At 36.7% G+C, this 57,671-nt stretch carries 50 protein-coding genes (1 of these 50 running past the window's edge); 22 read left to right on the top strand and 28 right to left on the bottom strand.

Going from position 1 to position 57,671, the window contains the following annotated elements; all coding sequences use genetic code 11:
* Positions 1 to 447 precede the first annotated feature (447 nt).
* The 17 genes from LIV57_RS10685 to LIV57_RS10765 all read right to left on the bottom strand — a co-directional run bounded on the left by LIV57_RS10685 (position 448) and on the right by LIV57_RS10765 (position 23,643).
* Entirely contained in the window at positions 448 to 1,128 is a 681-nt protein-coding gene (locus LIV57_RS10685) for a hypothetical protein (protein ID WP_227942568.1), read from the bottom strand.
* A 5-nt stretch (positions 1,129 to 1,133) separates the two neighbouring features.
* Complete coding sequence (gene rfbD, locus LIV57_RS10690) at positions 1,134 to 2,012, bottom strand: dTDP-4-dehydrorhamnose reductase (protein ID WP_410673679.1); 879 nt, start codon at positions 2,010 to 2,012, stop codon at positions 1,134 to 1,136.
* Between the two features lie 31 nt (positions 2,013 to 2,043).
* Positions 2,044 to 2,529 carry an acyl-CoA thioesterase gene (locus tag LIV57_RS10695; RefSeq protein WP_110009820.1) on the bottom strand — a complete coding sequence of 162 codons (486 nt, stop codon included), beginning with the start codon at positions 2,527 to 2,529 and terminating at the stop codon, positions 2,044 to 2,046.
* A gap of 70 nt (positions 2,530 to 2,599) precedes the next feature.
* Positions 2,600 to 3,103, bottom strand: a complete 504-nt coding sequence (locus tag LIV57_RS10700) for an OmpH family outer membrane protein (protein WP_110009821.1) — start codon at positions 3,101 to 3,103, stop codon at positions 2,600 to 2,602.
* A gap of 66 nt (positions 3,104 to 3,169) precedes the next feature.
* Positions 3,170 to 3,724, bottom strand: a complete 555-nt coding sequence (locus LIV57_RS10705) for an OmpH family outer membrane protein (RefSeq protein WP_110009822.1) — start codon at positions 3,722 to 3,724, stop codon at positions 3,170 to 3,172.
* Between the two features lie 9 nt (positions 3,725 to 3,733).
* On the bottom strand, positions 3,734 to 6,268 hold the full coding sequence (gene bamA, locus LIV57_RS10710; protein ID WP_227942570.1) for an outer membrane protein assembly factor BamA: 2,535 nt from the start codon (positions 6,266 to 6,268) through the stop codon (positions 3,734 to 3,736).
* 28 nt (positions 6,269 to 6,296) lie between these two features.
* Positions 6,297 to 7,046, bottom strand: a complete 750-nt coding sequence (locus tag LIV57_RS10715; protein WP_227942571.1) for an isoprenyl transferase — start codon at positions 7,044 to 7,046, stop codon at positions 6,297 to 6,299.
* 1 nt (position 7,047) lies between these two features.
* Positions 7,048 to 7,938: a DUF6089 family protein gene (locus LIV57_RS10720; RefSeq protein WP_227942572.1), complete on the bottom strand. Its 891-nt coding sequence runs from the start codon at positions 7,936 to 7,938 to the stop codon at positions 7,048 to 7,050.
* A 213-nt stretch (positions 7,939 to 8,151) separates the two neighbouring features.
* On the bottom strand, positions 8,152 to 10,656 hold the full coding sequence (locus LIV57_RS10725) for a polysaccharide biosynthesis tyrosine autokinase (RefSeq protein WP_227942573.1): 2,505 nt from the start codon (positions 10,654 to 10,656) through the stop codon (positions 8,152 to 8,154).
* Positions 10,657 to 10,658: 2 nt separating this feature from the next.
* Positions 10,659 to 11,543, bottom strand: a complete 885-nt coding sequence (locus LIV57_RS10730; protein WP_227942574.1) for a polysaccharide biosynthesis/export family protein — start codon at positions 11,541 to 11,543, stop codon at positions 10,659 to 10,661.
* A gap of 38 nt (positions 11,544 to 11,581) precedes the next feature.
* Positions 11,582 to 12,700, bottom strand: a complete 1,119-nt coding sequence (locus LIV57_RS10735; RefSeq protein ID WP_227942575.1) for a glycosyltransferase family 4 protein — start codon at positions 12,698 to 12,700, stop codon at positions 11,582 to 11,584.
* A gap of 103 nt (positions 12,701 to 12,803) precedes the next feature.
* The gene (locus LIV57_RS10740; protein WP_227942576.1) at positions 12,804 to 13,805 is read right to left on the bottom strand and encodes a glycosyltransferase family 2 protein; all 1,002 of its coding nucleotides are present in this window, start codon (positions 13,803 to 13,805) and stop codon (positions 12,804 to 12,806) included.
* 3 nt (positions 13,806 to 13,808) lie between these two features.
* Complete coding sequence (locus LIV57_RS10745; protein WP_227942577.1) at positions 13,809 to 14,879, bottom strand: formimidoylglutamase; 1,071 nt, start codon at positions 14,877 to 14,879, stop codon at positions 13,809 to 13,811.
* Between the two features lie 147 nt (positions 14,880 to 15,026).
* Positions 15,027 to 17,603: a type I DNA topoisomerase gene (gene topA / locus LIV57_RS10750; RefSeq protein WP_227942578.1), complete on the bottom strand. Its 2,577-nt coding sequence runs from the start codon at positions 17,601 to 17,603 to the stop codon at positions 15,027 to 15,029.
* Between the two features lie 271 nt (positions 17,604 to 17,874).
* The gene (locus LIV57_RS10755) at positions 17,875 to 21,291 is read right to left on the bottom strand and encodes a T9SS type A sorting domain-containing protein (protein WP_227942579.1); all 3,417 of its coding nucleotides are present in this window, start codon (positions 21,289 to 21,291) and stop codon (positions 17,875 to 17,877) included.
* A 206-nt stretch (positions 21,292 to 21,497) separates the two neighbouring features.
* The gene (locus LIV57_RS10760) at positions 21,498 to 22,637 is read right to left on the bottom strand and encodes an EpsG family protein (RefSeq protein WP_227942580.1); all 1,140 of its coding nucleotides are present in this window, start codon (positions 22,635 to 22,637) and stop codon (positions 21,498 to 21,500) included.
* A gap of 1 nt (position 22,638) precedes the next feature.
* On the bottom strand, positions 22,639 to 23,643 hold the full coding sequence (locus LIV57_RS10765) for a hypothetical protein (protein WP_227942581.1): 1,005 nt from the start codon (positions 23,641 to 23,643) through the stop codon (positions 22,639 to 22,641).
* 193 nt (positions 23,644 to 23,836) lie between these two features.
* On the opposite strand from LIV57_RS10765, the gene LIV57_RS10770 reads away from it, so the two are divergent.
* Genes LIV57_RS10770 through LIV57_RS10790 form a run of 5 tightly spaced genes read left to right on the top strand, consistent with a single transcriptional unit; the run spans position 23,837 to position 30,470 of the window.
* A complete protein-coding gene (locus LIV57_RS10770; protein ID WP_227942582.1) occupies positions 23,837 to 27,490 on the top strand; it encodes an MMPL family transporter in 3,654 nt (1,217 codons plus the stop codon).
* 42 nt (positions 27,491 to 27,532) lie between these two features.
* Positions 27,533 to 28,447, top strand: a complete 915-nt coding sequence (locus tag LIV57_RS10775; protein ID WP_227942583.1) for a dialkylrecorsinol condensing enzyme DarA — start codon at positions 27,533 to 27,535, stop codon at positions 28,445 to 28,447.
* A 1-nt stretch (position 28,448) separates the two neighbouring features.
* Positions 28,449 to 29,588, top strand: coding sequence for a beta-ketoacyl-ACP synthase III (locus tag LIV57_RS10780; protein WP_227942584.1), 1,140 nt, complete (start codon positions 28,449 to 28,451; stop codon positions 29,586 to 29,588).
* Positions 29,588 to 30,019 (top strand): hypothetical protein, encoded by a 432-nt coding sequence (locus LIV57_RS10785; RefSeq protein WP_227942585.1) that lies wholly within the window; start codon positions 29,588 to 29,590, stop codon positions 30,017 to 30,019. The genes LIV57_RS10780 and LIV57_RS10785 overlap by 1 nt, the downstream gene beginning before the upstream one ends.
* 7 nt (positions 30,020 to 30,026) lie before the next feature.
* Positions 30,027 to 30,470, top strand: a complete 444-nt coding sequence (locus LIV57_RS10790) for an ABC transporter permease (protein WP_227942586.1) — start codon at positions 30,027 to 30,029, stop codon at positions 30,468 to 30,470.
* Positions 30,471 to 30,954: 484 nt separating this feature from the next.
* Here LIV57_RS10790 and LIV57_RS10795 read toward each other — a convergent pair whose 3' ends face one another.
* Positions 30,955 to 31,134 (bottom strand): bacteriocin-like protein, encoded by a 180-nt coding sequence (locus LIV57_RS10795; RefSeq protein ID WP_089695162.1) that lies wholly within the window; start codon positions 31,132 to 31,134, stop codon positions 30,955 to 30,957.
* 298 nt (positions 31,135 to 31,432) lie between these two features.
* On the opposite strand from LIV57_RS10795, the gene LIV57_RS10800 reads away from it, so the two are divergent.
* From LIV57_RS10800 to LIV57_RS10875, 16 genes are all read left to right on the top strand, one after another.
* Complete coding sequence (locus tag LIV57_RS10800; RefSeq protein ID WP_227942587.1) at positions 31,433 to 31,837, top strand: hypothetical protein; 405 nt, start codon at positions 31,433 to 31,435, stop codon at positions 31,835 to 31,837.
* Between the two features lie 62 nt (positions 31,838 to 31,899).
* Positions 31,900 to 32,895, top strand: coding sequence for a BtrH N-terminal domain-containing protein (locus LIV57_RS10805; protein ID WP_062675948.1), 996 nt, complete (start codon positions 31,900 to 31,902; stop codon positions 32,893 to 32,895).
* A gap of 1 nt (position 32,896) precedes the next feature.
* Positions 32,897 to 33,655: an ABC transporter ATP-binding protein gene (locus tag LIV57_RS10810; protein ID WP_227942588.1), complete on the top strand. Its 759-nt coding sequence runs from the start codon at positions 32,897 to 32,899 to the stop codon at positions 33,653 to 33,655.
* Complete coding sequence (locus LIV57_RS10815; RefSeq protein ID WP_227942589.1) at positions 33,642 to 34,910, top strand: ABC transporter permease; 1,269 nt, start codon at positions 33,642 to 33,644, stop codon at positions 34,908 to 34,910. Before LIV57_RS10810 ends, LIV57_RS10815 begins: the two co-directional genes overlap by 14 nt.
* Entirely contained in the window at positions 34,900 to 35,328 is a 429-nt protein-coding gene (locus LIV57_RS10820; RefSeq protein WP_105684190.1) for an acyl-CoA thioesterase, read from the top strand. The genes LIV57_RS10815 and LIV57_RS10820 overlap by 11 nt, the downstream gene beginning before the upstream one ends.
* Positions 35,325 to 36,500: a beta-ketoacyl synthase N-terminal-like domain-containing protein gene (locus tag LIV57_RS10825; protein ID WP_227942590.1), complete on the top strand. Its 1,176-nt coding sequence runs from the start codon at positions 35,325 to 35,327 to the stop codon at positions 36,498 to 36,500. The genes LIV57_RS10820 and LIV57_RS10825 overlap by 4 nt, the downstream gene beginning before the upstream one ends.
* A gap of 10 nt (positions 36,501 to 36,510) precedes the next feature.
* Entirely contained in the window at positions 36,511 to 37,050 is a 540-nt protein-coding gene (locus LIV57_RS10830; protein WP_227942591.1) for a 3-oxoacyl-ACP synthase, read from the top strand.
* A 75-nt stretch (positions 37,051 to 37,125) separates the two neighbouring features.
* Entirely contained in the window at positions 37,126 to 37,383 is a 258-nt protein-coding gene (locus tag LIV57_RS10835) for a phosphopantetheine-binding protein (protein ID WP_227942592.1), read from the top strand.
* Between the two features lie 84 nt (positions 37,384 to 37,467).
* Complete coding sequence (locus LIV57_RS10840; RefSeq protein WP_227942593.1) at positions 37,468 to 38,667, top strand: beta-ketoacyl-[acyl-carrier-protein] synthase family protein; 1,200 nt, start codon at positions 37,468 to 37,470, stop codon at positions 38,665 to 38,667.
* The gene (locus LIV57_RS10845; protein WP_227942594.1) at positions 38,664 to 39,725 is read left to right on the top strand and encodes a beta-ketoacyl synthase N-terminal-like domain-containing protein; all 1,062 of its coding nucleotides are present in this window, start codon (positions 38,664 to 38,666) and stop codon (positions 39,723 to 39,725) included. The genes LIV57_RS10840 and LIV57_RS10845 overlap by 4 nt, the downstream gene beginning before the upstream one ends.
* 155 nt (positions 39,726 to 39,880) lie before the next feature.
* Positions 39,881 to 40,636, top strand: coding sequence for a polysaccharide deacetylase family protein (locus LIV57_RS10850; RefSeq protein WP_227942595.1), 756 nt, complete (start codon positions 39,881 to 39,883; stop codon positions 40,634 to 40,636).
* Positions 40,629 to 41,255 carry a LolA family protein gene (locus LIV57_RS10855; protein WP_202839879.1) on the top strand — a complete coding sequence of 209 codons (627 nt, stop codon included), beginning with the start codon at positions 40,629 to 40,631 and terminating at the stop codon, positions 41,253 to 41,255. The genes LIV57_RS10850 and LIV57_RS10855 overlap by 8 nt, the downstream gene beginning before the upstream one ends.
* Positions 41,221 to 41,856 (top strand): hypothetical protein, encoded by a 636-nt coding sequence (locus LIV57_RS10860; RefSeq protein ID WP_227942596.1) that lies wholly within the window; start codon positions 41,221 to 41,223, stop codon positions 41,854 to 41,856. The genes LIV57_RS10855 and LIV57_RS10860 overlap by 35 nt, the downstream gene beginning before the upstream one ends.
* Before the next feature lie 78 nt (positions 41,857 to 41,934).
* Positions 41,935 to 42,315, top strand: a complete 381-nt coding sequence (locus LIV57_RS10865) for a 3-hydroxyacyl-ACP dehydratase (RefSeq protein ID WP_227942597.1) — start codon at positions 41,935 to 41,937, stop codon at positions 42,313 to 42,315.
* Entirely contained in the window at positions 42,312 to 42,788 is a 477-nt protein-coding gene (locus tag LIV57_RS10870; RefSeq protein ID WP_062675959.1) for a hypothetical protein, read from the top strand. The genes LIV57_RS10865 and LIV57_RS10870 overlap by 4 nt, the downstream gene beginning before the upstream one ends.
* A 4-nt stretch (positions 42,789 to 42,792) precedes the next feature.
* Entirely contained in the window at positions 42,793 to 43,965 is a 1,173-nt protein-coding gene (locus LIV57_RS10875) for a DUF2062 domain-containing protein (protein WP_227942598.1), read from the top strand.
* A 51-nt stretch (positions 43,966 to 44,016) separates the two neighbouring features.
* Here the strand turns inward: LIV57_RS10875 and LIV57_RS10880 are convergent, their stop codons facing one another.
* The 10 genes from LIV57_RS10880 to hutH all read right to left on the bottom strand — a co-directional run bounded on the left by LIV57_RS10880 (position 44,017) and on the right by hutH (position 56,634).
* Positions 44,017 to 46,659 (bottom strand): T9SS-dependent M36 family metallopeptidase, encoded by a 2,643-nt coding sequence (locus LIV57_RS10880; protein ID WP_227942599.1) that lies wholly within the window; start codon positions 46,657 to 46,659, stop codon positions 44,017 to 44,019.
* Between the two features lie 157 nt (positions 46,660 to 46,816).
* A complete protein-coding gene (locus LIV57_RS10885; protein WP_227942600.1) occupies positions 46,817 to 48,070 on the bottom strand; it encodes a DUF3887 domain-containing protein in 1,254 nt (417 codons plus the stop codon).
* 6 nt (positions 48,071 to 48,076) lie between these two features.
* The gene (locus LIV57_RS10890) at positions 48,077 to 48,442 is read right to left on the bottom strand and encodes a hypothetical protein (protein WP_227942601.1); all 366 of its coding nucleotides are present in this window, start codon (positions 48,440 to 48,442) and stop codon (positions 48,077 to 48,079) included.
* Entirely contained in the window at positions 48,439 to 50,127 is a 1,689-nt protein-coding gene (locus LIV57_RS10895; protein ID WP_227942602.1) for a C45 family autoproteolytic acyltransferase/hydolase, read from the bottom strand. The genes LIV57_RS10890 and LIV57_RS10895 overlap by 4 nt, the downstream gene beginning before the upstream one ends.
* Before the next feature lies 1 nt (position 50,128).
* Positions 50,129 to 51,655: a phytoene desaturase family protein gene (locus LIV57_RS10900; RefSeq protein WP_227942603.1), complete on the bottom strand. Its 1,527-nt coding sequence runs from the start codon at positions 51,653 to 51,655 to the stop codon at positions 50,129 to 50,131.
* A 160-nt stretch (positions 51,656 to 51,815) separates the two neighbouring features.
* Positions 51,816 to 52,700, bottom strand: a complete 885-nt coding sequence (locus LIV57_RS10905) for a lipid A biosynthesis acyltransferase (protein ID WP_227942604.1) — start codon at positions 52,698 to 52,700, stop codon at positions 51,816 to 51,818.
* A gap of 119 nt (positions 52,701 to 52,819) precedes the next feature.
* Positions 52,820 to 53,074 carry an acyl carrier protein gene (locus LIV57_RS10910; RefSeq protein WP_047377388.1) on the bottom strand — a complete coding sequence of 85 codons (255 nt, stop codon included), beginning with the start codon at positions 53,072 to 53,074 and terminating at the stop codon, positions 52,820 to 52,822.
* Between the two features lie 4 nt (positions 53,075 to 53,078).
* Positions 53,079 to 54,299: a beta-ketoacyl-[acyl-carrier-protein] synthase family protein gene (locus LIV57_RS10915; protein WP_227942605.1), complete on the bottom strand. Its 1,221-nt coding sequence runs from the start codon at positions 54,297 to 54,299 to the stop codon at positions 53,079 to 53,081.
* A 1-nt stretch (position 54,300) separates the two neighbouring features.
* The gene (fabG, locus tag LIV57_RS10920) at positions 54,301 to 55,032 is read right to left on the bottom strand and encodes a 3-oxoacyl-ACP reductase FabG (protein ID WP_227942606.1); all 732 of its coding nucleotides are present in this window, start codon (positions 55,030 to 55,032) and stop codon (positions 54,301 to 54,303) included.
* A gap of 81 nt (positions 55,033 to 55,113) precedes the next feature.
* Positions 55,114 to 56,634: a histidine ammonia-lyase gene (gene hutH / locus LIV57_RS10925; protein ID WP_227942607.1), complete on the bottom strand. Its 1,521-nt coding sequence runs from the start codon at positions 56,632 to 56,634 to the stop codon at positions 55,114 to 55,116.
* 98 nt (positions 56,635 to 56,732) lie between these two features.
* Between hutH and LIV57_RS10930 the strand changes: the two genes are divergently transcribed.
* Positions 56,733 to 57,671, top strand: partial view of an NAD(P)/FAD-dependent oxidoreductase gene (locus LIV57_RS10930; RefSeq protein ID WP_227942608.1) — the 5' portion only. The gene runs 318 nt beyond the window's last position; the window shows 939 of its 1,257 coding nt (coding positions 1-939); the start codon lies at positions 56,733 to 56,735; its stop codon lies off the right edge, out of view.

The following is a 57,671-nucleotide window of genomic DNA, read 5'->3' on the forward strand; positions in this document are numbered from 1 at the left end:
CAAAAGTAAAACTTTATTTTTTAATGACCAAATGTTTTTGAAGAAAATTTTAAAGTTTTTTAAGTAACCTTAATCTTTCTTAAAACCTCAATCCCTATACTCCTGCGCTCCCTCTAATTGGGACTGCGAAGATACAAACTCTTTTTAAACTGACAACTTTTTTTACAAAAAGTTTTAAAGTTTTTTTTTTCGTCTGTTTCTTTTTTGAAGTAATATCGTTTCTGCCTATCTAAAGGCGCTCCTGCGCTACTGTTCTACTCTCGTTTTCAGTGGGGCAAAGATAGGAACTTCATACAACGCAAAACAAGTTTATTGAACATAAATTTTACATTACGGTGATATTTGTTCCTAAAGGACTGGGTAGCAGGGTGAAAAATTTTAAACAAATCACCCTGTTATATAGTGTATTTAAAGTTCAATCCGAAATAAGGTAATTATAATGGAGTTTTACGGGGTGTTTTCTTTATATATTACACTTAAAAATTCTGCATAAGACTTCTCAAGGCCAATGATATCTCCGGATTTCAGATTTAAACCTCCCACTCCTGAGTTGTCTGATTTTACTTTTAGAGAGGAAACCTGAAAATAAAGATTGTCATCATTAGCTTTTGGCTGAACTTTCACTGTAGAGCCTAAAAGCTTTTTGGTTGAAATCGTATAGATTTCTCCCGGAACCACTTTTAATTTTAAAAATGATCTGGGAGAAATAATATAATCTTTACGGTTAACATTTATTTTCTGATCTTTTTCAGAAGATGCAAATATATACATCTCCCCATTTTTAGCCGCCAATTTTTCTTTAGGTGTGTAATATAAAGCAATTTTATAATTGGCAGCATTGAATGTCTGCGGGGTACCATCAACATTTTCGAAAGGTTTTAATTCAAATGTATTGGCACCAATCTCTTTTGCTTTTTTATATACCAAGGAAAATACGAGTGCGTCATCTTTTGAAAATCCCTGTACTTCTACTTCTCCTAAATAAACAGCATCTGCAGCGGCAGCATCTTTTCTGTAGAAGAATTTATCTGCATTGTCATTTGTTTTTTCAACTCTGGTCATATAAACATTCTGTGCGCTCCACAGCTGGATGCATAATACGGAAAAGAGGATTGCAATATTCTTCATATATATTATTGGTGTGAAAGGATTTCAACACATTCTTCAAGACTGTTTTCCCAATGTTTGGGTTCTATCTTATAAACTTCTTCTATTTTATCCAGAGACATAGTACTTCTTACTGGTCTTTTGGCAGGAGTTGGATACTCTTCGGTTGTCAATGGATTCAATTTTACTGATGATTTTGAAAATTCAGCAATTTTTTTGGCAAATTCAAACCAGGTTGTCTCCGGATAGTTTGAGAAGTGGAAAATGCCATAGGTTTTCTTTGGTGCTCCGATAATTCTCATCATAGCTTCTGCCAGATCGTTGGCATTGGTTGGTTGTCCAAACTGGTCAGCAACGATTCCCAATTCTTCTTTCTGAGAGAAAAGATTCAACATTGTTTTCACAAAGTTCTTATTAAATTCGGAATACAGCCATGATGTTCTTATAATGATTGTTTTTGGATTAATTTCCAGAGCAAGCTCCTCTCCTTCTTTTTTTGATGTTCCGTATACGCCTATGGGATTGGTAAAATCATCTTCAGCATATGGAAGATTTGTGGTTCCATCAAAAACATAGTCTGTAGAAACATGAATCAGAACAGATTTATAATCTGCACATGCCTGAGCAAGGTGGGCTACTCCGCCGGCATTTACTGCAAAGGCTTTTTCTTGTTCCTTTTCTGCCAGATCAACTGCAGTGTATGCGGAGGCATTGATGCAATAATCAGGTTTGTTATCATAAAAGAAATCGTTCACCTGCTCTTCATTCGTAACATCTAAAGTAGATGAGTCTGTAAACAGGAACTCATACAGATGTTCAAAATCCGTGGCAATCTTTTTTATGCAGTTTCCCAATTGTCCGTTACTACCTATTACTGCTATTTTTTTCATTTGTTTATTATTAATTTTAAATTGGAACCTTCAATAAGAAATGGAGTTAAGAGTTCTTGGCATTCTGAGATCTTAAGAACTTCACCCTTGACTGGAAGTCTTTCTGGATAAGATCTACATAAAACTGATCAAAAATTTCTTTGATATCTTCTGGATGAACTTCAGATTTTCTTGTTTTAACATTAAAATAAATAACAGTCACCCAAAGTACGGCATGAATTGTTTTTTCATCCAGACTCTTCATCAGAATTTCCACTTTTGCCGTTCTATCCTGTACATCGATGGTCTTGCTACTGATCACTACCTGCGTATTATATCTTACTTCTTTGAGATAGGCTATTTCGTTCTGAATAGCAATCCAGGTACAGCCGGTTTTCTTGGTATATTCTTCATAAGTGAATCCATAAAATGTTTCCACATGATCTTCTCTGGCATTGAACATATACTCAAGATATTTTACATTATTCAAATGTCCGATCGGATCGCAGTCACTAAACCTAACTTTGACCGTAGTTGATACTTCTTTTTCCATTCCGCAAAAATAAAAAAACCACCTCTAAAAGAGGCGGTTGGTTTTATAAATCTTTGTTAATTTGCTGAAATTATTGAATTCCTAATTCTTTCTTCACAGCTGGAGTTGCGTCTGGTCCTCCTTTATAAAGGAATGCTGTTGAGTTTGCATCCATAATATAATCGTAACCACCTGCCTTAGCTACTTTTTCTACTGCATCGTTTAGTTTTTTCTCAATAGGACCGAAAGCTACGTCTTGCTTAGCCTGTAGATCTTTTTGAGCTTTTTCCTGCATTTGCTGGATTTCTTCAGCTAATTTTTTCATTTCTGCTTCTCTGGCGTTGTTTTCGTCAGCTGTTTTCTTAGGAGCTTCAGTTTGGTATTGCTGATATTTAGTTTGAGCTGCGTCAGCTTTCTTCTTGATCTCAGCTTGTTTAGTATCTAAGAATGTTTTAAGATCAGCATCTGCTTTCTTTTTCTCCGGCATCGCGTTAAGAACTCCCATTACATCTAAAGTAGCAATTTTTTGAGCTTTTGCCATACCTACAGATACAACCATCATTACTGCTGCAAATAATACACTTAATTTTTTCATAACTGGTAAATAAATAATTTAATTTGTTTTTTAGATTTTAAAATATAGCAAAAGTTAATTCTTTTATTATTTTTTGCCTTTACTATTTGTTTTTTCCTTCTTGTCTGTTCCTTTTAATAAGATAGACAATACTTTTTCGGTGTAATCATATTTTGACTGAAGGAAAATAACACTAATGTTATTGCTTTTATCAAGAACTATGCCCAAGCCATTTTTTTCGGACATTGTTTTGATGGCTCCCCAGATCTGATCCTGAAAAGGCTGAACCAGATTTGTTCTCAGTTTTGTAATTTCACCATTCGCTCCAAAACGTAAGCTTGTTGTCGTTTTAATATTTTTATCTAGGTCTGTAACTTCTTTTTCTCTAAGTTTAAGCTGATCACCTATCAATAAAACTTTTTCACTTTCAAAAGCAGCTTTTTTTCTTTCATATTCAGACTGAAGGTTTTGAAGTTCAGACTCCCAGGTATCGATCTGAGAATTTAATCTTGCTTCGGCTTCTTTATACTGAGGTAATTTATTTAAAATTTCATTAGTATCCACTACTCCGATTTTCTGGGCATTGTTCAACCCGAAAAGCAAGAGTAATGCGAATGTGAAAATTATTTTAAAGTGCTTCATATTTAATAATTATAATGTTTGGTTCATCAAGAAGTGGTTTCTCCATCCGGACTTGTCACCTGATAATGTTTTATCAAGACCTAGTGCGAAGTCGAATCCGATCAATCCAAATGCTCCCATATAAACTCTTACACCAACACCGACTGATCTTTTCAATTGGAATGGGCTGTAAGAACTCCATGAATTCCATACATTACCACCTTCTGCGAATGTCAGGGCATAGATTTTTGCAGTCTGGCTCATTGAGATCGGATATCTTAATTCTAAAGTAAATCGGTTATAAATTGTACCTCCTCCTCTTTGAGTAATATCATCAGCCTGACCTCCTTCTGTACTGGCATTTTCATATCCTCTTAAAGGAATCAATTCTCTACCGTCATATCGACCTCCGAAAAGACCTGTACCTCCCATATAGAATCTTTCAAACGGCGGCGCTCCCAACTGGCTGTTATATCCATCCATGAATCCCATTTCAGCAGAAGACCTTAGCACAAGTTTACCAATGATCTCATTGTAAACATCTGCCTTGAATTTAATCTTATAGAATTCCATCCACTTATATTTGTCAATAGGTGACATTGTGGAGTAATCTTTCTTCTTAAACAATGAGTATGGAGGAGTCAGTTTTGCTGAAAGCTCAATATTGGATCCCATTGTTGGGAAAATAGGGTCGATACCTGCTGAGTTTCTGCTCAGTCCTAAGTTGATACTGAAGTTATTGGCAGTACCGTTATTTTCTGTGGTATCCCCAAACTGGAACGGATAGTTGTTGAAGTCATACTTCTGGAACTGTAAACCTGTATAAAGAGAGAAATAGTCATCCGGCCAGTTCAATAGTCTGTTCAAACCTACTGAAGCAGAGAAGATATTCAATTTCTGGGCTTCTCCATATTGATCAGTATATCTTACTCTTGAGTTATTCAAACTTACAGAAAGTGCTGTTGGTCTAGTACCAAATAGCCAAGGTTCTGAGAATGATACTCCGTAGTTCTGGAAATACTGTCCTGCCTGCACCTGAATAGAGAACGTTTGTCCGTCTCCCTGAGGCACCGGTTTGAAATCTTTAAACTTAAGGAAATTCTTTAATGAGAAGTTATTAAATGTTAATCCTAAAGTACCGATAAAGCTGTTACCCCCGTAACCTGCCTGTAACTGAACCTGTGAAGATCCTTTTTCTACAAGCTTCCAGTTGATATCTACAGTATTATCTACCTGATTTGGCTGGATATCCTGTCCGACCTGCTGAGGATCAAAGAATGACATTCCCGCTAAATCGAAATAGGTTCTCTTAATTTCTGTTTTCTTGAAAAGTTCTCCCGGTTTTGTTCTTAGTGCTCTAAGAATTACGTGGTCATGGGTTGTAGTATTTCCCTGCCATGTTACTTTATTCCAGGTAGCCTGCTCTCCTTCATTAATTCTTACTTCAAGGTTTACGGCATCTCCTGAAACCGATTTTTCAACCGGCGTTACATTAGAGAAAAGGTAACCGTTATTCATGTAAACAGATTTAATATCTGAATCATCTTCTTTACCTCCGTCTTCCCCAACTTTTTTGTTGAATCCTACTGCATCGTAAATATCTCCTTTCTTATATCCTAATAATCTCTGTAAATATTCTGTTGCGTATACGGTATTACCCGTGAATGTAATATCCCCGATGTAATATTTTTTACCCTCGCTAAGTTTTACATTGATTTCGTAGTTATTTCTTTTGTTTCTCCATACTGAATCTGAAACGATTTTAGCATCTCTGTATCCAAGAGAGTTGTAATAACTGATAAGGCTTTGCTTATCTTCCTGGTATTTATCTTCAATGAATTTTGAGGATTTCAAAATACCACCGATTCCGAAACGCTTTTGTTTGGTTTCTTTGAAAGCTTTATTTCTAAGTTTGCTATCGGTTACATTATCGTTTCCTTCAAATTCGATATGGTCAATTTTAATTCTTTTACCCTTATCTACATTGATTGTCCAGTCTACCAAAGCAGGATCTCCTGCATTTACTTTATCCTGGATAGTAATTTTGGCATCTGCAAAACCTTTTTTGATGTAGTCTTTAGGGACATTGGTTTTAAGGCTTGAAACCAAGTTCTGAGTGATCTTAGTTCCTGGTTTTAGGTTGTTATCCTTTGCCAGTTTTTCACTTTTAGATTTACCGATTCCTTTTCCAGTAAATTTCACTTCTCCAAGTTCTTTCAGATCCTGCAGATAAAATTTCAGAACGATCGTCTGTCCTTCAATACTTTGAACATAAACTTCCACTTCAGAAAAAGATTGGGTATCCCAAAGTTTTTTTACAGCGTTGCTGATTTTCTGTCCCGGAATGTCTACACTTTCTCCTTTTGTAAGGCCCGTAAATCTTAAGATCTGAGCTGGTGTATATTTTTTTACCCCATCTACAACGATGTCTTTAAGAGTATAAGTTCCTGCCTCATTTTCTGCATGTACAGCATTATTTACTTTTGTGCTGTCTTGTGGAGTTACTTGTCCATAAAAATGTGCAGAAGCAGCAAACATAATGATGGGTAATAGTCTAAACTTCATTTTATCGAGTCTTTCTTTTCTTAAAAATTTATTGGCCTTTTACCTGTTCACCGGTTAAACCATACCTTCTTTCCTTGTTTTGATAATCCACAATACACTGGAAGAAAATATCTTTGGTGAAATCCGGCCACAGAACATTTAAAAACTGTAATTCAGCATAAGCAATCTGCCAAAGCAGGAAGTTGCTTATTCTTATTTCGCCGCTGGTTCTGATCAGTAAATCTACAGGAGGAAAATCTTTTGTATAAAGATAATTTTCAAATAACCTTTCGTTTATATTTTCTACCTCTACTTTTCCTTCTTTTACATCAGAACTTATGTTTTTTACGGCTTCCAGTATTTCATTTTGTGAGCCATAGCTAATAGCCAATACAAGGTTTCCTTTTGTGTTTTCTTTTGTGAGTTCTACCACACGTTCCAACTGCTCTCTTACTAATGCAGGCAACTTCTCAAGATTCCCTATAACATGCATTCTCAATCCTTTGCTGAAAATCTCTTCTGCTTCCAACAGTAAGGTTTCTACCAACAGATTCATAAGGGTATTCACTTCTTCGCTTGGACGATTCCAATTTTCTGAAGAGAATGTATACAATGTTAAGTAAGGAATATTAATCTCATTACAAGCATTAATAGCATTTCTTACTGCATTAATGGCATTTTTGTGACCGAAAGTTCTTTCTTCGCCACGAGATTTTGCCCATCTTCCATTACCATCCATAATGATGGCCACGTGTTTTGGTAAATTCTCAGAATTTATTTTTTCTTTAATCAACGACATATTATTCACAATAACACGGAGGTCTTCCGAACGAATATGTAAGTCCTAAACTGAAAGTATTCATCCAGTCTTTGGATCTTCCATCTCCGATATTTCTCTTTTTAATAAACTCTGCTTCTCTTTCTTTAGAAACCGCATAATAATTTCCTGACTGTAATAATGAACCGCCTGTGGCAGGATCCAAAATATCAGCATTATAAGAAGTTTTTACATCTTTGGAAAGGATCTTGCTGTGATCCAACTGATCCGTCAATGTATATCTGAATGTAGCTTCTGCAAATATAGCCCAGGAATGGTTGAATTTATACTTTAAACCAACCCCAAAAGGGATATGCATTGTTACTTTTTTGCCCAATGAATAATCTGTGGTGGTTGTAAAGTCCAATTCATTGACCGGAGCCTGTGCCACACCATCAGCATCTCTTCTGAAGTCATTCACCAGAGTAGCTTTAGGAGCATCAAACATTAAAGCACCAACACCTCCGAAGATGTAAGGGCTCAGCATGCTTATCTGCTCATTATTTACCGGGAAAAAGTTATATTCAAACATTAAACTCGCCTCATACACATTATTTTTTCCGTATGAGTTTCTATTTCTTCTATAATCTTCCTTTGCCGCTTTATCACTGAACTGGATCTGGTTGTATCCTAAATCCAATCTGATAGTCTGATGCGGGTTAAAATTAAATCTATATAATAAACCACCATAAAATGGAACTCCCCAATCTGACGTTCTGCTTAAATCCAACGGCTTCTGTAAAATATAATTTGTCCTTCCTACATCTCCCACTAGGTTACTCATACCTAGACGAACTCCCAATTCGTTTCTTTGTGCTTTAACACTTACCACTCCAAGGAAGGCAAGGAAGCTAAACAATAATTTTTTATTCATAAAAGAATATGGATTTATGGTTATTTTAAAATTTAATTTTTGCAAATATAAAACATTTTTATATTAATGATAATCTTAATGTTTAGTTAAAAATAAACAAAAAAACATAATTTGTTATAAAGTAAACGGCAAAGTGGCAAAAATATTCTTTTTTTCATAGAATCAAAATACTTTACATATGAAAAAACCCCCATTAAATGAGGGTTTAATGCTTTATTTTTTATTAAATAATACCTGTACTTTATTTCTGATCCTTATCAGTAACGGCTCTTTATAATTTTTATCTTCATCGAAATAACCATAACCATAGCCATATCCGTAACCATAGCCATAGCCATATCCGTAGCCTTGTTTGGTATTATAGTCATTATAGACAAGTCCCAGATTATTGACTTCATCGTTATGATACTTTTCAGTAATCATCTTCAGCATATACTTTTCTGTGTATTCGTGGCGTACAACATATATATTAGCATCAGAATACTTCATCAGCTCGTAGGAGTCTGCTACAAGACCTACAGGTGGTGAATCTATAATAATGAAATCGTATTTTTCTTTAAGTTCTTCTATAAATCTGATATTTCTCTGGCTCATCAAAAGCTCAGATGGGTTTGGCGGAATAGGACCTGAAGTAGCAACATCCAGGTTAGGGATCTTGGTCTTGTTTATAATCTGGTCAATATCTACTTCTCCCGTAAGGTAATTGGAGATCCCATATTTGTTATCAATTTTAAAGTCTCCAAAGATTTTCGGTTTTCTAAGGTCCATTCCTAATAAGATTGTTTTTTTATCACTTAATCCTATTACAGATGCTAAATTGATAGAAATATAAGTTTTTCCTTCTCCTCCAATGGATGAAGTAATCAAAATAACTTTTCCTTTTTCACTTTCATTATCCATCAGGAATCTCATATTGGCTCTTATTCCCCTGAAGGCTTCTGATACAGATGATTTTGGCTGTTCCAGAACAGTAAGCATATTTTCATTGCTGTTATTTCCAATGACTCCAAGAAGCGGAATTTTTGTAGCACTTAAAAGTTCTTTAATGTTTCTGATTTTACTGTCTAATACTTCACCTACAAAGATAAAAAGTAACGGAAGAAGCAGCAATCCGGAGATAATGACAGTCTTTGCCAGCTTGACATTTGGCCCGATAGGTCTTTGTCCCAGATTTTTAGCCGGGTCAATCACCGTAATATCAGATTGATTGGTTGCCATTCTCATCTTAGTATCACTCTGTCTTCCCAGAAGACTATTATAAGTGGCCTCAATCATATTATATCCTCTTTCTGCATCCAGATATCTTCTTTCTTTTTCAGGGTAAGAAGCTAGATCCGAGTTGGCTCCTGAAATATCACGGTCAATTTTGTTGATCTCGTCATAATATCTGTTATAATATCCTCTTAAACTGTTCGATGATCCCATTCTTGCCTCATCAATAAGCCTGTTGATTTCTCTCATCGGCTCTGATGAAGGCTTATAAATAGAAGCCATTTCTGCTCTTTTGGCATATAGAGCTTTAAGTTCAGTAACTGTTGCTGAGAATACTCCATCTTCAAAACCTGCGGCATTGGTTCCAATCATTCTATCAAAATTCTGGGACTGCAGCGTGTTTTTTATATTGTTAAGAGAATTGATTTTGCTTATGATATCTGCTTTTTTAGCCTCCAGCTCTTTTATTTTTTCAAGAGATTTTTCGTCTCTGTCTTTAATATTATAAAGTTTTTCCGAGGTTTTTAAATAATTAAGCACATTCGCACTTGAATCAAGTTTTTTACGGATGTTATCCAGATTATCTTTTAAAAAGATATCAGTGTTCTTATTAACCACATTCTTATCAGCCAATCTCTTTTTTTGTAACTCTGCAACAGATTTATTAAGGAAATTTACTGTACTGTTGAGATTATATCCTTTTTTGGTAATAATCATAATGGACCTGATTTCTTTATCAAAGTCAACACCTGTAGTAGAAACAATTTCATTTACACTTTCATTGACTGATTTCAGGTTCACAATAATATTATCCAACTGAATTTTAGAAGGAACAGGATTTTTAAGTAATCTGAACCTCAGGTTCGGAGCATTGTACCATTCATTGATTTTAATGATTTTATCAGCGGGTCTGCTATAACGATTGATAGTCTGAAACCCTTCCACTTCATAATTATACAGGTTGGTGGATTCTCCTTCTTCCGGTAAAACCACCTGATATGCTCCATCGCCCTTAGGAATCAGGGTAATAGGATAATCTATCTGTTGAAGATGTTTTTTATCAATCTGAAGAAAAACCGGTGAATCATCTTTATCCAGGTAAGTGGATTTTATCAGTCCTTTGGTAGAATAATTAACAAAAAGGTCCAGTTCTTTTACCAAAAATTCGTTGTGCGATCTTGATAAAAGCATTTTTTTCAGATAAAGCCCATCCTGATTTCCGGTATCACCCCAGATGAAGTTGATGGATTGGTTAGACTGTGTTGGTAAGAACTCAGAACCTTTTGTGGAAGTACTTAATGATAGGTCTGATGCATAGATATTTTGTGCATAGTATTTACTGTATACCCATGCAACAGCATAGCCGATAAAAAACATTAACACAAACCAGTACCAGTTTTTAAGGACTCTTCTTAAAAAGTGTTCTAAATCAAATAATGCAAATGATCCATACTTTTCTTTCTGAGAATTACTCTTCTCTGTAGCGGTTACTCTTTCTGGAATCATGGCTAAAGATTTTTAAGAAGTAAATAAATAGACAATGCCGTAGTAATTACCGAAACGCCAGTTGTTAAAGTCTGAATAGGATCTTTTCCGAATCCGTTCAAGCTTTTTGCTCTTGTGTTCAGATAGATTTCATCTCCATTCTGCACATAATAGAAAGGAGAGTTCATAAGATCTTCTCTGGTAAGATCTATTTTGGCAATTTTGATTCCTTCCGGAAGTTTTCTGTGGATAACGATCTCTTTCTTATCAATCGTCCTGTTCAGCCCACCATTAATGGCTAAAGCTTCAGTAATGGTAAGTGTATTTTTATGGACTACTTTCTCTCCTGAAAGACCTGTGGTTTCTACATCACCAAGAATATAATAAGTGATACCGTCCGTATTGAGTCTTACTTCAGATTTACCTTCCTGGAAATTTTCATTTACTTTTTCCTGAATTTCTTTTCTGATATCCTCTAATGTTCTTCCCTCAGCTTTTACATAGCCAATTCCAAAAACATTGATATCACCATTGGAGTCTACCTTGAGTCCGTTAAAATAGAAATTCGTATTTCCTCCTCTGCTCATCCCGGAAGTAGTACCAACTCCTCCTGCTACAGAACCACCACCAGACATGGCCGGACTTGTTACAGCTCCCGTTCCGGTTCCTCCCGAGGAATTGTAAGAAGAATAAAACTGTGCAGCATCTCCTTTGGGAGTTGTTACAATGTTAAGATTGAGGATATCATTTTTGGTAATCCTGTATACAGGGATATTGTAGGGAACAAGACCTTCTTCATTAATTACGAGGCTCTCACTTGGTTGTAAGTATCTTACATCCTTTGTTGTAATACATGAGGTAACTAAAAGAGGGAATATTAAAAATAAATATTTAAAGTTTTTCATCATATATATATAATATTGTTTACAAAAGTAATATTTAATTGTTAATTTTTGTTATTTCTTAATCGATATAGTAAATCTGGCAAATAAGCACCAAAAAAACCCAGTGAAATAATCACCAATAATAAAAGATTGACATTAATATGTCTTAAATAATAAGCCACTCCAACAATCATCAGATAGTAAAGAATAATATAAAAAGTTGATCTCCTATGGGTAAGATTCAATTTCAGCAGTTTGTGATGAATATGGTTTTTATCAGCATCAAATGGTGATTTTTTGTTGTAAAGCCTGATCATAATGACATTCAGAGTATCTACAATCGGAAGAATCAGAATAGCTACGGCTACTACAGGAGCAGACTGAAGGTGATATCTGGGAACATCAATCAGTTTTTTATCTATAAAAATATCTATAAAACAAATGGATGTAAAAGCCAATAAAAAGCCAAGGAGCATAGAGCCGGTATCTCCCATAAATATTTTGCGGGTACGGTAGTTTGACAGATTATAATACAAAAATGCCAATACAGTCCCAATGATAACAACAGATAGTACTACCAGCGGATAGTTATATTCTCCCAAACGGTAATAGCTTATTCCAAATAAAGCACTACAGATAACGGAATAACCACCTGCAAGCCCATCTATTCCGTCAATCAGGTTGAATGCATTAATCAGAATAATAAATGTTACGATACTGAATATCACACTTACAAAATACTCCAGCTCGTATACGCCGAAGATTCCGAATAAACTTCTGATTCTGATATCGGAGCCAATAACAATCAGGGAAGATACAACAATCTGTGCAACAAGTTTTTTGTAGGCTCTCATTACGACAATATCGTCCATTACCCCCACATAGAGCAGGATAATTAATGAAGCAAATAAAAATTTGTAGAGATCAAACAATTCATAGGCAAAAATAGAGGCACAGATTCCTATTGAATAAAAGATGGCAATTCCACCAAGATTGGGAATTTCTCTAAGATGCGAGCTTCTTATTCCAGGCTCATCCATCAGATTCTTTCTTCTTGAAATCTTGACAATGGTAGGAATAGAGAAAAATGTAATTAAAAAGGAGAATACGAAGCCTAATCCTATTTTTATATAGAAAATAGGTATCCCCGATCCGCTTAAGAACAATTCAAAGTTTTTCATTCTTTTCTAATTCAGCACTTGTATCTCAAAAATAAAAAATCATAATAGGAACTTTATTATCATTTTCTACTGACCGAAACAATAGTACTTACATTTGTGTTTACTAAATCAACTTTCTTATCAATCTTTTTTGTCCTGCAAAAAACAACAGATAAAAAATCTTTTTCTTCAAAGGCAAAGATAAAAGATAATTCTTACCAAAACGACTATACTTCAATATATCTTGAATTTTTATTTGTCTTTCCTTCATAAAAAGGTCAAACTGATCAGACATACTGTAAAATATTTCGTCTTTTTTCACATACGCCAGGTAGGCCAAAAACGAATAAACGCCCTCAAAAATCTGAAAATTTTTCAATTCCTTGCTTTTATTGGAATAGGAAGATTTACCGAATACCTGCTCTACATCAGAAACAGCCTTTAACATATCAAGTCCTTTTTCTGTGTGGGTTTTTGTAATAGAATCAGTACGTTCAAGATACTGATAATGAAAGCTCTGAGTTTGTGCAATGGTTTCACATTCCAGCAAAAGCTGAGGAATCAGCTGAATATCTTCAAAATGAGCTCCTTTTTTAAATCGTTTCTGATTAAAAAGTTCTTTTTTAAACAGCTTATTGCATGCAAAATAGCTGATATCAGAAAATACAGAAAAGTTATGTTCAAGGGCTATTTTCTCCGGCATATCGGGCAGCTGTGTCAATTTTTGGACAATTTTTCCGTTCTCATCCACTTTCTGAATATTACAGATGACCATTTTTGCATGATGCTTTTCCGCTAAAAGAAGCATTTCTTCAAACATGTTTTCAGTAACATAATCATCACTGTCTACAAAACCTATATAATCTCCGGCAGCCCTGTCGATTCCAAAATTACGGGCATCACTCAGCCCACCGTTTTCTTTGGTAAAGGCCTTTATTTTATCAGGATATCTTTGTGCAAATTCTTTAATTATTTTTTCAGAGTTATCTTTACTTCCGTCGTTTACTACAATAATCTCAATATCAGAAAGGCTCTGCTTTACCAGAGATTTGAGGCATTTTTCCAGATAGTTTTCGACATTATAAACGGGAACAATAACGGATACTCTTGAGGGAACATTTGTCATACATTAAATTTTCGTCAGTCTTGCATTCAGCCAGCCTTTTTTAGCTTCATCAAAATCTTTTCTGGAGCAGGGAATGCAGTTTTCTATATTTTCATCATCACCAAAATACCACAAATTGCTGAAAGTATCACGCCTGAATGCATATTGTCTGTCATCTATCAAAACGTAGAACAACTCATAATGCCTTTCTTTCGGATGGGAATGCTGGATATTGATTCCTTCGATCAGGTACCACAGCATCTGTGCTAAAAGCTGATGGTTCAGCTGGTTTTCAGAATAAATATTATAATTAAAAATTCCGACAGATTTCAGGTTTTCACTCAATCCGATTTCCTTCATATAGGCACAGATTTCTCTTCTGTTCAACCCATTTACCTGCGGATTCATTGAAAAAGGTTCACTAAAGCTCTCAATAGCATCACAATTTACGGTCACCAGATCTGCTTTCCTGAAGAATGGCTCTGTCTTTTCTGTAGAATTCATCATTTCAGCCAGCCGGATTATATCAAACTCTACTTCTTTGATCAGCCTTACGGAATCCATTTCATTCAAATGTTTCTGGTAGCCCAGATGATGGTAGTTTTTAATGGAGAAATTTTTGGCTCCAAAAATTTTGCTCAAAAAAGTATTTTCATTGATGGTTTCACCTTGCTGAAGGGAAATAATATTACTGATTTGGGTATAATTGAGGCTTTTCTTGTGAAAGTTCAGTGCTGAAAATAATGAGAAAGCAAAGTCATTGGAACCCCCGACAATTACCGGAATAGCTCTTTTATAATGACATGCCGACAGGACTTCCTGTAAAATATAGTGAGTATCCTGAACAGATTTCCCGGATACCAGATCACCAAGGTCTACAACAGGAATTTCGAAATCCATCTGTGAAAGCTTGTAAAATTCTTTTCTTACCGCCGTAAAATCCTGCACTTCCGCATCGCCGCCCGCCCCTCTGTAGTCTGATACAAACAAAAGAACAATACTGTCTTCTCTGATATCTTTTGTAATCCGATTTCCTATCTGCCAGCTTTCTGTTTTAAAATTTCTTGGTGAAATGATAAAGTCTTCGAAATCCATATTTTAATTTAAAATGTAATAATTGATTAATTGCTTGATGTAACAAACATACAAAAAACATAGAAACTGAGAAGACATGTTTCTCTTTGTTCATAAAAAAAGCCGTCAACAGGTGTTGACGGCTTGTATTGTAACCTTAAGGATTATTTATTTTTTCGCTGCAGGTTTCTTAGCTGCAGTTTTTTTCGCTGTTGTGGTAGTCTTCTTAGCTGTAGCTGCTTTTTTAGCTGCAGGTTTTTTCTTTTCTGCAAAAGCTTTTGGATCCTGATCTGTAATCCACTTTTTAACCTCATCAAGAGAAAGCTCTTTCAGTTCCTCAGCTTCATATTTTGTATCGTCAGCTTTTTTCGGAATTTTGAACATGGCTTTTCCAAACTTGATGAATGGTCCCCATCTTCCGTTTTCAATGGAAATTTTTTCTTTTTCCCACTGCTGGATATATCGGTTGGCTTCTTTTTCCAATTTTGCATCAATCAGCTCATTGATATCGCTTTGCGAAAGGTTTTCGAAATCATATCTCTTAGGAACATTTACAAAGATATCTTTATACTTGATAAATGGTCCGAATCTTCCGGATCCTTTTGTCACCGGTTCACCTTTATAGGTTGCAATCGGAGCATCAGCAATTTTCTTTTCATTGATAATTTCCTCTGCACGTTTCTGATCTACAGAAAGCGGATCTTCACCTTTCGGAATACTGATATACGTTTCTCCCCATTTCACATAAGGCCCGAATCTTCCCACTCCTACAGAAACCGGCTGTCCGTCAACTTCACTTAAGTCAAACGGCAGTTTGAACAGTTCCAGCGCTTCTTCAAAAGTAATCGTTGCAATATTCTGTCCTGACATTAATGATGCAAAGATTGGCTTCTCTTCATCATCAGTTTCTCCAATCTGGATCATCGCTCCGAATCTTCCGATCCTTGCATGTACATTTTTACCAGTCTTAGGATCTACTCCTAGAAGTCTGTCTCCTGTCGCGCGGTCTGCATTTTCTTCTACATCTTCAATTCTGGGGTGGAATTTTGAATAGAAATTCGTCATCATTTCCTTCCATTTCTGATCACCGCTTGCAATTTCGTCAAAACTCTCTTCTACTCTTGCCGTGAAGCCGTAATCAAGGATTTCTCTGAAATTATCTGTTAAGAAATCGTTGACAACTTCACCGATATCTGTAGGAACGAATTTATTTTTATCGCCGCCAAACTTCTCCTCAAGAACTACTTTTTTGATCTTATCTTTTGTCAGAGACATTTTGATCACTTCACGGGTGTGTGGTTCGATTTCTCTTTTATCCACATACTCTCTGTTCTGAATAGTCTGAATCGTAGGCGCATACGTAGAGGGTCTACCAATCCCTAATTCTTCAAGTTTTCTCACCAACCCGGCTTCAGTATACCTTGCACTTGGTCTTGTGAACTTTTCAGTAGCAGTAATGGTTTTATAGCTCAAAACTTCTCCCACGCTTACTTTTGGCAGCAGCTTATCGTTGTTTTCATCATCATCGTCCTCTGTTTTTACAATTCCGTAGGCTTTCAGGAAACCGTCAAAGATGATAACTTCTCCTTGTGCCTCAAAATGATGCGGTAATGATGTATTTCCTATTTCGATCACTGTCTTTTCAATTTTGGCATTAGCCATCTGAGAAGCAAGTGTTCTTCTGTATATTAATTGATAGAGTTTGTTCAGCTGTGCATCTCCTATGCTTTTCACTCCAAAATCCGTAGGTCGGATCGCTTCGTGGGCTTCCTGTGCTGAAGCTGATTTTGTTGTATAGTTTCTTGGAGAAGAATATTCCGCTCCGTATTCTGAGATGATCTGCTTCTTAGCTCCTTCAATAGCTTCCTGGGATAGATTTACGGAGTCTGTTCTCATATAGGTAATAAACCCTTCTTCATATAATCTCTGTGCCAGACGCATGGTATTGGTCACATTATATCCAAGTCTTGACGAAGCTTCCTGCTGTAAAGTGGAAGTTGTAAACGGAGCTGAAGCGGAACGTGTACCTGGTCTGGTTTCAACATTGAGAACTTTAAATTCTGCAGTTTTAGCCTGTTCCAGGAATTTTTCAGCCTCTTCTTCCTTTTCAAAATCTTTTTTAAGCTTAGCAGCAATTTCCTGCTCTGTTTTATTTAAAAAGATTCCGTCCAGCTTAAAGCTTGCTTTTGGCGTAAATTCACGGATCTCTTTTTCTCTTTCAACAATTAACCTCACTGCTACAGATTGTACTCTACCTGCAGACAGTCCCGGTTTTACTTTTTTCCATAAAACGGGAGACATTTCAAAACCTACGATTCTGTCCAGCACTCTTCTTGCCTGCTGGGCATTTACTAAGTTCTGATCAATATCTCTTGGGTTGTCGATTGCTTTTAGAATGGCGTTTTTGGTAATCTCGTGGAAAACAATTCTTTTTCTGTTTTCAGGCTTCAGCTTCAACTCATCCGCAAGATGCCATGCAATAGCTTCTCCTTCGCGGTCCTCATCGGAAGCGAGCCATACCATATCGGCTTTCTTTACGGCAGCCTTTAATTCGGTTACCAGTTTCTTTTTGTCTGCTGAAACTTCGTAATCAGGACTGAATGTGGCAAGATCTATCCCCATTCCCTTTTTAGGAAGATCCCGGATATGTCCGAAACTGGATTTCACTTCAAAATCCTTTCCTAGATATTTCTGAATAGTTTTTGCTTTTGCCGGGGACTCTACGATTACTAAATTTTTCGACATTCTAACTAAAAATTTTTGCAAAAGTAAAGCTTTTTTATTATATACTTTTTGTTAAAAGGGTTTAATTTCATAATCAGGGCGCTTTATACTCTCTTTCAATACTCATTTTTTGAATAAACAAATCCTTTGTAGTATAGGTTTTAGACTGTTATACAATAATCATCATTTATTGATATAGAATTTTTCATCATCCATAATAGATGTAAGAAATATGCTGGTTTAAAAAAAAAGCAGAACAAGAAGTCTTATTCTGCTTTTACTATTTGTTTACTTATTGTTTTACAATTTTTACATTCGCTTCAGAATTATTTATCCTTATTAAATACACTCCTGCGTTTAAAGATGAAAGATCTGTCTGATTATTGATAAAATGCCCAGACCTTACAAGTTGTCCAAGCGTATTAAAAATCTCAAATTTGTATTCTTTATTTTCTGTAGCCCTGATGTAAAGTATATTGGAAAAAGGACTCGGATAGAGTGAGATCTTGTTATTAATCACCGCAGATTTTGCATTTTCTTTGATCAATTTATAGCTATTGGGTATAACTGAAATTCCTGATGCAGGGCCCTCTTCATTACCATTGGCATCATATTTTATTTTCACACATCGGCATCCTGTTCCGAAGTAGGGATCATTATTATCATGAAAGGCAATCATTCTGTTGGTGGTAGAAGCCGCATCAAACAGCAGATTAATAGATCTTCCGATATAATTTGAATTTAAAGCAGCCGTCCATACAGCAGGATACTGAAAGTTCAGCATATTAAATGTTCCCTGAGAAGTTTGATTAGCAATTACACTTCTGAATCCTCTTGATCCGGAATCAGGATAATTTCCTATGGAATAGGCCGGATTATTAAAGATATATCCTACTGTAGCATTGGCAGAATTTCTTACTCTTATTCCTGAATAATCGGTAACAATACTATATGATGTTGCTACGTTCTTATCTTTTTTATACCATGGCGTCTGTCCGAAATCAGCTCCGGAAACCAGAGCTACACTTGTGAGGTCCGGAATTCTCCAACCTTCAGGACAAGGATCAAAAGGTGATTTTTTACCTCCTCTTCCCCATCTGTCAGGTGCTAAATTAGGCTCCTGTGCCAGCCAGTCTGTTCCATTGGTATAATTAGGCGCCGTACTGTTGTAAGGAGCAAAAGTACTTGGAATCATATATACCAGAGGATTCTTCACAGAATAAGATATGATCTTGGAAACCCTTTCTGACGGTTTATCGGTTAACTGCACATTGGATAACGATGCATAGGTGCTGTAAGGCACAATATAGTTTCCTGAAAGATTATTATAGTCGGACTGATCAAGTGTAGTGTACGAAACAGCTCCCTTGGGAGCAGGAGTTCCCAGAAATATATTATAAAAACTCCTGTTATCTGCATACTGGAATGGAGGGATGGGATCTTTCCTTCCCCATTGATAGTGCAGCCCTGTAGAGGCACGGATTTTTAACAATTCATCAGCAGTTGGGGCCTGAGGATTGGCAACATTGGGAAAAGCATCTGTTGCCCCCAGATTACGATCCATAAAAACGGTCTGTAATGCAACATCAGCTTTGTTGACATAATTCACATAATTTGTAACTGCTGCAGGAATTTCTGTAGTATAAGAATAAGATCCCACAGGAGAATCCGTCACCCAGATATGCCAGCTCCAATATACCGGTGAAGATGCACTGCCGTTATGCAATGTAACTACAGCATTTCCACTTTCATTGGGAGCAATTTCTACAGATATTTTAGAATTGCTGATATCCTGTAGTGATAAAGGCGAAGGATTCACTATTAAGATCCTGCTGATTAGAGCTGTATTAGTAGTCCAGAGAACATTAGTTTTTAAATTATTAAAATTGGAAGGGTTTAATATCTCAATATTATCCAGCAATTGGCTTTGCACAGAGAATGCTTTACTGACCGGAATTTCAATAGTAGTACCTGTTTCGCTTTTAACAACCTGATAGGTATTCGGATTGTTCAAACCTTCGTTATATTCTGTAACTGCGGGCAGATATTCTGTTGGAAAATCATAATCGTTAATGGTGTAGAGCGGGTCTTTTATACATCTGCAGCCGTTTGCATCTGAAGTATACATTCCGGCCATAGGAAAATAATAATACCGTCCTTTAATATTGGGATAATTAGGGTCCGGAATATCAGGCTGTGTTTTATCCGGAATCATGGAAAACCCTCTCACAGTAACAGCAGGAGAAGTATCGAATAACCGGGCTAAAGTTGCGGTCCACAACGCAATGTGATGCTGATCACTATACTGCCCTAAATGAGCTCCTCTGATAAGCTGTCCGTTTCCGGGAAAGACCCCCATATTAAATCCGCCGACTGCTGAAAGATCAAAGCCAAGATTAGGATAAACTCTAAATCCTGTCATAAAGGAAGGAACTCCTGCATCAGTAGGCTTTATGATATAATATTTATTGGTCTCAAAAACATTTTTTGCCATGCTGGTTCTTACCCCGAAAGGCGAAAAGTCTATTCTGATATCATCCACATAAGAGGGAGAAGCCAGATTTGCCACCAGCATTGACGGGATACGCCATCCATTTGGGCAAGGATCATAAGGAGATTTATCTCGATAAGGTTTTGTTTTATCATTGGTATTGTAAACGGTTTCAATTTTCCCTTGTGCATTATCCGACCACAGATTGAGTTCCGAAAGCCTGTTATTAGGCAATGTTGTAGATTTTCCAAACCAGTTGACCGGAAGATTGAGGTTATTGTTATAATAAGCCTGTCCTGAGTTATCATCTTTATTGACATAAATAAGGCTCATAGGATTTTTTACAGAAAGCCTTATATTATTGGTAACCTCTGCAGCGGAAAGCAGAACAAATTTCCTGAGATCATCAATACTCACAGCATTGGTCATATTTTTGGCCCCTCTATGTCTTACTCTGCCTATCGATCCAGAAGCTTCATAAAAATCATTTCCTCTTGTAACCAGGGGTGGAATTGGATCTTTTCGTCCCCATTGATAAAGAAGTCCGTTACTCCTGTTCCAGTCTGATGCCGTGATAGAATTTGTGATTGCTCCCAGATTTCTGTCCATCCATTTCCAGTCGGAATCCGGAATAATTTCCGTTGTTCCGTCCGATCTCATTCTTTTTACGTTGCTGAAACTTTTATAAGAAACTCCATTGGTGGGATCATCCGTTACCCAGATATGCCAGCTCCAATAAATCTCACCGTCTACCCTGAAAACAACCACAGCATTTCCTTTTTTTGTCTTATTGACAGGCACTTTAATCTTAGCATCCTGCCCTGTTCCTATTATTTCAAGAGCGTAATTCACTCCGGATTTTATAAGTCCGTGAACATCTTCCCATAAAACATCCGCAGTTAACGTTCCTGCCGGGATACCGCTCCCGTTAAGATATCCGCCGCCCTCCCACATCGCATAAGCTTTTTTCACGGGGACCAGCAATCCTCCGCTGTTCTGAGTGGGATCAAAAATGTAACTGTTGGGTGCTTTCTTCCAGTCTGGAAGCAATAATCTTGCAGTTTCATGAACCGGTTTCAATGAGTCTATATTCTCACTAAGCCATATTGCTTTTACATGTCCAATCGAGGGAATATTCCCTCCGATATTACCTTTGGAAGTAACTCCAAATAATATCAGGCAGATGACTGCCGCTAATTTTCCAGCTAATCTTTTCATACCTTAGGTTTTAGTGTCTTTAACAGAGTACAATTATTAAGCCCATTTCTATAAAAAGTGATTTATTATACAAATAAAAACACACATATTTGAATTATGTTATTAATAATACAAAATAAAACGCGATAAACAGTATAAAAACCAATAAAGTATTTACATAAAAAAAGACAGCCCAAAGCTGTCTTTATATTTTAAGATTCAAAATTCTAAGGAAGAATATGGTTTTGATACCGTTCTATTGAAAAACGTCCGGCCGTGATATTATTAAACATAGAAAATACAACAAAATTGAAGACGACAAGTACAATAATAAATGCATAAATCATATTCTTAACCCTTCCTGAAACCACATACATGGCATTCGGAATAATAATATATGAGAATCCGATAAACGCTCCTGCCAGCCTGGAAGAGAAGATAGGATTGTTTCTGAAAATAAAATAAAGACATATCCCGATTACAGCATAATTTCTATGGTACTCATAATAAGGATAAAGTTCTTTCATTTTAGTATCAAAAACAAAAAGGAAGAAAGTAAGAATCGCCATCATCACCTCCGGAATTCCGATACCACCATTGAGTCGTTGTACCGTTTCATCCATATATCCATTAAACCCTTCTACAAGTGTACTGTTAGAGGCCATCCCATCTAAGAAACCACCGAAACTTCTATATATTTCAAATGGGGACAGAAAAACAGAACCGATAATCATAATCAGCATTACCGTTTTGTTTAACGGAACGCGGGCCAGCCAATACATCGGCAGGAATAAGTAACAAACACTGTGTATACCCGACCCTATGAATATAAAAAACAGATAATGCCAGAGTTTCCGCTCTTTAATATACCGTATTGCAAAATACACGATAAAAGTCCCAAGGTTTTGTCTGATCTGCCCACTTTCCCCGATAAAGAAATTGGGAATAAACATGAATAGGGTAAAAGTAAAGGGATAAAAAGTATTATCCTCAGTATATTCTACTTTAAAGATCATCGCAAAAATAGCAATGACCAATGTTACCATATAAAAAGGCGCATCAAAAAAATTGAGAAGGATCTTATTAATCAAAGTATACAGCCATTCCACATCCAGCGTTTCCGGTCCTTCCATATGGAGCATCTTCATAAAGATACTGTAATAGCTTTTGGTATCGGAGTAAATATAGATTCCTTTATAACTTCCGTAATCCGGGCCTACATTGTCTCTGAAACCAACAATAATAATAAAATAAACAGCAAGGAACCAGAACCACTTTTTATCAACCTTCTTTCCATACACCTCCTGAACACTGAAGAACAGCATATAGACGATGGCAATTATATAATATGGATGTAGTAAACTCATGCTAACTCTCTGTTGTTTTTTTAAACTGATGATATGCCGTGATGAATCCGGTCAGAATTAAAGGCAGGAAAAGCCTCACTTCCCAGAAAAGCCCTACTAAAGTAATCATAAGAAGATAAGGAATGGAAAAGAAAAAATATCTTCCAAAAACACTCTTGTTTTCCTCTGTACAAAGGCCATATATAAAATAAATCACAATTAATGCAAAGACAAGTCCTGCAAGATTGAAAGGGCTGGAAAAGTTTCTGTTGATATAAAAGCCTTCCACAAAAGTCGTTTCATCCTGAACAAGCACAGCTCTTAATCCCAGATAAGGAATGAGAAAAGCAGCAACCAGCGGTATAATTTTCCAGATAACCTGATAATTCCCTTTCTTCATCTCATCAATATTGAAAAATACGGCTGCAAAAAAGGCTATATTCAGACAGGCTGTTTCTCTTACTAAAGTAGAAATCCCGATAAGTCCAATGAGGATAAAGAAGAAAATATTCTTTCTGGTTTCCAGATATTTAAGAGTCAGAAATACACCTGACAGATAACAAAAGAGTGCGATGGTATCACAATTTGTCGGCGCGTACTGTGTGATCACAATGAAAAATACAGATAAGAGATGAATAATCCTTCTGGCATTAACATTCAAAAGAAGTCCCGTAGATTTCATCCGGAAAACAGCATTCAAAATCAAAGAACATAAAACGAAGAACACACTGTTCATAAGGAAAAGCCCATGATAAAAAGGGGTTCCGTTTTTGGACAAAAAATCTTTGAAGAAAGAAAGCGGGCCATTGATCAGATTGTACATCAAATCCGTCATCTGTACACTCAGATAATTGGGAATCACTCTGTAAGCATATACGGAGGAAAATAAAAAATCAGGGGTCTTCTCTGATGTTTTCAGTCTTGTGTAGGATGATTCAAATCCATAATAAGACATGGCAAACAACAGAAGCGGAAGAACTATTACCAATAGAAATCCGTTTATTTTTTCATCATTTCTTTTCAACATATCTAAAACAGATTCTTATTTTTTTAATAATAATGGTGGTTTAAAATACATTTTTTCAAAAGGGAACTTTTGCAAAAGTAGAATATTTTTTCATTCTTCCTAGAATATTTTATTGATTTTCAGTTAAAACTTATCGCTAACTATTTTGAACTAATACTTAAAAAATTAAATTTGCAGACTTGATTTAAATGCAATGCATCGCCTTTTTATATTTTTATATTATCTGATTTCCAAAAATAAAATTCTATCTGTACTGACAGCTCTTGGAATTGCCGCTTTATGCATTTTCTTTGCGTCGAAGATCAATTTTGAGGAAGACATCAATCAGATTATACCCAAAAATGAAAAGTCAGATCTTACCGCAAAGGTTCTTAAACAGCTTAATTTTTCGGATAAGATTATTGTTATTATCGAGAACAGATCCGGCGAAGACAGCTTCCAGCTTTCTGAAACGGCAGATACTTTCCTGAAAAAAATTGAGCCTTTACAGAAATATATTGGTTCTGTTCAGGGTAAAGTGAACGATAATGAAATCTCTGAAACCTTTGATTTCGTTCATCAGAATCTACCATTATTCCTTAATGAGAATGATTATAAGGAAATTGATCATAAACTCCAGAAAGACAGTATTGCAAAACAGGTAGAAAATAATTACATCTCGCTGGTTTCTCCAACAAGCCTTGTAACCAAAGAATTTATTAAAAAAGACCCTCTTGGATTTACTTTTCTGGGAATCAAAAAATTAAATGCTTTAAACATCAGCAAAGACTTCAAACTCGAAGACAGCTATATTGTTACCAAAGACGGAAAAAATCTTTTGCTTTTCATTGATCCTAAAAACAAAAGCAATGACACGAAAGCCAATGAGGTATTTGTGGATCAGCTCAACACAATCAAAGACGGTATTAACAAACAATTCAAAGGGAAAACAGAGATCAGCTATTTCGGTTCTCCGGTAATTGCTGTAGCCAATGCAAAGCAGATCAAAAAAGATATTCAGAATACAGTGGCCATTTCCATGACGGTTCTTTTAATCCTTTTGATCTATTATTTCAGAAATATTTTCACTCCCATCATTGTATTTCTACCCACTGTATTTTCAGTATTACTCGCTCTCTTAATCCTTTATTTTATTAAAGATAAGATTTCAGCTATTTCACTCAGTGTAGGAGCGATCCTTATTGGGATTACGATTGATTATGCCCTGCATATCCTTACCCATTATAAACATAACAACAATATTGAGGAGCTTTACAAGGAAATCACGCAGCCTGTTATATTAAGCAGTGCAACAACAGCCGTTTCCTTTTTGTGTCTCGTTTTTGTTCGTTCTGAAGCATTAAAGGACTTAGGTCTTTTTGCTGCCATTACTGTGATTCTTTCTTCAATCACAGCATTGATTATTGTTCCTCAACTTTATAAACCAAAAGAAAAGGGAGAACACCTGAACACAAATTTCATTGACAAGATCGGCTCTTATCCGTACGAAAAAAATAAGCCTTTGATTATTGGGTGTTCCATTATTATTCTTGCCTGCCTGTTTGGATTCAGACATGTAGGTTTTAATGAAGATATCGGGGATCTGAATTATATTCCGAAAGAATTAAAAATCAGTGAGGCAAAACTGCAGAAACTTTCTGATATTACATCAAAATCAATTTATACTATTTCTTATGGAAATTCTGAAGAAGAAGCACTGTCCAGAAATTCCGAACTGAGCAGCTTCCTGGACAAAGAGAAAAAAGAAGGGAAGATCTTAAGCTATAATTCTATCGGAAGCGTTGTTCTTTCAGAAAAGGATCAGCAGAAAAAAATTGACGAATGGAACCGTTTCTGGAATGATGAGAAGAAGAATCAGACCATTTCCGAACTGATCAGTAACGGGAATAAATTCGGCTTCAACAGTTCCGCGTTTGACAGTTTCAATGAAGCTTTGCGTAAAAATTATTCTGCATTGAACCTGAAGGATTATCAACAAGTGAAAGCGCTTCAGATTTCAGAATTCATGAGCAGCGAAAATGGTTTCTACACTGTTTCCAATGTGGTAAAAGTAGACGAAAACAAAAGAGATACTTTCATCAAAGATATCGAGAAACAGCATGATGCCATTGCCATCGACCGCCAGCAGATGAATGAAAATTTCCTTGGTTTGCTGAAAAGAGACTTCAATACACTGATCAATTATTCTCTTCTTGCCATTATTTTAACGATCATCGTCTTCTTCAGGAATTTTGAATTAACGGTTCTCACCATGTTCCCGATTGTTTTAACGGGAGTTGTCACAGCCGGAATCCTTTATTTTCTGGGATTGGAATTAAATATTTTCAGTACTGTAGTGTGTACATTGGTATTTGGTGTGGGAGATGACTTCAGCATCTTCCTGACACAAGCTATGCAAAAAGAACATACTACCGGAAAGAATGAATTGCCTACGTACAGAATTTCTATTATTCTTGCTGTTTTCACGACAATTCTTTCCATCGGATCTTTGATATTCGCCAAACATCCGGCATTGCATTCTCTGGCATTAGTGGCCCTGATCGGAATGTTCTCCGTTATTATTATCACCTCTACCCTATATCCTTTCTGGTTCAGATTATTCATCACCAACAGGGCGAAAAAAGGACTTTCTCCAATCACATTCAGATTGTTTGTATGGTCTGTATTTTCATTCCTTTATTATGGATTGGGAGGATTGCTGTTTTCCGCCTTCGGAAGTTTTTTTGTTAAAAATTCCAAAGGGCAGACCCTGAATATCATCAAACTTATTTTAGCGAGATTTTTAACTTCCGTTCTTTATTCTAATCCTTTTGTAAAGAAGAAGGTCATTAAAAATACATCTGAAGACTTCAGCAAACCTGCAGTTATCATTGCCAATCATACTTCTTTCCTCGATACGCTGGCTATTGCAATGGCTACCCATAAAATCATTTATCTGGTGAATGACTGGGTATACCAGTCTCCTGTTTTTGGAAAACTGGTAAGAGCACTGGGCTTTTATCCCGTTTCACAGGGAATCGAGAATGGAATGGACAAACTGAAAGAAAAAGTTGAACAAGGATATTCACTCGTTGTGTTCCCTGAGGCAGAACGTTCTTACACCAATGATGTGAAAAGATTCCATAAAGGAGCTTTTTATCTCGCTGAACAGTTCGGGCTGGATATTCTGCCACTCTATATCCATGGAAATTCTGAGGTGCTCCCGAAAGGAGATTTCATTATCTATGACGGAAGTATTACCGTAAAAATAGGCAACAGAATCAGCAAAGATGACATGAGCTTTGGACAGAACTATTCTGAGAGAACAAAGAAGATCAACGCTCATTTCAGAGAAGAATTTGCCAGACTGCGCGAAGAGATTGAGGATGAGAACTATTTTAAAAAGAAATTATTCCTGAGCTACCTGTATAAAGACAGTGAAGTGGTAAAAGAAGTAAAAGAAGACTTTAACAGCAATAAATCAGTATATTTCGAACTGAATAAACATATTCCTCATGATGCCAACATTCTTCATATCGCTACGGATTTTGGACAGAAAGATGCTTTATTAATTCTATATCAGGCCAGCCGAAGAGTTTTTTCTCTGATTCAGAATGATGAAAAAAGAGCAGTGGCAGCCCATAACTATCTGGTAAAAAGAAGAAAAATACAGTATATTAAAGACCTTTCTGAAGTAAACAAAAAGATTGATGTTCTTTTGATTTCAGATGAACACTTTACCATGAATGAAATTCAGGACCTCCCTGAAACAATCATTTTTGTAAATACAAAAAACACTTCGTTTGAAAGTGATAATTATGCACTAAAATTTAGTTCTGAATCATTAAAAGTATTTAAAACTAAATAATAAATATGAAAAACATACTTTTGTAAACGCTAAAGAAAACTAATGAAGAAAAATATACTTGTCATATATTATTCACAAACCGGACAACTCGAAGATATCGTGAAAAATATAGCCCAGCCTTTTGAAGCGAAAAAGGAGGCTTATGATGTTACGTATTACAACATTCAGCTGAAGGAAGATTTTCCTTTTCCCTGGCCAGGCGATGTTTTTTTCAACACTTTTCCTGAATCTTATCTTCAGATTCCAAAAGAAATCCTTCCTCCTTCGGAAGAAATTCTGAACAAAAAGTATGATCTTATCCTGTTTGGGTATCAGGTATGGTATCTCACACCATCCATTCCTATTATTTCTTTCTTAAAGAGTGATTATGCAGAGCGAATCCTTAAAGACACTCCTGTAGTAACCATCTCAGGAACCAGAAATATGTGGATGCTTTCCCAGGAAAAATTAAAGGTTTACCTAAGAGATCTGAAAGCTAAACTCGTAGGAAATATTGCTTTGGTAGACAGGCACGACAATTACACCAGTGTATTAACGATTCTCCGATGGCTTACCACAGGTCAGAAAGAAAAATCGGGAATGCTTCCCGCTGCAGGAGTTTCAGATGAAGAAATTGCAGGTTCTGTAAAGTATGGCGAGATTATTGAAAGACATTTTAATAATAATGACCTTAATAGTTTACAACCGGATCTTGTGAAAAACGGAGCGATTGAAATCCGTGCTTTTTTAGTACGGGTAGAAAAGGTTGGAAATAAAATTTTCACAGTATGGTCTAACCTGATTATCAAGAAAAAAGAGAAACGTCCATTGCTGATAAAATTCTTTAAGGTATATTTGATGGCAGCGATATGGATTATCTCACCTGTCGTTTTGGTTTTACACCTGCTTACAACCCCTATATTTTGGTTTAAAAGACAAAAACAAAAAAGATATTTACAAGGAATTAATTTAAAATAGAATGTACGACGTATTTATAACAAAAGCATCAAAATACTTACCCAATGAGCCGGTAGCGAATGATGAAATGGAGACTTATCTTGGGCTTATCAATGATGCGCCATCTAAAGCAAAATCACTTATCCTGAGAAATAATAAAATTACAACAAGATACTACGCTTTAGATAAAGAAGGAAACCCTACCCACTCTAATGCGCAGCTTACTGCAAAAGCAATCGAAGGACTTTTTGACGAAAACTTCAAAAAGGAAGATATGAAATTATTATCTGTAGGAACTACTTCACCGGATCAGATCCAGCCTTCTCACGCATCCATGGTACATGGCGAACTGAACATCGGAAAATCTATTGAAATTAATACTTCAACAGGTCTTTGCAACTCAGGAATGAATGCGCTCAACTATGGATTCCTTTCCGTAAAAGCCGGTGTACAGGAAAATGCGGTATGTGCAGGTTCTGAAAGAATGTCTGCATGGATGACTGCTGACAAGTTCAATCATGAGGCTGAAAATTTAAAACTACTTGAAGAAAGACCTATCATTGCTTTCAAAAGAGAATTCCTGAGATGGATGCTTTCTGATGGAGCAGGTGCTTTCCTTTTAGAAAATAAACCAAGAGAAAACAGCACTTCCCTAAAAATAGAATTCATTGATTTCTATTCTTATGCCCACGAAATTGAAGCTTGTATGTATGCAGGATGTGATAAGCTGGAAGACGGAAGCCTGAAATCATGGGCAGACTACCCTTCTGATGAATGGTTGAAACAATCTATTTTTGCAATTAAACAGGATACTAAAATCCTTGATAAATACATCCTAGTAAAAGGAGCAGAAAGTTTAAGATCATCTTTTGACAAGCATAATCTGGATCCGGAAAAAATTGACCACGTACTGGCTCATATTTCTTCCGGATACTTTAAAGATGGACTGAAAGAAGAATTTGCCAAAAAAGGAATGGATTTTCCTGCAGAAAAATGGTTCTATAATCTTTCTGAAGTTGGAAACATCGGAGCAGGATCTATATTTATCGCCCTTGAAGAACTGATGAATTCCGGAACATTGAAAAAAGGAGAAAAAGTACTTCTTTGCGTTCCTGAAAGTGGAAGATTTGCTTATTCATGTGCTTTATTAACCGTTTGCTAATGGAAAACAAACTGCCCACATCCGATAAAGATTTTGTAGAAAGTCTTATCCCCCAAAGGTTTCCTTTTGTAATGGTGCATGAATTGTCCGAATACTCTGAAAACCATCTTTTATCCGGTTTTGAGATAAAGGAAGACAACCTTTTTATCCAGGACGGATTATTCCAGGCTTCAGGACTGATTGAGCATCAGGCGCAGAGCGTTGCCCTTCATACCGGATATAAATATTATCTGCTGGGAAAAGAGGCTCCAACCGGATATATCGGAGCCATCAAATCTTTTGAAGCTGAAATACTGCCTAAAGTAGGAGATCAGCTGAAATCTGAAGTAACCATCCTTAATGAAGTAATGGGAGTAACCCTGGTAGATATCATTACGAAACTGAACGGTGAAGTGATTGCAAAATCTCAAATGAAAACCGCTGTAAAATAAACTGGAAATGGAAATAAAGGAAGAGAATATCATTAATATACACAACTTTTTACCGCATCGTGAACCGATGCTCATGGCAGACTATATCCTGGAACTGACCAAAGAAAAAGTAATGACTTCCTTTGAAATAAAAGAAGATAATATATTTGTTCACAACAATGAGTTTGCGGAAGCCGGCTTGATCGAAAATCTGGCTCAGACCTGTTCATCTATCCTTGGACAAAGCTTCTTTGAAAATCCTGAAGCTGATACTAAAGTGATTGGATTCATTACCAATATCAAGAAGATCGAAATTTTTGCTCTTCCGAAAGTGGGTGAACAAATCATTTCCAAAGCTTCGCTTATCTCACAATTTGAGAATATCTGCCATATCTTCTGTGAAACATTTACTAATGATGAATTGTTAATCAGAGCGGAAATCAACCTGTTTATTCAGGAAGTAAAGTCGTAAAAGTCAATTCAACATAGACATAGAAAAGCTGTACTTTTTGTGCAGCTTTTTCTAGTTATTCATTTCATATTCTATAATAGATTTGTGAAAATTTGTGTCACTCATTTGTGCTATTTGTGTTTAAAATATAGGTTTTGGCTAAAGTCAATTGATTTTTCTCTTTTTTTAAGTGGGCTAAAGCCCACTCCTATTGAATTGATTATAAAAACCCTAGATAAAAAAGTCCGTTTTTTGTTTATTTACACATTCACCACCTCTTCATAAATCAACTGATAATCAGTTCAGTACAACCATTAAAATCTCATCATCAGATGAATTATTTCACGTGAAACATTCACAAAATCCGTGAAACTCTGACCATCAGGGAGAAGCAGTTTTTAACCACAAAATTTAGTATACAATTCTTCGGAATCAGTATAAAAGAAAATATGCTGCTTAAATCTAAGCAGCATGTTTCTTAATTGAAGTTTACTTTATTTCTTTTTTAGATAATAACTTCATAATCGTTGCCTCCGCAAATCTGCTCGGCAGCAGTTGCAATATCGGTATTAACTCCTACATTACGTATTTGCCCATTAGTTCCGTTAGCACAAGAAATATAAGCAGTTAAACCTCCTTTTACTTTTTTTAATTGATTTTTTGTAAGTTGTCTTAAATTTTTCATGGTTTTTGTTTTATTAGTTTTTTAATTATTTACACAAACAAATATAAATAAAATAACCTAAAACCGCATAAAACACTATTAATCCTCAGTATTTTTAACAATATTTATAATTTAACATAATACAGTTCACTCAACTATTGACTCAATAGACCATGATATTCCGGAATGCAATAATAGTGGATTTTTGTAATTACGATAACCATATAATGTATTTTCACTATTTTAGCCACCTGATTATAAGAATCAAAAAACAGGTGAATCCTATTCATCTGGAATCTAAAAAAATAACTTTATTTAGATGAAAAAACAAGACCTGCCTCAAGACGAAAGTAACCTGAAATCCGCCAACATGACTGAAGTATTGTATGTGACGGATGAGAACGACAACTACACGACAGCAAACAGCACCGGCTGGGATGCCAAAAAAGCTGCTCTGGATGAATCGATGGAACTTATTTATGAAAGAATTGAGGAAGCAAAACAAAATGTGGCCAATAATACAGCAAGTCCCATTGTTTATTTTATGGAACTGAACAAAATGGATATTGGCGTTCTTGCTTCATATGTGGGAATGTGGCAATGGAGGGTAAAAAGACATTTTAAACCCAAAATATTCAAAACACTAAGCGAAAATGCACTGAAAAAATATGCCGATGCATTCGGAATTTCAGTGGATGAATTAAAAAACTTCAACGGGAAATAAATGAAACAAGGCTAAATATAATGCCTGGTATCATTTGACCAATGAAAAGATACAATCAGCAAATGAAATTAAACTTTGAACACCATCAGACTGCGCATTGCGAAAACGGTGTTGCTTCTAATCTACTGCTTAACAAAGGACTGAAACTAAGCGAACCTATGATCTTCGGGATCGGTTCAGGACTGTTTTTTGTCTATCTCCCTTTTCTGAAGGTGAATTTTGCTCCGGGCTTCAGCTATCGTCCAATGCCGGGTGCTATTTTCAGTAAAGCAGCCAAAAGATTAGGAATTAAAATCAAAAGAGAAAAATTCTCAAATCCTCAGGATGCCCAAAAAGCTCTTGAAAGAAATCTGGAACAAAATATCCCTACAGGACTTCAGGTGGGCGTTTTCAACCTTACTTATTTTCCTGAAGAATACAAATTTCACTTCAATGCCCACAACCTTGTGGTATACGGAAAAGAAGACGGAAAATTTCTGATCAGTGACCCTGTAATGGATTATACGACTTCCCTTTCAGAAGCAGAATTGGAAAAAGTAAGATATGCAAAAGGAGCACTTCCTCCTAAAGGACACATGTACTACCCTGTTTATGTTCCGGAAAATGTGAATCTTGAAGATGCCATCAAAAAAGGAATCAAAGATACCTGCAAAAATATGCTGGCACCCGTACCACTTATTGGGGTAAAAGCCATGAGATGGGTAGCGAAAAGCATCCCGAAATGGGCAGAAAAGAAAGGAACGAAGGTTACCAACCATTATCTGGGACAATTGATCAGAATGCAGGAAGAAATCGGGACCGGAGGCGGAGGATTCAGGTTTATCTATGGAGCATTCCTCCAGGAAGCAGCTGTCATTCTAAAAAATGACGAGCTAAAGGAATTATCAAAAGAAATAACCTCTATCGGTGACCTTTGGAGAGATTTTGCCGTTGATATTGCCAGAGTATATAAAAACAGAAACTCGAAAAGCAATATTTACAATGAACTTTCAAAAACAATGCTGCATATTGCAGACCTGGAAGAAGCTTTCTATAAAAAACTGAGAAAAGCGATCTGATATGGCGGAAAATATGATTGAGATTAAAAACTTATACAAAAAATACAAAAATTCTGATGAGTTTTCTGTAAATGATATTTCTTTGAGCATCAGTAAAAATGAAATCTATGGAATTCTTGGCCCCAACGGAGCTGGGAAAACAACGCTGATTTCCATGCTTTCAGGATTAATCAAACCTACTTCAGGAAACTTCACCATTAACGGTTTATCTCCCCAGAAGGATGGGTTCAAAATAAGACAGATTATCGGAATTGTTCCCCAGGAATATGCTTTATATCCTACACTTACAGCTAAGGAAAACCTTATGTTTTTCGGAAGTCTGTATGGTTTAAAGCATAACCAGCTTAAAAAAGCAATTGATGAATCCCTTGAAATTATGGGGCTATCAAAATTTGCCAATAAGCAGGTAGGACAGTTTTCAGGGGGGATGAAACGCCGCTGCAACCTCATCGCCGGAACGCTTCACAATCCTAAAGTTTTATTCCTGGACGAACCTACGGTAGGAGTAGATGTTCAGTCTAAAAAAGCAATCATTGATTATCTTTTAGATTTAAATAAACAGGGAACCTGTATCATTTATACTTCCCATCACCTTTCGGAAGCGGAAGAATTCTGTACAAAAATTGCCATCATCGATCATGGAAAAATCCACGCTGTAGGAACTCCTGAAGAACTTGTTTCACAGATTGCCAATGCCGAAAACCTTGAAGACGTTTTCATTTCATTAACCGGAAAAGAATTAAGAGATGTTGTTGTATAAACTGTGGAGAAGTTTTATTAAGGAAATTCTTCTGCTGAAAAGAGATATCGGAGGAATTGTCATCATCTTTGTGATGCCTTTGCTTTTGATTGTCACCATTACCCTTATTCAGGATTCTACCTTTAAAAACCTTGAAGGATCAAAGATTCCTATTATCTTTATTGATCAGGACAAATCTGAAGTTTCAAAAAATATAAAAGCAGAACTGGAAAACAGCAAAACATTCCAGCTGCTGACCAACTTCAATGAAAAATCTGCTCAGGAGGCTGTTTTTTCCGGAGATTATCAGATGGCAATTGTCATTCCTGAAAATTTAACGAAAGATTTAAATTCCAATATTGATTCGAAAGTTCAGACCATTGTAAGTTCATTCGGGCTGGAAGGAGATTCTGCAAAAGTAAAAACAGCAGTTCCCAAAGCCAAAGAAATTCATTTGTACTTTGACCCTGCTACCAATGTGGGCTTTAAAAATTCGGTGATGAATTCTGTCAACAAAATGGTTTTTGAAATTGAAAATAAAAAGATTTACAAAGCCTTCCAGGATCAGCTGGGAACAACAGAAAATCTTGATGAAAATAAAAACCTGATCAGCTTTAAAGAAATCACTCCCAAAAAAGGAGCAATGGATGTCATGCCAAATTCCGTTCAACACAACGTTCCTGCATGGACACTTTTTGCCATCTTCTTTATTGTAGTCCCTTTATCCATCAATCTGGTAAAGGAAAAAAGCCAGGGAACAAGTGTAAGAGCAAGAATAAGCCCTACTCCTTATTTTGTCCATATTTTAGGAAAAACATTTACCTATCTTATCATTTGTATTATTCAGTTTTTACTGATGGTTGCGGTAGGAATTTATCTTTTCCCCTATATGGATCTTCCCGCTTTTGATGTATCCGGAAAGATGCTCCAGCTTCTGGCAGTAACGCTGTTTGCAGGACTGGCAGCTATTGGATTTGGAGTTTTACTGGGAACTATTGCCGATACACAGGAACAATCTGCTCCATTTGGGGCGACTTCTGTAGTGGTTCTGGCAGCCATTGGCGGAATCTGGGTACCTGTATTTCTGATGCCGGAATTCATGCAGACCGTAGCGAAATTCTCTCCTATGAACTGGGGACTGAATGCTTATTATGATATTATTTTAAGGAACAGCGGAATTGGTGGGATTGCCAAAGAACTGGTTTTCCTTTTCCTGTTCTATATTGCTACCGTATCCATTTCCATTTTTTACGAAAAAAAACAAAATGCAGTCTAAAGAAAATATATTAACCTGTACCGAAGAAGTAAGAGTACGCTTCAATGAAACAGATCCGCTGGGAATTGTCTGGCATGGGCATTATATCGTGTATTTTGAAGATGGAAGAGAAGCTTTCGGTCGTCTGCATGGTCTTACCTATCTTGATATTCAAAATGCAGGTTTTGTAACACCGATCGTAAAAAGTACCTGCGAGCATTTTCTTCCTTTAAAATATGGAGAAACATTCAGAATTGTGACAACTTTTATCAATTCTGTTTCTGCCAAGCTTATTTACAGATATGAACTTTTCAATCAGGAAGACCAATTGGTATGCAGTGGAGAAACCATTCAGGTATTTCTTGATAGCAATGGAAGCTTATGTCTGTATAATCCGGAGTTTTTTCAAAACTGGAAAGATAAAATGGGATTATCATGAGAAAGGAAATTTATATCACAGATTACAATTGTGTAACTCCGCTGGGCTTCAATGTTGAGTCCAACTGGAACGCTCTTTTGGAAGGAAAATCGGGAGTCGCTTCACATACAATCATAAACAATCAGGAGGCTTTTTATGCTTCTATGATTGATACTGAAAAACTGAATGACGAATTTACCAGATTCTTCGACTCCGCTCAGAATGACATTCATAATTTCACAAGACTGGAGAAGATGCTTCTTTTAAGCTTACAGCCTCTTGTTGAAAAACATCACATATCGGACGAGACTGCTTTTATCCTTTCAACAACAAAAGGAAATATCAGTTTGCTAAAAAACCAGACTGAATTACCTGAAGGGGTTTATTTATCAAAATTAGCAAAAAAAATTGCTGATTTCTTTGGATTTAAAACAAAACCGATCATCGTTTCCAATGCCTGCGTTTCAGGAGTAATGGCGATTTCAGTGGCAAAAAATATGATTCAGGCAGAAAAATACAAAGATGCCTTTGTAATTGCAGGAGACGAACTTTCTGAATTTGTTATTTCAGGATTCAACTCGTTTCAGGCAATAGGATCAGGGCCTTGCCAACCTTATGATAAAAACAGGGACGGAATTAATATTGGTGAAGCAGCAGCCGCAGTTTATATCACCTCATGTCATTGCGAGGAACAAAGTGACGAAGCAATCCCACAAAACGAAAAATCCAGGTTTAAAGTCCTTGGAGATTCTGCAGTCAATGATGCCAATCATATTTCCGGACCTTCAAGAACCGGTGACGGTTTATATGCCAGTATCAGAAATGCCATGACAGAAGCGAATATTTCTGCTGAACAGATTGATTTTATCTCTGCCCACGGAACGGCAACTTTATATAACGACGAAATGGAGGCTATTGCCTTCAACAGAATGGATCTCCAACATATTCCGCTCAACAGTATGAAAGGCTATTACGGACATTGCCTGGGTGCTTCCGGTCTTTTGGAAAGTATTATTTCTATGGAAGGAGCTCTTCACAATACTTTGATCCCCTCAAAGAATTTTAAAGAAATGGGAGTAACCCAACCTTTGAATATCATCAGAGAAAACCAAACTGCAGAAATTAAATACATTCTAAAGACCGCTTCTGGCTTTGGAGGTTGTAATGCAGCTGTTGTCCTGGAAAAATGTTAACCTGAAAGTGATGAAGAAAATAAACACCTGTACCATAGAACATTCAAAAATAACCGTTGACGGAAATCTTATTTTTGAAAGCCCAAGCGAAACCTTTCAGGAATTTGCTAAAGAAGCCTATAAAAGTTTAGACCTGAGCTATCCAAAGTTTCATAAAATGGATAACCTGAGTAAACTGGCCTTTCTTTCCGCTGAAACCATTTTGAAAGGTGAAGATCACAGCAGAACAGCCATTGTTTTTGCCAACAGATCTTCCAGTCTGGATACGGATTTCAAATATCAGGAAAGCATCAACGATCAGGATAATTTCTATCCGAGTCCTGCCGTTTTTGTGTATACTTTACCCAACATCTGTGTAGGAGAAATCAGCATTAAACACAAAATGCAGACAGAAAATGCTTTTTTCGTACTGGATGATTTTGATGAAGAATTTTTGAATGACTATTCTGAACAGATTCTTCTATCCGGAAAAGCCGACAAAGTATTGTGCGGCTGGGTGGAATTGTATCAGGAAAATTACAAAGCTTTTGTATATTTGCTAACCTTATAAAAATGTAACAATATAACAGTGCAATGATGTAATGATCTTCATGATATGCTGAAACACTGATAAACCAACTGAATTATGGAAAACTTAAAAACAGAATTGAAACACAAAATTATCGAAGTTCTTAACCTTGAAGATGTATCTGTAGAAGAAATCAAAGATACTGATCCCTTATTCGGAGGTGGATTAGGATTAGATTCTATCGACGCTTTGGAACTGATCGTTCTTCTTGATAAAGACTATGGAATAAAATTAGCTGATCCTAAAAAAGGAAAAGAGATTTTCCAATCTATCGATACGATGGCAAAATTCATCGGGGACAACAGAACAAAATAAATTAATATAACAATCTAACAGTGTAACAATGTAGCAATTATTGGTAAATTATTCGATTGATACATTGTTACATTATTGAATACCATGAGTCAAAAAATTGCCATAACGGGAATGGGCATCATTTCCTCCATCGGAAACAATGTGGAGGAAAATTTTATTTCATTGCAAACCGGAAAACATGGAATTTCAGATATTGAAATGTTTGAAACCCGCCACGCCGGAGCCATTAAAACGGGTGAAATAAAATTATCCAATGAAGAGCTTGTACAGAAACTTCATCTTGATGAAGACAACAATGTCACAAGAACTTCCCTATTGGGAATGATTGCTGCTAAAGAAGCTGTAGAAAGTGCAGGAATTTCAGATATCAATGGTTACAGAACCGGCTTGATCTCTTCTACCAGTGTAGGAGGAATGGATATCACTGAAAAATACTTCTACTCTTACGAAGACTTCCCTGAAAAGCAAAAATATATTGACGCTCATGATGCCGGAAATTCCTCATTGGCTATTGCCGGTTATCTGGGATTAAAGGGTATGGTTTCTACCATTAGTACAGCCTGCTCATCAGCAGCCAATGCGATTATGATGGGCGCAAAGCTGATCAAAAACGGAGTTTTGGACCGTGTGATTGTCGGGGGAACAGATTCTCTTTCAAAATTTACTTTGAATGGGTTCAATACCTTGATGATTCTTACAGATTCCTACAACACTCCTTTTGACAACAACAGAAAAGGACTGAACCTTGGGGAAGCTGCGGCTTTCTTAGTCCTTGAATCTGAAGAAATGGTAAAAAAAGAAAATAAAAAGGTTCTTGCTTACCTTTCCGGATATGGAAACGCCAACGATGCCTACCATCAGACTGCCTCCTCAGAAAATGGGCAGGGTGCATTTTTAGCGATGCAGCAAGCCCTGAAAATCTCCGGATTGGAAAAAGAAAATATAGATTATATCAATGTCCACGGAACGGCTACTCCCAACAATGATTTATCTGAGGGGATTGCCATGATCAGAATCTTTGGAGAAAATCAGGTACCTGAATTCAGCTCTACAAAAGCATTTACAGGACATACTTTAGCTGCTGCGGCAGGAATTGAAGCCGTATTTTCAATTTTAGCCATGCAAAACAGTGCGATCTTCCCGAATCTGAATTTCAAAACAAAAATGGAAGAGTTTGATCTTACTCCTGTTACCGAATTGAAAAAGAAAAACATCAATCATGTGCTTTCCAATTCATTTGGGTTTGGAGGAAACTGTTCCACCTTAATCTTCTCAAAATCATGAGTGCAGTATACATCAACAGTGCATCCTGTATCTCGGTTCAGGACACTTTAAACGAAAATATTCTTCAGAACCTTACTGTTAAAAATTCTTCAAATATCATTAAAGCGATAGAACCCAATTACAAAGAGTTCATTCCGCCTGCGATGATCAGGAGAATGTCTAAAACCGTAAAAATGAGCTCTGTAGCATCGCATTATGCATTGAAGGAAGCAGGGATTGAACAGCCGGACGCTATCATTGTAGGAACCGGAATGGGCTGCTCACAGGATTCTGAAAAGTTCCTGAAAAACGTGATTGACAATCATGAAGAGTTCCTTACGCCTACCTTTTTCATCCAGTCTACCCATAATACAGTAGCAGGACAGATCGCTCTGGGATTACAATGTCATGCTTACAACTTCACGTATGTAAATACTTCTTCTTCACTGGAGTTTTCGTTGTTGGATGCTCAGCTTCAGATCAATGACGGAGAAGCAGAAAATGTTCTGGTAGGTTCTACAGACGAACAGACAGACAGAACCATGGAACTTTACTGCTTAAATAATACGATCAAAAAAGAAGCAGATCTTCCTGCAGATTATTTACATTCCACTACCAATGGAGTGATCTGGGGTGAAGGTGCCAGCTTTTTTGTGATTGGAAAAGATAAGACCGAAAACTCTTATGCCAGGCTTAAGAATATCGATATCAGCAATAAAGTTGAATTGAATGAACTAAAGGATTTTATCCAGAATTTCTTAGTTCAAAACAATCTTTCAACTCATGATATTGACGCGGTTATTTTAGGATTCAGCGGAGATGCAAAGTCAGATAGATATTATACACAAGCAATGGAGCTGTTTCCTGATTCAGCACAGCTGTATTATAAACATCTGAGTGGAGAATTCAATACAGCAAGTGGTTTTTCAACCTTTATGGCCTGTCATATCCTTAAGGAACAGCAGATTCCGGAAGTAATGATGATCAATGCTGAAAAAAAGGAAAGTATAAAGAATATACTTCTTTACAACCATCTGGCGGGTGATGATCACAGCCTGGTGTTATTGGAGAAGGCATAATTGTTGAAATTGAAAATTATACAGTCTATTTGTCATTCAGAGCGAAACGCAGTGAAGCGTGGAATCTAAATTAGAAATTAGTCTGGACTCCTACGGAATGACAATGGTATACAATAAATATTACGACTATAAAACTTGTAATAAAACAATCAGCAATGAAACATTATCCCTTCATCCTGTTCTACCTTTTCTGTAACGTTTTTATTTATGCGTTCCACGGAAGTATTTGGGTATATCTGTTTTGTTTTTTTGCTTTTTCTGCAGTAGTTGTCTGGGGTTCTTTTGACATTGAGCTGGGATATTTTGTGAACAGTATTACTCATAAACGTACCAGAATAAAAGAAGTGGCTCTTACATTTGATGATGGTCCTACTGAATTTACACCAAAGTTTTTAGACTTGCTTAGAGAACATCAGATAAAAGCAACTTTCTTCTGTATCGGAAAACAGATTGAAAAATACCCTGAGACGTTTCAGAGAATCATTGCAGAGGGACATACCATAGGAAATCATACCTTATCACATTCCAATTCTACAGGATTTTTATCGACTTCAAAAATGATTGAAGAGATTGAAAAGTGTGATGAAGTCATAAAAAATGTGGGAAATATCAGCACCAGCCTCTACAGACCACCGTTCGGAGTGACGAACCCCAATATTGCAAAAGCAATCAAAAAAACCAATAAAGTAAGCATCGGGTGGAATGTCCGGTCATTGGACACCATCATTGATGACGAAAAGAAAATCTACAACAGAGTGACCAGAGGCCTGAAAAACGGGAGTATTATCCTTCTTCATGACACTTCGGAAAAGACTTATCGTGTGCTGACCAATTTATTAGTATTTTTGAAGGATAAAAAATATTCAACCTTTACTGTTGATACAGTGATAAATTTAAATAGAAATGATTAAAAATATAGCTTTCGGAGTATTCTTACTGGTTTCAGGATTCTTTTTTGCTCAAAACACGGCAATGTCCGGAGCTGAAGCCAAAGCATTTGTATCGAAAGTTTCTTCTGATACAAAAGGAATTAAAACGTTGCAGAGTGATTTTACCCAGACCAAAAAAATGGATTTCCTGGATAAAAGCATTGTTACTTATGGGAAAATGTCTTTGCAAACACCCAATATGCTGAGCTGGAAATATACAAAACCTTATCAGTACAGCATTGTTTTTAAAAGCAATAAAATCTTCATCAACGATCAGGGGAAAAAATCTTCTGTGGATGCGAAGAGCAAAACCTTTGAAAAAATCAATAAACTTATTGTTGGAAGTTCGAACGGAACCATGTTCAATGATCCTGAGTTCACCGTTACCTACTTTAAGAACGGAAATTACAATGTGGCGAAGTTTATCCCAAAAACTTCTCAGCTGCTGAAATATATTAAACAGATCGAACTGTTTTTCCCAAAGAACCAGTCGACAGTTTCACAGGTCAATATGACGGAGGCTTCCGGAGATACTACGAATATTGTTTTCAAAAATACCAAGATCAATGCTTCAATTCCTGCGTCAGAGTTTACTTTATAGCCTGATTCTGATCCTGGCTGCTTCCTGTAAAACGTATCGGTTAACAGAAGCAAAACCTGTCTCTTCTTCTGAAAAGATGGTGGAAAATTTATACTTTTCTTCCACCGAAGATTATGTATACAAATGCCAGATGGACATTTATAAAAAACATGTAAGCGGTATTCTGATCATCAAAAAACTGAATGAAACAACGCACCGTGTCGCCTTAACTTCTGATTTCGGGAATAAACTGATAGATTTTGAAGTCTCTGATAATGATTTCAGACTGAATTATGTGCTTCCTGACCTGGATAAAAAAATAGTCATCAATTTCCTGAAAAACGACTTTCAACAGCTTCTGAAAAGGAAATATCCGGTCAATGAAAGTTTTGAAAATGAAAATGCTAAAATCTACCTTTCAAAAATCGAAAATAAAAGCTATTATCTGTTTTTCAGCAAAGAAAGTAATTTGCTGAAGCAGATTATCTATACGAAAAACAACAAGGAGAAAATCGATTTTACTTTTGATGCAAAAAAACCTATCTTCGCGGACAGCTTAAACCTGCAGCACAAGGACTTTAAGATCAACATAAAACTATTTCAAATAACCGAAACAGAGTAATTTCTGCCCTCAAATCTATGGATATATCTATTTTTTGGAAAGAAATTGATTATACTTTAATCTTAAAAAAATAAGATCATGCAAACGATTCTTACAGACTTTTATACTTTAACATCATACGATAAAGCAGAAGACGGAAAGTTTACTGCTCATATTCATCTTAATAAAGACCACGATATTTTCAAAGGACACTTCCCTGGAAATCCGGTAACTCCCGGTGTTTGTATGATGCAGATCATTAAAGAACTTACTGAGGAACTGACGGGTTCAAAATTATTCCTGAAAACCGCTTCGAATGTAAAGTTCATGGCAATTATCAATCCCTTTGAAACCCCTGATCTGGTACTTCAGCTTGATATTGCTGAAAATGAAGAAGATGTTAAAGTAAAAAACACAACTTCTTTTGGCGAGACTATTGCATTGAAATTGTCTGTAAGCTATAAAAAAATATCGTCATGAAACTAATCTTATCATTCATAGCAGCATTTGTTTTTTTCTTTCAATCTGACCTTGAAACGCTGAGAAACAGCTATGCTAAGGCGAATGAATCCACTACCAATACTGCGAGCTTTATTGAAACTGCGGAAAAACAATCCGGCTCTGATGCTGTAACTGTAGGATACAAGGCCGCAGCAAAGATTATGGAAGCCAAAATTGCCAAAAGCAACAGAAAAGCTCTGGTAAAGACAGGCGCTACAAGTCTTGAAGGCATTATTAAAAGTAATCCTAACAATGCAGAACTTCGTCTGATCAGAATGAGTGTTCAGGAAAATATTCCGAAGATCGTAGGATACCGCGGGAGCCTGAAGGATGATAAAGCTTTCCTGCTGAATAATTACAGCAAACAGAATACAGCTCTGAAGGGCTATATCAAAAGGTTTGCAATGCAATCTAAAACCATGACAGAGGCGGAAAAAGCCACTTTAAAATAAAAAAATGCTGCTTGCTGAAGTACAAAATGCTATTTCTGAAAAGAAGATATGCGTTTTAATCCCTACCTACAATAATGAAAAAACCCTGAAGAGGGTTATTGACGGTGTTCTCAACTACACCGGAAGTATTATTGTGGTTGATGATGGTTCTACAGATTCCACACCTCAGATCCTTGCTCAATATCCTCAGATCACTGTAATTTCCTTACCGGAGAATAAAGGAAAAGGAAACGGCCTAAAAACAGGTTTCAGAGCAGCAAAGAAATCAGGATATGATTACGCCATCACCATTGATTCGGATGGGCAGCATTATCCGGATGATATTCCGGTATTTGTAGAAGCTCTTCTTCAGGAAAAAGAAGATGTTCTTCTGATCGGAAACAGAAATATGTCTCAGGATGGCATTCCTAAGAAAAGCAGTTTCGGAAACCGTTTTTCCAATTTCTGGTTTTGGTTTGAAACCGGTATCAGGCTGGAAGATACACAGTCCGGCTACAGACTTTATCCTTTGCATAAAATTCCAAAGAAATATTTTACTCCTAAGTTTGAATTTGAAATTGAAATCATTGTAAGAACTGCCTGGCGGCATGTTCCGGTAAAAAATGTTCCGATCAAAGTTTTGTATGATCCGGCAGAGCGGGTTTCGCATTTCAGACCTTTCAAAGATTTTACAAGAATCAGTATTCTGAACACCATACTGGTAACGATTACTCTACTTTATATTATTCCGAGAAATTTCGTGAATAATTTCAAAAAAAAAAGCTTTAAAAGATTCATCCAGGAAGATGTCTTAGAAAGTGACGGAAGTAACCGAACAAAAGCATTTTCCATAGCTTTGGGAGTGTTTATAGGGCTTTCTCCTTTCTGGGGATTCCAGACTCTTCTGGTGATCAGTTTATCTGTACTTTTTAAGCTTAATAAAGTCCTTGCATTTGTAGCCTCCAATGTGAGTCTTCCTCCTTTTATTCCTTTTATTATTGCCGCTTCCCTGTTTCTGGGAGCTCCCTTTGTAAGTGGAAACAGCGATATTTTAAGTCAGGATTTAAATTTCGAACTGATCAAGAACAATCTTCTGCAATATGTGATTGGCAGTTTTATCTTAAGCACTACACTTTCGGCCATTGCAGGAATAACCTCTTTTCTGTTTCTGAATAAGGTAGGCCCCGAAAACAATTAAAAAAGCCCGGAACAAAGTTCCAGGCTCATCACAATTAGTTATTATAAATTCCTATTTGGAAACAATAATCTTTTGAGAGTAATCAATTGACTCATTGCTCACTTTCACAATATAAGCTCCATTGATTAGTTGTTCTGCATTGATTGTGTTTTGCTTATTAAGGTTGATATTTTCCTTAGAAATCAGTTTCCCTGTAAAATCATAGATAGAAACAGTAGTAATTCCGGATAACTTCAGACCGGAAGGAGTTTTTATTGTAAATTCGTTTCTTACAGGATTCGGATAGATTGATATTCCTTTAGAATCATTAATTTCTTTTACAGCCAATGCAGCGCATTCTGCAGGAACTGTAAAGTCTTCTACCTGGTCACTCATTTCCGGCAAAGGTTGATTAGCACCAAATGCCAGACCATTAAGAGCTCCGGCAGAAGCATTTACTCCTAATCCTCTTTTTGCGAATGTAGTCCAGATCATACATTTATTTTGTCCTCCGGTGGATGCCTGGTCAGCAGCAAGAATAGCATCTCTACCCTGTACAAACGTAGGATTACAAGGCTGCAATTTAAGTGCATCCATTACCAGCTGTAAAACTTTTGCACTTCCGCTGTTAGGATCCGCCAGAACATTACTGTTGTACCCGTACTTATCTACATATTTCCAGTTAAGATCCCAAAGCATTGATGCCCAGATAAATCCTATACTGTGGACATCCGGAACGGTAAGCGGTCCAAGAACTGCATTATTCGCATTCACTTTCATACCGTTAGTGCGTCCATAGGTATAATCATTGATCGTAAAATCAGGTGAATATTTTGCAGGTCTTATTCCTGATCCTGTAGTTCCCTGTCCTGAAACAAACGTACCTACGCCTCTTGCTATAGAAGAGGTATCGCCTGGTCTTGTAGTCATCATCAGGGCAAAGAAATCCGACCATCCTTCTCCCATCTGCTCATTCGATGAAATATAAGATAAACATGAACTTCCTGTTCCCGTAAGACGATTGGAAATACCGTGACCATACTCATGACTGATTACACCGTTATCCAAACTTGCATCTTTGTAAACAGCATCTGTTTTCAAAGTAGCATTTCCAACAATACCGTTAGTTAAGTCATTCACAAGAAACTGACCTTCTGACATTCCCACCATAATAGTAGGAATTGTAATGGTAGCATCAGTTCCTCCCATTCCTACAGGAGTATTACTTGACGGATGGTATTGAATAACCCCTACAGCTCCGGCATTCTGTAAATTCTTTGTTTTAACAGCAAATCCACATCCTGCAGCATTCACTACTGCAATCTTTCCTGTAAGACTTCCGGCTGTAACTGCAGTACATGCATCAGCTGGAGTAGAAAGAGCAAGGTCTCCTGTCACAGGTGGATTCCCCATAATCTGAGGACCAAAATTCGCTGTAGTAGCTATTGGAGCTCTGGCCGTATAGGTTGATGGTGAATTATAATAAAGGTATCTTACATTTCCGGCAGGTGAAAAAAGGAACATCTGCATTCTTCCGCTTGTTCCATCCGTACCGGGATTAAAGTTTGCATTATTAAGACCGCTGCCATCCCTTGCCTCGGCAAGAACAGGGTCATTACCTGCACCTCCGTTTCCAAAATTATTTACCTGATAATTCCTTGCTGATTCCGTAAATCCGAATTTATAAAATACATCGTGCATCTTATTGGAGTTATAGAATAAATTAGTTACCGCTGCGGAAGTATAAGTTGTATGGGCAGCTGTTATATCTAAAGGAAAATCAAATGTTCTTGTTGCTCCTCCATCAGGAGAAAACTGAGGCAGATTACTGTTATTTTCGTCAGTATATGCAAATGCATTATTTCCTCTTGTTATAGTATAATGATTAGTGCCATCAGAATGCCATCCTTCCGGTGAAGCAGTCAGATCCCATGGATTTGTAAGCAATGTTCTCGCTCCAAAAGTAGGTGCTTCTGTAGGAAAAGCAAACACATTATAAGACGCATTATCCGGTAATAATATAAAATTTGTAGGATTCTTCAGGTTAGCAGCAGCTATATTAGCAGGTAAAGAGCTTTGAATATTCTGTGCGAATGATCCTGACTCATGATGATACGCTTCATTATGGAAGCTACATGATAAAGTGGTATTTTCCTGATATAAAATAGATCCGTCAACTGTACTAACGATAGTGTTCCATACGTTTCCTGTTCCTTTTTCCTCGACATAGAACTGATACCCTAATGTCAACTCCCCTCCTTTTGCAAAATATACAGAATTTACAACGATCGGAGTCTCTTTTCCGTCAATATTCTTTGCAGAAGAAAGCCCATTCAGCTTTTGAATTGTACTTGCAACCAGGTCGTCTTTTCTTCCACTCTCTTTTCCTTTAATCGCTGAAGGGTAGCTCTTAATAAAGCTATCTGCAAAGTTTAAAACCTTTCCGTCTCTGATTAAAACGTTGGCAGAACTTCCAAAAACTGGAATCCCATTAATTGTTTGCTGTATCCCTACAACATCTCCCTTTAAGCTCTTTGAAGGATCTATGTTGATGATTTTAAATTCTTTCAGTTCCGGATTAATTCTTTGGAATGATCCCTGAGCGGAATTAACATAGTCCTTAATTGTTTGTTCATACTTTTGAGCAGATACTACACCTGTTCCCAAAAGTGAACAAAACAACAACAGCTTGACACTAAGTCGAAATTTTTTCATTTAGATTACTTTTAACAAATATTAATAGATTAGATTTAAGAGTTAGTAGTAAAACAATCTAAAATGTTACACATTTATGTAATATTTAGTTAAAAATATCAATTATGCCATATTAAAATTCCTGATCCCTATTAATTATCAAAAGAGACTTAAAAAATTATTGCAAAATAAACTGAACCAAATCTTTTAAAAACTGTTCATCCACCCTCCCTTTTGCTTCATAATCTCTTGGAGAGGGTTTCCCGGAACCTGCGATAAACAGATGGTTTAATTCAGGATAAAATTTAAAAACAGCTGTTTTATCATTTTTCAATGTTTCTTTCCAAAGGCTGAAATCTTTCTCTGTGACCTGATAATCTCTTCCTCCCTGTGCGAAAAACATCGGCGCTTTGATTTTTTTAACTTCGTTAAGCTGATTGTAATCCTTCAAATACTTCCAATATGCGGCAGGCTGGCCCAAAGGAAGCTCTGATGAAGGAGAATGTAAGTTAAATTGGGATGAGTTTAAAAAAGCAGCCTGCTTTTTAATTTCCTGAACAGCTTCAGCTGGAACTTTAGCCGGATCCATCGTATGAAGATATTCATATTGCTCAACAAGAAGATCCTGCAGCGGTCTTGCATTCCCGGCCATAAAAACATATTTTGAAACCTGTGCCTTTTCTGTAATTTTTGGCATCATATACGCTCCCTGGCTATGCCCAAGAATGATAATCTGGTATCCTTTGTAATCAGCATTATTTTTAAAATAAAGAGCTGCGTTTACGGCATCATTGACGGTCTCTTCTTCTACAGTAGACTTTTCAGTGAATGCTTCAGGGGAAGAATATGTTCTTTTATCATATCGATAGGAAGCAATTCCGTTGTTTAAAAGATATTCTGCAATGTCTTTAAACGGCTTGTTTTCTCCAATAGTTTCATCTCTGTCATGAGGTCCGGAGCCGTGAACGAAAATAACCAACCTCTTTTTATTGTTGGAAGGTGGAATTAATAATGTTCCGTTCAGCTCAATAGCATCACTTTTTATTTTCAGTGTGGTTTTCTCATCTCTTTTTTCAAATGTTTTGTGAGGAACCAGGAAGAAACCCAGCAATTTATTATTCTCACTGAAAGTAAGCTGAATATCCAGTTTTTCCTTTTCAAATTCAGAATAGTAATAATAGGTGTTCCCTTCGTTATTTACTTCAAGGATCTTTTTCAGCCCTCCAATCTGCCCCTGAAGCTGTTGGGGAATCGCCTTGAGCTGTTCCACCGGAATTTGTCCCGCTACGGAAGGATCAAAATAAGAATGTGCCTTTTCTATATTTTGATCAACCAGCAAAGCTTTAATGAAAATATTTCCGATCTCTTTTCTGTCCTGAGAAAATGATAACAGAGCGAATGCGGTAAAGAATAAGGTTAAAAGTTTTTTCATAATTAATTATTTAAAAACCACATCAGAAAATGAAAGTGGCGTCATCATGATGGTAACAAATATCGCAATTATTACCAAAGCCAGTTGTGTGATACGATACGTTTTTTCTCTTTCCTCTTCCTTCATTTCAAAGGTAAATTTTATTTTATCCGGTCTTCTGATGATCAGCCAGATAAAGAAAAGAACAGCGAGGTTCATCAATACTGGAAATACAAGAAATATTTTACTCCCATAGCTGTCTTTCATACTTCCGTAACCGTGGATGATGATCGTGTCTGGTATTGAGCTGTACACACTGCACAAATAAACAGAATAACAGATGATAATAACAAAAGGAATACAGAACAGCAGTCTTATATATCTGGGGATCATTTCAGTTTCTTTAAAGTTTTCTTCAGGTATTTTTCTACATTCTTTCTATCCGGAACCGTCGTAATTTCTTTAGTCAGCGCTTTTTCAAACTCAATTTTAGCATTTGAATATTCTTTTTTGCTAAAATAGTATTTTCCGGATTGATAATAGATCAGCCAGAAATCAGGATTCATAGCCTGGTAGGAATGAATAATATCATCTGTCAGCAGTGTATTTTTATTGCCAGCAGCCTCACTGATTTCTTTCCCGTACATTTTAGACAACTCATAGTTTTTGAATTCTTCAGAATCAGCAAATGGATCTCGTGGAATATTTAGCCCTGATTTTGAAAGGTCATCAGGCTGTAATCCTTTGTCTGAAAAGATTTTGTTCAGATCATAGCAAACAAATTCTCCCAGCTGATAAGGATTGGAAGAAACCCAGACCAGTTTTTTCTGAGGCGAAAATATAACAGCATGGTGTGCCAGCAGCTGATTGAGTGCTTTTTCATTACCGTAACCGATGCTTTCATCTTTTAAACCAGATCTGTTCCTTAAAATGGAAGCCATCTTTTCAGGTGTTATCTTCTTTTCTTTCTGTAAAAGCTCCTGAAGCCTTTCATAACGGTATTCAGAATGGCTTTCCTCAATATGTTTCTGATTTCTTTTGTCATCTTTATAAGCTTCCGACTGAAAATGATTGGTACAAAGAACTCTGCTGGTATTCTGCACGCTATATACACCGAAATTCTTAGGCGAAACTTCAATAATGACTGCGTTTTTATCTGCAGCGCTTCCCACCAGAATAGATTCCGAAACAAATACTTTTCTTTTTTTAGCAATCGCAATGGCTTCTTCTATATTTTTAGCATACTGCAGAATTTCTCTTGTTACAAGTGAAATCGGGGTTTTGGCTGTTAAAGGAATTTTTGATTTCCCCGCATTAATGGTTACTGTAATTCCTTCCTTATTCATTCCTGAAACTACTCCAATCATTCCCGGCCAGCTTACTGACATGTAAGGAATTCCTTCATCTGGCTGAACAAATTCTACCAGCTTGTTTTTTGAAAAATCATCGCCTACATAAAAATCAAAATTTCTTCCGATCAGCAAATCCCCATCTTCGGTGTTTTCGTTCCATACAGCAAGAGAAGTACAGCCCACCATGGCCAGATCCTGCATGGCATGTCCTATATCGTGAGCTCCGTGCAGATAAAGGCTTCTTAAATATTTGGGAGCAATAAAATCATATTGATCCGAGGAATATTGTGACAAACCATATAATTCTGCCTGATAATCTTCTCTTACATTGAGGTACATTTTTCTGTTATACCATTTTAAAAAGCCTCTTAATATCTTTTGTCTGAATTTTGAAGGGACAAAACTTTCCACTTTTGAAAAGAAAATGCTTTCCTGCTTCTGCATTAGGCTTTGTGTCAATGCTCCATTATTATATCCTAATTGTAAAGGATTTCCCTTAATATAAAGTTCCCAGAGCTGTTGTTTATTTTTGGTAAGATAATTCTGATTATAGCTGAAAGTGCTGTCGTTGATTCTGGTAATTTTTGGAACCTCCAGAGCATATTGTTTTACCTCGGGAATATGCCGGATAGATTTTGATATGCCACAGGATATGAGGAAAAAACAAAGAGTGAGATAAAGAAAGGTTCTTTGAACGGATGTATAAATGGTTTTAGTTTTTTTCACTTTAGTTTTTATTAATCATTTGTGTCAACCGCATGTCTATCGTTTCTTTTCCAATAATCTCGGCACAGGTATTAAAAGCTCCGATCGTAACACCTAAGATGCCATGCATATTCACGGATTGTCCCGTCAGAAAAAGATTGTCAATTTTCGTACGTGGGGAAACCATTGTTTTAAGAGGGTTCTCTGAACTTTTCATGTATCCGTACATATTTCCTTCGAAATTACCAATATAGTCCCTGTAAGACAAGGGAGAAGAAGTATAGAGTGTTTTAATAGCGTGTCTTATGTTAGGAATTTTCTTTTCCAGGGCATCAAGCATTTTTTCAGTCTTTTCAAGCTTAAACCTTTCATAAGCTTCTCCTCTTTCATGCTCATCCGCAACTGTATTGAATGTATTTTCCCATTCTTTAACCTCATCAAAATCCATATAAGAAATCGCGGTAAGACTTTCCGCAAATTCAGGATGATATTTTGAAGGCGTAGATGAAAGCATATAGGTTTCCGGCCACGATTCTTTTTGATACTGGAATGCATTCCATACCAGATCTTCTGATGAATAATGATATCTGTTGTAATTGAAATTCGGGAGGCTGTGAGGTTTTAAAACCAGATAAATACTAAAACACGAAGAAACGGGCTTCCAGCTTAAAACCCTGTTCAGAAAGGATTTCTTGAGTCTTTCCTCGCCTATCAGTTTGATGGTGGAGCGTATTTCTATATTTGAGATAAATTGTTTTGCCGCGTATTCTTTTCCTGTTTTCGTCTTTACGGAGGTCAATATATTATTTTCGTTAAAAACAAATTCTGACACTTCCGAGTGTTTGTGTACCTCTGCTCCATATTCCCGTAGTTTTCTGATTAAAAGTTTAGAGATCTGGCTTCCTCCTTTCACACATTTGTAAGCACTTTGAATGTAAGAATTTACCGTTAAGGCATGTACATAAAAAGGAACATTTTCAGAATCCCCGGCATATAAAAAGTTGGAACCCAGCAAAACCGACTGCAGTTTTTTATTCTGGGTAACAGACTCAATGAATCTTTTGGTATTGAGGTGCAGGATTTCTTCGTTGTAACTGTCCTTTCCTGCTACATGATATCTTGGAAACTGGCTGCATACATATTGAATTTCTTCACAGTAGTTTTCAAGGTTTTCTTTTTCTTCAGGGAAATATTTTGAAAGCTGTTCAACAAAATTCTGGTAGCCCTGTGCATGAGGATACTCTATTTCATCATCACCGAAACTGATTCTGTCATAGCCATCTTCATCCATCAGCTGAAGTTCAAGGTCATCCATGATTTCCAGATAGGAAAAAAAACGGTTCAGATTCTGCCCTTTGGATAAACCTCCCAGATAGTGGACTCCTGTATCGAAAATAAGCTTATTCCTTGAAAAAGTCTGAAGATTTCCACCATATTGGTTATTTTTCTCGAGAACACATACTTTCAGACCTTCTTTCGCCAAAATAAGAGCCGAAACAAGACCTCCCAATCCACTGCCGATTACAAGTATGTCGTATGCTTTCTTCAAAAGAGAATGTGCTTTTAATAATTAAGAAACAGGGAATTTAAGATATTTAAACTTTACTTTGGTAAAGTAAGCATAGAAACTTTATGGGTTCTCTTAAATCTCGGTAAATCTTAATGGTTTTTTAGTTTTTATTCGTTTTTACGGGATAAAAATAGAAAAATTAATCAACATCATCCCAAAAATCAAAATAATTAAACCATTGAAGCGGGTATTTTTTCACCATGGTTTCAAGATTTTGTACATAAGACTGTAAAAGTCCCTGTGAATCACGGTTTTTGATATTCTGTGCCACTCTTGCATACAGATGATAATGAAGATTATTCTCTTTCATCACATAGACATAGACTACAGGAACGCCTAACCTTGAGGCGATCAAAAACGGGCCGGCCGGAAATTTTGCACTTTTACCCAGCAGTTCTGTTTCCAGATATTTGGAACCTTCAAAATAACGGTCTCCGGTAAAGCAGATGAGTTCATTATTGGACAAAGCCTGATTGATCTCAAAGATATGAGACATGTCCTCCTTCACGTAAATAAACTTGATATTACTCTTTTTTACCGCAACACTTTCCAGATATTCCTTAATCACGGTCACTTCCTGATCCGTAGTCACCAGATTGATCTGACAGTCGAAGTCGATATCTGCAAAAAAGTGTTCCGCAATTTCAAAATTACCAATATGGGCGCTAATCAGCACTCCTCCTTTTTTAGCGGCTAAAAGATTTTTGAGATTTTCAATACCGTCAAACTCATAAGTATATTTTTCTCTGAGTCCTGCAGAAATCGCAGTTTTATCAATCAGAACTTTTCCGAAGGTAAAATAGCTTTTAAAGACAGAGATCCTGGACTTCCAGTATCCGTAGTTGAGTCTTTTCTGAAAATAATAGCGGATATACTGATTGCTCTTTTTCTGAAATAATGAATAATAAGCGGCTACAAAGTAAAGCACCCCATATGAACTTCTGATCCCGATATTTCTAATACACCAGACAAATATTCTGTATCCGAGTACTGTTCCTTTAGATTTACCTTTCCACTTGTTCATATCTAGAATTTAATATAACAGAGAACCAATGTAATAATACCTTTTTGAAGTGTCCGTTACCGGATCACTGTGATATTGTTACATTGGCACATTTTATAGAATAAAGATTTACTCAATAACTACGCGTTTTTTTCAGCAATCTTATTTTCAATGGTTGTATAGAAATCATCAAACGTTACCATTTTTTTGAAATCTGCTTCTCCTAATTTCACGCCGAAATTGGATTCAATCACGACTACCATGTCGATATAATCTAAGCTGTCTAAGCCCAGTGTATTTTTAAGGTTGGCATCGTTACTGATTTCGTCTCCGTCTACCTCGAATTCGTTTACCAGAAAATCATTAACAATAGCAACAATTTTTTCCCTTTCCATGTTTTTAATCAAATTTTTTAACTATTAGTGCAGAATTGGTTCCCCCAAACCCAAAAGAATTCGACAAAAATACATCAATTTTTTGATTTTTTGTTTTTGCAACTAAATTTATCTTTTGTGCTTCATTATCAGGGTTTTCCAGATTGATATTCGGAGCAACAAAATCATTCTGCATCATCAGAATGGAGTAGATCACTTCACTTGCACCTGCCATCCAGCACTCGTGTCCGGTCATAGATTTGGTAGAACTTACCGGAACTTCGCTGCCGAAAATCTCATAGATGGCTTTCGCTTCGTTGGCATCACCAATTGGAGTAGAAGTTGCGTGAGCATTGATATAATCGATGTCTGAAGCTTTTAATCCTGATTGTTTTAAGGCTCTGTCCATTGCCAAAGCCGGCCCGTCTACATTGGGTGTTGAAATATGACCTCCGTTGGAAGAAAAACCATACCCGATAATTTCAGCAATAATCGGAGCGCCTCTTCTTTGGGCAGATTCTAAGCTTTCAACAATCAGACTGGCTGCTCCGCCACTTGGAATCAATCCGTCTCTATCTGCATCGAAAGGTCTGGATGCTTTTGCAGGTTCATCTTCTCTGGCTGAGAATACTCCCAATCCGTCAAAGCTCGCCATGGAATATTTGTTGGTTTCCTGAGCACCACCACAGATAATCATATCCTGAAAACCATTTTTGATCATCATATAAGCCAGTCCTAATGAATGCGAACCGCTTGCACATGCTGCACTGATGGTAAGATTAATCCCTTTCAGCTTAAAAATAGTTGAAAGGTTCATCGTTACTGTTGAGTTCATTGATTTGAAGATCGCTCCCGATCCCATCAATGTCGTATCTTTCTTTTCCCTTGCAATATCGATAGATTCTACGACTGCCTGGGAAACACTGTCATTTCCGTACAAGATCCCCACTTCATGAGCATCTAGGAATTCCTGATCCAGATTCGCCTGTTTTAAAGCATCAAGGGTGGCGAGATAAGCATACTCGCTTTCTTCTCCCATACTGACACGCTGGCGTCTGTTTAAAAGATTTTTAAGATCAGGCTTCGGAACTACTCCTGTAAGGCCAGACCTGAAACCAAATTCTTTTCTGTCCTGATCTAAAACAATACCAGATTTTCCTTGATATAGGGATTCCCTGACCTCTTCTAAAGACGTCCCGATGCAGGAATAAATTCCCATTCCGGTAATTACAACCCTATTTTCCATGTTATGAATAAATTCCTCCGTTAATATTAATCACTTCTCCTGTAATGTAAGAAGATTTTTTAGATGCTAAAAATGCGACAAGATCCGCCACTTCTTCAGCTTCTCCGAATCTGTTGGCAGGAATCATTGCTTTAAGCTCATCTTCATTAAACTCCTGAGTCATATCCGTTTTGATGAAACCCGGTGCAACGGCATTTACCGTAACATTTCTTTTGGCAACTTCCTGAGCAAGAGCCTTTGTAGCTCCTACCAAAGCTCCTTTCGCAGCGGAATAATTCGTCTGCCCGGCTGTTCCTTTTACTCCGGATACAGAAACCATATTGATGATTCTTCCGTATTTGTTACGAAGCAGCTTTTGAATAAAGAAATTAGTCACATTAAAGAATCCGTCCAGACTTGTATTGATCACACTGTTCCAGTCTTCCTTTTGCATCCACATAAAAAGACCGTCTCTTGTGATTCCGGCATTATTGACGATCACTTCTACCACGGCATCAGGATTTTTCTCCTGCCACTCCGTTAAAACAGCTTGTGTTTCTTCGGTGTTTCCTACATCAAATTTAAGAATTTCTCCGGTAGCGCCCAATTCTTCCACTTTAGCCAACGTTTCTTTGGCTGCCGTTTCATTTGAAGCGTAGTTGATAAGGATGTGATAGTTTTTCTCTTCTGCCAGTTTTATACAGATTGCCCTCCCGATTCCTCTGGAGCCTCCTGTTACAATTGCACATTTCATGCGTTAGTGTTTATATCGTTTTTAGTTTTTTAAGTTGATGCTGGAAGCCTTTTTTAAAAGACAATTGATGGCAACCAATAGTTACATTCCTTTCAGATATTTCTTTACTTCCTCCAGATACGGATACATGACCATATCATCTGAAAAAGCAGGAATAATTTTTCTGATATCATCATACAGTTCCTTTGTAGAGGATGAAACCTTATCCTGGAATCCAAGATATTCAACCGCCTGAATGATGGTAATCGCTTCAATGGCCAAAACTTCAAAGGCATTTTCAATGACTTTTCTGCAAATCACCGCAGCATTTGTTCCCATACTAACGATATCCTGGTTATCGTTATTGTTTGGAATACTGTGAACATACATAGAGTTTGACAGCATCTGACTTTCTGCCGTAGTAGAAGTTGCCGTAAACTGTACTCCCTGCATTCCGAAATTGAAACCTAATTTACCTAAATTGACAAAAGGAGGCAAAATTTCATTGATTTTCGCATTCAGAAGGTAGTTTAACTGTCTTTCTGCAAGCATAGTCAGTTTTGTCACCACGATTTTAAGCTTGTCCATTTCCAGAGAAATATAATCTCCATGGAAGTTTCCTCCATGGTAAACATGCTGGTCTTCAACATTGATAATCGGGTTGTCATTCGCTGAATTGATCTCATTTTCAAGAACTGTCTCCGTGTATTCCAATGTATCCAATACCGGACCTAAAATCTGAGGAACACATCGTAAAGAATAATATTCCTGTACTTTTTCCTTGAATACTTTTTCCTGCTCTTCAAAATGAGTATAAAGATGCTCTTCTCTTTTTCTGATCAGCTTACTGTCTGCCAGATGAGCACGCATTCTTTCTGCCACTTTTTGCTGCCCATAATGTCTTTTGGTTCCGTTCAACGCTTCTGACAGGTGATCATCATAAGCCTGTACAATCTCATTGATCGCACAGGAAAGTCTAAGGGAAATATCGATAAGCTGATTCGCTTTATAAGCATTCACAATACCGATTCCTGACATTACGGAAGTTCCGTTCATCAAAGCAAGTCCTTCACGGATCTCTACTTTGATCGGTTCTAAGCTTTCTGTTTCAAAAACTTCTTTTGTTGATTTTCTTTCTCCTTTATAAAATACTTCTCCCTCTCCGATCAGTACCAAAGCCAGATGAGCCAGCTGAACAAGATCTCCGCTTGCTCCTACTCCTCCATGTTCAAAGATCAATGGGGTAATATCTCTGTTGATCAGTTCCTGAAGAAGATAAATAACAGACTGGTGTACTCCTGAATTCCCTAATGATAAGGTATTCAATCTTGCCAGCATACATGCTTTTACTTCTTCCGCAGGCAAAGGATTTCCAATACCTGAAGAATGGCTTCTTATCAGGTTATATTGAAGCTGGTGGGTGTCTTCATCACTGATTTTAAACTGAGCCATGGGCCCAAAACCGGTGTTCACACCATATATTACTTTATTTTTTGAAAACTCTTTTAAAAACTGAAAACTTTTATCCACTCTTGATAAAAGTACTTCATCCAGTTCTATTTTTTCATTCTCAATGATAATTTTTTGAAAGTCTTTCAGTTCTAAAAAGTTATTTATTTTCATCAATTAAAAGTAATAGTTGATAATTTTGTAAAATATTAATTATTTGTCACTAATTTTGCGGCAAAGATAAAAGTTATTATTAAAATAAAAAATCAAAGATGAGCAAAGAATTTGTTGACGTTCTTGTAATCGGAGCCGGGCCCTCCGGATGCGTGTCTTCTTCGTACCTGAAGAACAATAACGTCAGCGTAAAAGTAGTTGAAAAGACAAAATTCCCCAGACTCGTAGTTGGAGAAAGCTTAATTCCAAGGGTAATGGACCACTTTGAGGAGGCCGGACTTTTCCCTGCATTAGACAAAATGGGCTTTGAAAAAAAGCTTGGGGCTCGTTTCCTTCGTGGTGAAGAAGTCTGCATTTTTGATTTCAGCAACAAATTCGGGGAAGGCTGGGACTGGACCTGGCAGGTTCCAAGAGCTGATTTTGACAATACTCTTGCTCAGGAAGTCATTAACAAAGGAATTGATCTTGAATTTGAAACTGAAGTGATAGACATCAAATTTGACGGAACAGATTCTATAACTACGGTAAGAAACAAGGATGGAGAAATAAAAGAGATCCATGCTAAGTTTGTTATCGATTCCAGTGGCTACGGAAGAGTTTTGCCTCGCCTGCTTGATCTTGAAAAACCTTCAAAATTATCACCTCACTCTGCCATTTTCTCTCATGTAAACGATATCAACAGAGAACCCGGAGAGGAAGGAACTTTGATTTCTTTTGACATTATTGAAACCGAAGTATGGCTTTGGGTAATTCCTTTTTCCAACGGAAACACAAGTTTAGGAATTGTAGGCCCTACTGAATATATCGACAAATTATCTGAAAACGGAGATACAACGGAAGCTTTAAGAAAGGCGATCTCTCTTTCTGAGTATTATGTAAAACGTTTTGGAAACGTAGATTTCCTTTTTGAACCTAAACATCTGAAAGATTATTCCTGTTCAGTAAAAAGTTTATTCGGAGACGGATTTGCTTTAACAGGAAATGCCTCTGAATTCCTTGATCCGGTTTTTTCTTCAGGAATGGCTTTTGCCACAGAA

This window comes from Chryseobacterium sp. X308 (assembly GCF_020733145.1).
Lineage (GTDB): Bacteria > Bacteroidota > Bacteroidia > Flavobacteriales > Weeksellaceae > Chryseobacterium > Chryseobacterium cupriresistens.

What these genes read in the sequence shown, in the direction of transcription:
- LIV57_RS10685 (WP_227942568.1), bottom strand. Translation starts at nt 1,128, where the DNA reads ATGAAGAATATTGCAATCCTCTTTTCCGTATTATGCATCCAGCTGTGG.
- LIV57_RS10695 (WP_110009820.1), bottom strand. Translation starts at nt 2,529, where the DNA reads ATGGAAAAAGAAGTATCAACTACGGTCAAAGTTAGGTTTAGTGACTGC.
- LIV57_RS10700 (WP_110009821.1), bottom strand. Translation starts at nt 3,103, where the DNA reads ATGAAAAAATTAAGTGTATTATTTGCAGCAGTAATGATGGTTGTATCT.
- LIV57_RS10705 (WP_110009822.1), bottom strand. Translation starts at nt 3,724, where the DNA reads ATGAAGCACTTTAAAATAATTTTCACATTCGCATTACTCTTGCTTTTC.
- bamA (WP_227942570.1), bottom strand. Translation starts at nt 6,268, where the DNA reads ATGAAGTTTAGACTATTACCCATCATTATGTTTGCTGCTTCTGCACAT.
- LIV57_RS10715 (WP_227942571.1), bottom strand. Translation starts at nt 7,046, where the DNA reads ATGTCGTTGATTAAAGAAAAAATAAATTCTGAGAATTTACCAAAACAC.
- LIV57_RS10720 (WP_227942572.1), bottom strand. Translation starts at nt 7,938, where the DNA reads ATGAATAAAAAATTATTGTTTAGCTTCCTTGCCTTCCTTGGAGTGGTA.
- LIV57_RS10725 (WP_227942573.1), bottom strand. Translation starts at nt 10,656, where the DNA reads ATGATTCCAGAAAGAGTAACCGCTACAGAGAAGAGTAATTCTCAGAAA.
- LIV57_RS10730 (WP_227942574.1), bottom strand. Translation starts at nt 11,543, where the DNA reads ATGATGAAAAACTTTAAATATTTATTTTTAATATTCCCTCTTTTAGTT.
- LIV57_RS10735 (WP_227942575.1), bottom strand. Translation starts at nt 12,700, where the DNA reads ATGAAAAACTTTGAATTGTTCTTAAGCGGATCGGGGATACCTATTTTC.
- LIV57_RS10740 (WP_227942576.1), bottom strand. Translation starts at nt 13,805, where the DNA reads ATGACAAATGTTCCCTCAAGAGTATCCGTTATTGTTCCCGTTTATAAT.
- LIV57_RS10745 (WP_227942577.1), bottom strand. Translation starts at nt 14,879, where the DNA reads ATGGATTTCGAAGACTTTATCATTTCACCAAGAAATTTTAAAACAGAA.
- topA (WP_227942578.1), bottom strand. Translation starts at nt 17,603, where the DNA reads ATGTCGAAAAATTTAGTAATCGTAGAGTCCCCGGCAAAAGCAAAAACT.
- LIV57_RS10755 (WP_227942579.1), bottom strand. Translation starts at nt 21,291, where the DNA reads ATGAAAAGATTAGCTGGAAAATTAGCGGCAGTCATCTGCCTGATATTA.
- LIV57_RS10760 (WP_227942580.1), bottom strand. Translation starts at nt 22,637, where the DNA reads ATGAGTTTACTACATCCATATTATATAATTGCCATCGTCTATATGCTG.
- LIV57_RS10765 (WP_227942581.1), bottom strand. Translation starts at nt 23,643, where the DNA reads ATGTTGAAAAGAAATGATGAAAAAATAAACGGATTTCTATTGGTAATA.
- LIV57_RS10770 (WP_227942582.1), top strand. Translation starts at nt 23,837, where the DNA reads ATGCATCGCCTTTTTATATTTTTATATTATCTGATTTCCAAAAATAAA.
- LIV57_RS10775 (WP_227942583.1), top strand. Translation starts at nt 27,533, where the DNA reads ATGAAGAAAAATATACTTGTCATATATTATTCACAAACCGGACAACTC.
- LIV57_RS10780 (WP_227942584.1), top strand. Translation starts at nt 28,449, where the DNA reads ATGTACGACGTATTTATAACAAAAGCATCAAAATACTTACCCAATGAG.
- LIV57_RS10785 (WP_227942585.1), top strand. Translation starts at nt 29,588, where the DNA reads ATGGAAAACAAACTGCCCACATCCGATAAAGATTTTGTAGAAAGTCTT.
- LIV57_RS10790 (WP_227942586.1), top strand. Translation starts at nt 30,027, where the DNA reads ATGGAAATAAAGGAAGAGAATATCATTAATATACACAACTTTTTACCG.
- LIV57_RS10795 (WP_089695162.1), bottom strand. Translation starts at nt 31,134, where the DNA reads ATGAAAAATTTAAGACAACTTACAAAAAATCAATTAAAAAAAGTAAAA.
- LIV57_RS10800 (WP_227942587.1), top strand. Translation starts at nt 31,433, where the DNA reads ATGAAAAAACAAGACCTGCCTCAAGACGAAAGTAACCTGAAATCCGCC.
- LIV57_RS10805 (WP_062675948.1), top strand. Translation starts at nt 31,900, where the DNA reads ATGAAATTAAACTTTGAACACCATCAGACTGCGCATTGCGAAAACGGT.
- LIV57_RS10810 (WP_227942588.1), top strand. Translation starts at nt 32,897, where the DNA reads ATGGCGGAAAATATGATTGAGATTAAAAACTTATACAAAAAATACAAA.
- LIV57_RS10815 (WP_227942589.1), top strand. Translation starts at nt 33,642, where the DNA reads ATGTTGTTGTATAAACTGTGGAGAAGTTTTATTAAGGAAATTCTTCTG.
- LIV57_RS10820 (WP_105684190.1), top strand. Translation starts at nt 34,900, where the DNA reads ATGCAGTCTAAAGAAAATATATTAACCTGTACCGAAGAAGTAAGAGTA.
- LIV57_RS10825 (WP_227942590.1), top strand. Translation starts at nt 35,325, where the DNA reads ATGAGAAAGGAAATTTATATCACAGATTACAATTGTGTAACTCCGCTG.
- LIV57_RS10830 (WP_227942591.1), top strand. Translation starts at nt 36,511, where the DNA reads ATGAAGAAAATAAACACCTGTACCATAGAACATTCAAAAATAACCGTT.
- LIV57_RS10835 (WP_227942592.1), top strand. Translation starts at nt 37,126, where the DNA reads ATGGAAAACTTAAAAACAGAATTGAAACACAAAATTATCGAAGTTCTT.
- LIV57_RS10840 (WP_227942593.1), top strand. Translation starts at nt 37,468, where the DNA reads ATGAGTCAAAAAATTGCCATAACGGGAATGGGCATCATTTCCTCCATC.
- LIV57_RS10845 (WP_227942594.1), top strand. Translation starts at nt 38,664, where the DNA reads ATGAGTGCAGTATACATCAACAGTGCATCCTGTATCTCGGTTCAGGAC.
- LIV57_RS10850 (WP_227942595.1), top strand. Translation starts at nt 39,881, where the DNA reads ATGAAACATTATCCCTTCATCCTGTTCTACCTTTTCTGTAACGTTTTT.
- LIV57_RS10855 (WP_202839879.1), top strand. Translation starts at nt 40,629, where the DNA reads ATGATTAAAAATATAGCTTTCGGAGTATTCTTACTGGTTTCAGGATTC.
- LIV57_RS10860 (WP_227942596.1), top strand. Translation starts at nt 41,221, where the DNA reads ATGCTTCAATTCCTGCGTCAGAGTTTACTTTATAGCCTGATTCTGATC.
- LIV57_RS10865 (WP_227942597.1), top strand. Translation starts at nt 41,935, where the DNA reads ATGCAAACGATTCTTACAGACTTTTATACTTTAACATCATACGATAAA.
- LIV57_RS10870 (WP_062675959.1), top strand. Translation starts at nt 42,312, where the DNA reads ATGAAACTAATCTTATCATTCATAGCAGCATTTGTTTTTTTCTTTCAA.
- LIV57_RS10875 (WP_227942598.1), top strand. Translation starts at nt 42,793, where the DNA reads ATGCTGCTTGCTGAAGTACAAAATGCTATTTCTGAAAAGAAGATATGC.
- LIV57_RS10880 (WP_227942599.1), bottom strand. Translation starts at nt 46,659, where the DNA reads ATGAAAAAATTTCGACTTAGTGTCAAGCTGTTGTTGTTTTGTTCACTT.
- LIV57_RS10885 (WP_227942600.1), bottom strand. Translation starts at nt 48,070, where the DNA reads ATGAAAAAACTTTTAACCTTATTCTTTACCGCATTCGCTCTGTTATCA.
- LIV57_RS10890 (WP_227942601.1), bottom strand. Translation starts at nt 48,442, where the DNA reads ATGATCCCCAGATATATAAGACTGCTGTTCTGTATTCCTTTTGTTATT.
- LIV57_RS10905 (WP_227942604.1), bottom strand. Translation starts at nt 52,700, where the DNA reads ATGAACAAGTGGAAAGGTAAATCTAAAGGAACAGTACTCGGATACAGA.
- LIV57_RS10910 (WP_047377388.1), bottom strand. Translation starts at nt 53,074, where the DNA reads ATGGAAAGGGAAAAAATTGTTGCTATTGTTAATGATTTTCTGGTAAAC.
- LIV57_RS10915 (WP_227942605.1), bottom strand. Translation starts at nt 54,299, where the DNA reads ATGGAAAATAGGGTTGTAATTACCGGAATGGGAATTTATTCCTGCATC.
- fabG (WP_227942606.1), bottom strand. Translation starts at nt 55,032, where the DNA reads ATGAAATGTGCAATTGTAACAGGAGGCTCCAGAGGAATCGGGAGGGCA.
- hutH (WP_227942607.1), bottom strand. Translation starts at nt 56,634, where the DNA reads ATGAAAATAAATAACTTTTTAGAACTGAAAGACTTTCAAAAAATTATC.